The sequence below is a fragment of the Longimicrobium sp. genome, from assembly GCA_036389795.1.
GTDB lineage: Bacteria > Gemmatimonadota > Gemmatimonadetes > Longimicrobiales > Longimicrobiaceae > Longimicrobium.
This window is the reverse complement of record DASVWD010000010.1, coordinates 1-42,403: the sequence shown is the minus strand read 5'-3', so window position 1 is coordinate 42,403 and position 42,403 is coordinate 1. Positions and strand designations below refer to the sequence as shown.

The following is a 42,403-nucleotide window of genomic DNA, read 5'->3' as shown; positions in this document are numbered from 1 at the left end:
GCCGCCCGCGCGGCCGCGTCGGCCGGGAGGGCGCGGGAGAGCCGCGCGGGGGCGAAGCCGCCGCCGTCCGCGCGGAGGGCGGCCAGCCGCGGCTCGCCGGGGGCGCCCTCCTCGCGGCGGCGCCAGACCTCGCGCCCGGCGGCCGCCTCGTTCGACTCCAGCAGCTCGTTCAGCACCTCGGCCACGTCGGCGTACTGCACGGCCGGCAGGCCGCCGTCCTCCCCCGCGTACGCCCGCGCCAGGTCGCGCACCAGGACGGGGAGCGACGCCGCGTCGGCCAGGAGCGCGGGGAGCCGGAGGAGGAGGAGGTGCCGGTCGGGCCCCGTCCGCGCCAGGAGCGCCTCCAGGAGCGGGCCCCCGTCGGCGCGGAGGGGCGCGCGTCCGGCCGCCGCCCTCCACGCCTCCGCGCGGTCCGCGACCTCCGCCTCGCCCGCCCCGCTCCAGTCCTCGCGGCCGAGCGGCGGCGCGCCGTCGGCGTCCACCTCCTGCACGGGGAGGCGCATGGTGGGGAGGAAGGTGAAGCGGGTGCGCAGGATCTCGTGGCGCTCCACCACGGCGCCCAGCGCCCGCTCCAGCGCCTCGGCGTCCAGCGGCCCGGCGACGGAGACGGCGGCGGCGGCGTGGTAGGGCGCGGCGGCGTGCCCCTCCTGCAGGAGCCAGAGGCGCCGCTGCTGGGGCGAGAGCCGGAAGCGGAGGACGGAGGGCTCGGACATGGCCGTCACGCGCGGGCGGGGGAGGCGACGGGAGAGACGCTGTCCCAGTGGCAGGGGTCGGCCATCGCCGTGAGCACGCGGCGCGGGCCGCGGAACGGGTCGCGGGCGTGCGCCGCCAGCATGTTGTCCAGCACCAGCAGGTCGCCCGCCTCCCACTCGAAGCGCACCGTCGCCCGCTGGTAGGCGTCGCGGAGCGCGTCCATCACCTCCGGCGGGATCGGCGAGCCGTCGCCGTAGTAGGTGTGGTTGGGGAGGTCCTCCTCGGGGAGCGCGGCCATCAGCACGTCGCGCGTGCGCGGGTCCAGCGTGCTGGCGTGGAAGAAGGTGGCGTGGTTGAACCACACCGGCTCGCCGGTGCGCGGATGGAGCGCCGCCGCGGGGCGCACCTGGCGGGTGCGCAGTCGCTCGGGCCCGCGCCACTCGAAGTCGATGCGGTTCTCGCGGCAGTACGCCTCCACCTCGGCCGGGTCGTCGGTCTGGAAGGCGTCGCGCCACGACAGCCCCAGCCCCGTCCCGAAGTTGCGCACGTACATGTAGCCCATCTCCTCGAACGGGCGGCGCAGCTCCGGGTCGAGCAGGCGGTAGACCTGGCGCACGTCGGCGATCGGGGTGGCGCCGCCCTCCTCGGCGGGAGTCACGCAGAGGAAGAGGATCTTGAGCGGGAAGGTGAGGTTGTACGACTGCTCGTTGTGCAGGAAGATGCTCTGGTCGGGCGGGTGGTCGGTGGAGGTGTAGACCTTCCCCGCCACCCGCGTGCGCGGCGACGAGCGCTCGCGGTACGGGAGCGCGCCCCCCGAGACCGCCTCGGTGAAGCGCTCCAGCTCCTCCGCCCCGCCCACGCCGAAGCCGCGCAGGAGGACGCCGCCGTGCTGGTCGAGCGCCGCCTGCACCCGCTCGCGGTGGGCGCGCGCCCACTCCACCGGGTCCACGCCGGGCGTGGCCGGCCGGAAGACCAGCGGCAGCGTGGTGCCCGGGGCCGGGGGCTCGGCGCGGACCAGCTCTTCCGCCGCCAGGCCGCGGGCCGCGCGGCCGGGGATGGGAAGCTGCCTGGGTGCGAGGGGGGGCCGCTCCATGGCCGGACTCCTTCCGGATCGGTCGAGGGTGCCGTCCCGTCGGACGGCGGGGGGAGATCGGGTTCCCGCGGTGGATCGGACGCCATTCCGCCGTCCGCGCACCTCTGCCGCGGACGACGGTCTTCCATCACCTGCCCCGGTGCGCTCGCGCGCCCGGCGGTTGGCTCACACAGAGGGCACAGGGGGTCCAGGGGAACGGCGGACGCGATGAAGCTCCCTCCGTAATCTCCTGTGTCCTCTGCGTCCTCTGTGTGAGCCCAGGCCGTTCGGAGCGTCGATGCGGCGCCCGGGCCGGATCAGTGCTCCTGCGGCTGCAGCGCGCCGAACTTCTGCAGGCGGAGCGTGCGCAGCCGCTCCAGCTCGTTTCCCAGCCGCTCGGCCTCGGCGGCCGCCAGGCGCGCGGCCAGGGCGTCCAGGCGCGCGTCGGGGTCGGCGGCGGCCGCCGCGGCGACGGCCTGGAACTGCTCCGCCAGCGCGGCGATGGTGGACGCCCGGAAGAGGTCGGTGCTGTAGCGCCACAGGCAGCGGAAGCCGCCCGCCTCCTCCGAGACCAGGAGCGACAGGTCGAACGGCGCGGCGGTGAGCGGCACCGGGACCAGCTCCATCGCCAGCGTGGGGAGCGCGGGAAGGGAGATCGGCGCCGCGTCCAGCACCAGCATGGTCTGGAAGAGGGGGTTGCGCCCCGCGTCGCGCGCGGGGTTGAGCGCCTCGACCAGGGTGTTGAACGGCAGCTCCTGGTGCGCGTACGCCGCCAGCGTGCCCTCCCGCGCGCGCCGCAGCACCTCGCGGAAGGTGGGGTTCCCCGACAGGTCGGCGGAGAGGACCAGCTGGTTGACGAAGTGGCCCACCACCCCGTCCAGCCGCTCGTCGCCGCGGCTGGCCACGTCGGTCCCCACCACGATCCGCTCGCCCCCCGTGCGGACGTGCAGCACCGCCTGGAAGACGGCCAGGAGCACCATGAAGGGGGTCGCCCGCTCCTCGCGCCCCACCCGGCGCAGCGCCGCGGCCGTCTCGGCGGGGAGCATCCCGGCGTGCTGCGCGCCGCGGAAGGAGGGGACGGCGGGGCGCGGCCGGTCGGGGGCGAGCCCCCCGCCGCCGGGGGCGGCGCGCAGCCGCTCCGTCCAGTGCGCCAGCTGCCCGGCCAGCGCGCCGGAGGCCAGCCGCCCGCGCTGCCACACCGCGTAGTCCGCGTACTGGAGGGGGAGCGGCGCCAGCGGCGACGGGCGCCCCTGGACGAAGGCCGCGTACAGCTCCCCCAGCTCGCGCGCCAGCACCCCCAGCGACCAGCCGTCGCAGACGATGTGGTGCGGGGTGAGGAGGAGGACGTGCTCGCTCCCGGAGAGGCGGAGCAGACGCGCGCGCAGCAGCGGCGCGCGCGCCAGGTCGAAGGGGCTCCGCGCCTCGGCGGCGCCGATGCGCGCGGCCTCGGGCTCGCGGGCGGGGGCGTCCAGCCCGGAGAGGTCCACCAGGGGAAGCTCCAGCGGCCGGGGCGGGTGCACGCGCTGCACGGGGCGCCCTTCCGCCACGCCGAAGGAGGTGCGCAGCGCCTCGTGCCGCCCCACCAGCTCGTCCATGCTGCGCCTGAGCGCGCCCTCGTCCAGCGCGCCGCACAGCCGCACCGCCCCGGGGAGGTGGTAGGCCGCGTTCCCCGGCCGCAGCCGGTCCAGGAACCAGAGCCGCTCCTGCGACGAGGAGAGCGGGAGCGGGCCGTCGCGCCCGGCCGGCACCAGCGCCGCCCGCGCCCCGTCCTCGCCGCCCTCCGCCGCCTCGCGCACCGCGCGGGCGAACGCCTCCAGCGTTGTCCCCTCGAAGACCGCGCGCAGGGGAACCTCCACCCCGAGCGCCTCCTGCACCCGCGCCACCAGCCGCCCGGCCAGGAGCGAGTGCCCGCCGAGCGCGAAGAAGTCCGCGCCGCGGTCCACCCGGTCGACCCCCAGCAGCTCCGCCCAGATCCCGGCCAGCACCTCCTCCACCGGCGTGCGGGGCGCGGCGCCGCCCTCCGCCTCCGGGCGCGGGGGCGCGGGGAGGGCGCGGCGGTCGAGCTTGCCGCTGGGCGTGCGCGGCAGCGCCTCGAGCTCCACGAAGTCGGCGGGGACCATCGGCTCGGGGAGGCGCTCGCGGAGGAAGCGGCGCAGCCCGGCGGGGTCGAAGCCGGCGCCCTTGCGCGTCACGTACGCCACCAGCCGCGTCCCCGCGCCGTCGTCGCGCGCCGCCACCGCGGCCTGGTGCACGCCGGGGTGGGCGCGCAGCGCCGCCTCCACCTCGCCCGGCTCGACGCGGTGGCCGCGCACCTTCACCTGCTCGTCGGCGCGCCCCAGGAACTGCAGCGTCCCGCCGCCCAGCCAGCGGACGCGGTCGCCGGTGTCGTACAGCCGCCCGCCGGGCTCGCCGAACGGGTCGGGGAGGAAGCGCGCGGCGGTGAGCGCGGGGCGGCGCCAGTACCCCCGCGCCACCCCGTGGCCGCCGATGTACAGCGTCCCGGGGACGCCGGCGGGGACGGGACGCATCGCCCCGTCGAGGACGTAGACCCGCGTGTTCGCCAGCGGCGCGCCGATCGTCACCCGCCCGCCGGAGGCGTCCAGCCGCGCCGCCGTCGACCAGACGGTCGTCTCCGTGGGCCCGTAGACGTTCCACGCGGCGCCCGCGCGGCGCGCCAGCTCCGCCGCCAGCTCCGGCGCCAGCGCCTCGCCGCCGCAGAGCGCCTTCAGCCTCGCGTCGCCCTTCCAGCCGCCGTCCAGCAGCAGCTGCCACCCCGAGGGCGTGGCCTGCATCGCCGTGGCCCCGGACGACGCGAGGAGCGCCGCCAGCCGCCGGCCGTCCGCCACCGTCTCGCGCGGCGCGACCACCACCTTCGCGCCGACCGCGAGCGGGAGGAACAGCTCCAGCGCGGCGATGTCGAAGGAGAGCGGGGTCACCGCCAGCAGGACGTCGTCCGCCGCCAGGGCGAGGTCGGCGGCGAAGGCGGCGAGGAGGTTTACCACGGCGCCGTGCGGGTTCATCACCCCCTTGGGGCGCCCGGTGGAGCCGGAGGTGTAGATGACGTACGCGAGGTTCGCCGGCCCCGCGCCGGACTCCGGGTCGGCGCCGCCGCCGGCCGCCGGCCACTCCGCGTCGCGGTCCAGGAGGAGGGTCTCCACCCCGGGGCGCTCCCCGGCGAGGGGAAGCCCGGACTCCGTCACCAGCACCCGCGCCCCCGAGTCGGCCAGCATGTACTCCAGCCGCTCGAGCGGGTAGGAGGGATCCAGCGGCACGTACGCGCCGCCCGCCTTCAGCACCCCCAGCACCGCCGCCGGCAGCTCCACCCCGCGCTCCACGCAGACGCCCACCGGCACGTCGGGCCCCACGCCCAGGCGGCGGAGCGCGCGCGCCACCCGGTTCGCCCGGCAGTCCAGCTCCGCGTAGGTGAGCGCGCGCCCGCCGGACTCCACCGCCACCGCGTCCGGCGTGCGCGCGGCCTGCGCTGCGAAGAGCTGGTGGATGCAGGCGGACGGATAGTTCCGCTCGGTGGCGTTCCACTCCGCCAGCACGCGCCGCCGCTCCGGCTCGCCCATCATCCCGATCTCCGCCAGCGGCGCGTCGGGCGCGGCGGCCATCCCCTCCAGCAGCCGCCTGAGCTGCCCGGCCATCCGCGCCGCCGTCGCCCGGTCGAAGAGGGCGGCGGCGTACTCCAGCGCCGCCCACACCCCGCCGTCCGGGCGCTCGCCCGCGTGCAGGCTCAGGTCGTACTTGGAGGTGCCGTTGTCGATCAGCCGCGGGCGGAGCTGCAGGCCGGGGAGGGCGGCGGGCGCCAGCGTCCCGGCGTGGAAGGCGAAGAGCACCCCGAACCAGGGGTGGCGCCCGGGGCCGCGCTCCGGCCGGAGCTCCTCCACCAGCCGCTCGAACGGGACGTCGGCGTGCTCCAGCGCGCCCAGCAGCGTGGCCCGCGCCCGCCGCACCGCCTCGCGCACGGTTGGCGCCCCCGACAGGTCGGTGCGCAGCGCCAGCGGGTTGATCCAGCACCCCAGCGCGTCGCGCAGCTCCGGCGCGTCGCGCCCGGCGGCGGGCGAGCCGACCACCACGTCGTCCTGGCCCGCGTGGCGCGCCAGCAGCGCCTGGAAGGCGGCGAGGAGCACGGTGAAGAGCGTGGCGCCCTCGGCCCGCCCCAGCGCCCGCAGCCGCCCGGCGAGCGCCGGACAGAGCCCGAAGCGGTGGAGCGCGCCGTCCGGCGCCGGGGCCGCGGGGCGCGGGCGGTCGGCGGGCAGCTCGAGGGGCGCGGCGCCGGCCAGCCGGGCGCGCCAGTAGTCCACCTGCCGCGCCGCCCGCTCGGGGGTGAGCGCCGCGCGCCGCCGGGCCGCCGCCTCCAGCACCCGCGGGGCCGGGGCGGAGAAGGGCGAGGGGCCGCCCGCCGCGAACGCCCCGTACAGCGCCGCGATCTCGCGCAGCAGCACCCCGGCCGACCACCCGTCGCACGCCGCGTGGTGCGTCGCCAGCACCAGGCGGTGCAGCTCCGCGCCCAGGCGGAGGAGCCGCGCGCGCAGGAGTGGGCCGGCCTCCAGGTCGAACGGCTCGCGCGCGAGCGCGGCCGCCAGGGCGCGGGCGGTCCGCCGCCGCTCGCCGGCCTCCAGCGCGCCCAGGTCGACGGTCTCGAAGGGGACGGGCCCGGCCTCCGCCACGCGCGCCATCACCCGCCCGCCCTCGGCCGAGAAGCGCAGGCGCAGCGCGTCGTGGCGCCGCGCCGACTCGTCCAGCGCCCGCCGGAGCGCCTCCGCGTCCAGCCGGCCGCGCAGCTCCACCGCGCCGGCCACCACGTACGACGGGTCTCCCGACCGCAGCCGGTCCAGCAGCCAGAGCCGCTCCTGCGCGAAGGAGGGAAGCCCCGCCTCGCCCGCCGGCTCCCGATTGCCCTCCTCGTCGGCCGGGGGCGGGAGGAGGAGCGCCGCCAGGACCTCGAGCGCGAGCTGCTCCACCCCGTCGGCTTCCAGGACGCGCGCGGGGGAGACGCGCACCCCCAGCTCCGTTTCCAGCGCGGAGGCCAGCGCCGCCGCGCCCAGCGAGTCGATCCCCAGCGCCGCCAGCGGCTGGTTCCGATCCTCGGGCGCGACGCGGATCCCGGCGGAGCGGAGGAGGCACTCCTCCAGCCAGGCGGTCGCCATCTCCCGCCGCTCCCCCGCCTCCGCCGCCTCCAGCAGCTCGCGGGTGAGCTCCCGCCCACCCGCGCCGCCCGCCGGGGCCGCCTCGGCCGCGCCGTCCAGGACGTCGAGGAGGAGGAAGGGGAACTCGCCGGCCACGAAGCTCTCGCGGCAGGCCACGCGCTGCGTCTTGCCGCTGGAGGTGCGGGGGATGGCGCCCGGCGGGAGGAGCCCCACCGCGTGCACCCGCACCCCGTGCTCCAGCGCCAGCGCCCGCCGCACCGCGCCGGGGACGTCGTCCAGCGCCGCGCGCATCGCCTGGCGCCGCACCTCGTGCAGCACCACCAGCCGCTCCTCGCCGCCGTCGTCCAGCGCGAAGGCGGCGCCCTTGCCGGGCTGCAGCGCGGGGTGGCTGCCGCCGGCCGCGGCCTCCAGGTCGTGCGGGTAGTGGTTGCGCCCGCGGATGATCACCAGGTCCTTGATCCGCCCGGTGACGAACAGCTCGCCGTCGTCGGCCAGGAACCCCAGGTCGCCCGTGCGCAGGAAGGGCCCCTCGCCGGTGCCGGCCAGGCGGGCCCCGAACACCTCCGCCGTCTTCTCGGGCCTCGCCCAGTAGCCGCGCGCCACGCTGGGCCCGGCCACCCAGATCTCCCCCACCCGGTCCGCCGCGCAGGGCACCCCCGTCTCGGGGTCGACGATGGCGAGCCGCTGCCCGGCCGCGCCCCGCCCGCTCCCCACCAGCGTCCGCGCGCCCGGCGCGCCGGGGGCCGCGTCGGCCACGCGGTGCGCGGCCAGCGCCTCGGCGTCCATCCGCCGCGCGCGGTACCCCGCGCCCGGCCGGCTCCCGGTGACGATCAGCGTGGACTCGGCCAGGCCGTAGCAGGGGTAGAACGCCTCGCGCCGGAAGCCGCAGGGCGCGAACGCCTCGGCGAAGGCGTCCATGGTCTCCGCCCGCACCGGCTCGGCGCCGTTGAAGGCGATCTCCCAGCACCCCAGGTCGAGCCCCGCGCGCTCCTCGGGCCCGATCTTCTGCACGCACAGCTCGTAGGCGAAGTTCGGCCCGCCGCTGGTGGTGCCGCGGTGGCGCGAGACCGCCTGCAGCCAGCGCAGCGGCCGCTGCAGGAAGGCGACCGGCGGCATCAGCACCGCCGGGTACCCGCCGTAGAAGGGCTGCAGGATCCCGCCGATCAGCCCCATGTCGTGGTACGGCGGGAGCCAGACCACCACCCGCGACTCCTCGGAGTGCCCGAAGAAGGCGTGGATCAGCCCCAGGTTGTGCAGCAGGTTGCCGTGCGAGAGCATCACCCCGCGCGGCGTGGAGGTGGACCCCGAGGTGTACTGCAGGAAGGCGGGGACCCCCTCGTCCAGCGGCCGGGGCGCCCACTCGTCGGCCAGGGCGTCCGGGAGGTCGGCCGTGGCCATCCACCGCACCGCCGCGAGCGCCGGGGTGTCTCCCACCAGCCCGTCGGCGGCGCGCAGCAGCTCCGGCGCGGCCAGCGCCAGCGCCGGGCGCGCGTCGGCGGCGATCGCCTCCAGCCGCTCCAGCGTCCGGTTGGCGCGCGGCGGGTACACCGGGACCGCCACCACCCCCGCGTACAGGCAGCCGAAGAACCCCGCGATGTAGTCGATCCCGGGGGGATACAGGAGGAGGGCCCGCTCCCCGGCGGCGTCCATCTCCTGCAGCCGCGCCGCCACCGCGCGCGCGCGCCGGTCCAGCTCGCCGTAGGTCAGGCGCGCCTCGGCCTCCTCGCCGTCCACCAGGAAGGTGTACGCCAGGCGGTCGGGGGTGCGCTCCGCCCGCCAGCGCAGGAGCTCCCCCAGCGTCGCCGCGTCGCGCGGCCCGCGCACGGGCACCCTACCCCGCCGCGGCCGGGAGGACGGCCAGCCCCGGGAGCGCCACCTCGCCGGCGCGCTCCACGGGGACGATGCGCCCGTAGTCCAGCTTCACCACGCGGTGCGCCAGGTGGTAGTAGCGGTCGTCGTGGCTGATCACCACCACCGCCTTCCCCCGGGCGGCCAGCTCGGGGAGGAGCTCGCGGTAGAAGACCTCCTTGAACTGCGGGTCCTGGTCCGCCGCCCACTCGTCGAAGATGTAGATGGGGCGGTCCTCCAGGTACGCGGTGAGCAGCGCCAGCCGCTTGCGCTGCCCGCGCGAGAGCGCCGTGGTGGAGAAGCGGCCGTCCTCCACCCGCACCTTGTCGTCCAGCTGGAGCTTCTGCAGCCACTCCCGCGCGCGCTCGTCCAGCCCCTCGGCCTCCAGCCCCAGCAGCGAGTCGAAGAGGAAGAAATCCGAGAACACCACCGAGAAGCGGTCCAGGAACTCGCGCCGGTTCTCGTCGGTCACCACCCGCCCGCCGATGCGCACCTCGCCGGCGGCGGGGGCGTACAGCCCCGCCAGCACCTTGGCCAGCGTGGTCTTCCCGCTCCCGTTGCCGCCGGTGACGAACACCAGCTCCCCGGGCCGCACCCGCAGCGCCAGCGGCCCCAGGACGAACGGGCTCTCGCCCTCCTGCCCGCCGTAGCGGTGCGCCACGTCCACCAGCTCCAGCGACTGCCCCTCGTGCGGGAGGGGGAGGAGCGCCGCGTCGGCGGCCGGGGCGGGGGCGGCCTCCTCCAGCGAGACGCCCACCTCCTTCACCCGGTCCATGGCCACCCGCGCCCCGTTCAGCCCGGCGACGCTGTTCAGCAGCCCCTCGATCGGGCCGGTCAGGTAGAGGATCACCAGCACGTACCCGGTGAGCGCCTCCGCGTCCAGCGTCCCGCCGCCGGGGCGCGCGAAGAGGATCACCCCGATCATCCCGAAGACCAGCACCTGCCCCCACCCGGCCGCCGCGTGGAAGCAGAGGACCGCCCGCAGGTTCAGCCGCCGCGCCCGGTCTCCCGTCTCGTCCATCCGCTTGAGCAGCGCCTCGCGCCGCCCCGTGTGCAGCTTCAGCTCCTTCATCCCGTCGATCAGCCCGCGCAGGTCCACCCACAGCCGGTCCGCCTCGGCGCGCACCTTCCGCTGGTACGCGGCCCCCTTTGCCAGCGGGTACTGGTAGGTGGCCACCCCCACCACCAGGCACGCCAGGAAGATCAGGAAGACGGGGAGCGACAGCCACCACAGGTACGCCAGCCCGCCCACCACGATGGCCAGGTCGGCCAGGACCGCGGGGACCATGCGCAGCGCCACCACGATGGCGCTGGCGTCGTCGTTGATGGTGGCCAGGAGCCGGTGGGCCCCCAGCTCCTCCAGCCGCGCCAGCGGCGCGTCCAGGATGGCGCGCGCGAGCTGCAGGCGCAGGCGCATCACGGCGCGCTGCCCCAGCAGCGTCAGCACGTACGTGGAGGCGATGCGCAGGAGCGGGAGGACGAGCAGCACCGCCACGAACGTCCGGATCAGCGCGGTGGTGGGGGGCTCGTGCAGGGCGCGGTTGATCAGCGCCAGCAGCCCCGTGTGGGCGAGGCCGCTGACGACGCCCGCCACCATGGCCACCACCACGGTGCGCGGCGAGTTGCGCAGCAGGAACGCGAGCAGCTTCATGGCCGTTCTCCTCCGCGGCGCCGCGCGGCGCCGCGTGGGCGGGAGGCGCGCGGGGCGCGCGCCGGGGTCGGGGTGCGCATGATCAGTACAGGAGCCGCGAGCCGGCGGCCTCGCGCGCGTCGCGGGACTTGCGCAGGTCGCGGGCGATGTTGATGCGCTTCAGCCAGCGGTCGGTGCCGTCGAAGCGGGCGCGGAACGGCTTGCGCCCGTGCACCCCCTGGAAGTTGTCGATGAAGCAGATGTCTCCCGGCTCCAGCACCTGGTCCTCCAGCGCCCGGTCCATCCGCCCCACCACCGCGTCCAGCGCCGCCTGCGCCCGGGGGTCGTCGGCCGGGTCCATGAAGTAGGGGTCCATCCGCAGGTAGGGCGCGGACGGGTCGCCGAAGAGGACGGGGATGCGCTCGGGCGAGTCCTTCATCCGCATGATCTTGGTGTAGGCGCGCTCGATCAGCGGGTTCACCGGGCCGGCCCCCCGGTTCTTGGGAAGGTGGCTCTCGTCGGGGCGGATGACGAAGTGCGGCTCGGAGAGGAGGCGGAACTCCTCGGGGGTGACCCGCGCCTTCCTCACCGGCGCGAAGGTGGTGGGGACGCGGTCGGGGTTGCGCAGGCACATCAGCCCGATGTAGTCGCCGCGGTAGGGGTGGAAGGCGTCCTCCACGTGCCAGGTCAGCAGCACCTCGCTCCCGCTTCCCAGCTGCTCCTGCTCGTGCCCCTTGATCGGGAGGATGTCGTGCACCATCCGCCCGTCCTGCTGCGTGCTCCACCCGATCACGTCGCCCAGGAGCGAGCCCAAGAGCACCAGGAGCATCTCCTCCTCCAGCGTGCGGTTCTCCGGCTCCTTCACCTTCCAGTGCGCCGGGGTGCGGCCGATCCGCTCCTGGTCCACCGGCCACCCCGAGACGACGAGGAGCGCCGAGTCCGGCTCGTGCAGGCGGAAGGCGCGCAGCTCCCTGCGCACGCGCACGGGGAGGTCGTGGGCGGCGATGTCGGCCTCTTCCAGGAACCGGGGGTCCTCCGGGGTGGAGTACCGCCGGGTCAGGCCGGCCAGCAGCTCGCGGATCTCCTCCACCTCGTCCGCGGCCAGCACGATCCGGCCCGGACCCGGCGCGACCGCGGGGACCTGTACGTCTCTGAGGATCTCGCCGGCCTCGGCCGGGGGGGTCAGGACGGTCGACATTGGCTGTTTCTCCCGAGTGGTGGTGAGTGGGCTTGGGGCAGAAGAGAGACGTGCTTGGTGCCCGGTCCTCGGTGCCAGGTCCTGAGTACCGGGTGCTGCGGTGCTGCGGTGCTCGATGCGGAGGTTCGGCGTGCGGTGCGGAAGCCGGGTCGATGGACGGAACCGGCGCCTCCGCGCGCCTGGAGCAGAGCCGCGGAGGGGTCGCGCGAGCGGAGCCGCGGCGGCCGGGGCTCCGTGGCCGGACCCGACTCCGCCGCCCGGGAACCGGGGGCCAGGGACTTCCCGTCCCTCATCCCGGCGCGGCCGCCAGCGCCTCCGCGCGCCGGGCGGGCGCGGCGCGGACGTGGCCGCGCAGGCCGGCGGAGAGGCGGTCCAGGCCGTCGCGGACCACCTCGGTGCCGCGGCCGAAGCCCAGCCGCACGTGGCCCGGGGCGCCGAAGCACTCTCCGGGGACCAGGAGCAGCCCGTGCTCCTCGGCCAGCGCGCGGCAGAACGACTCGGTGTCGGGGATGGCGGGGAAGCGGGGGAAGGCGCACACGCCGCCGGCGGGCGGGGCCCACCGCACCCACTCGGCGTGCTCGTCCATCCACGCGGCCACCATCGCCCGGTTCCGCCGCGCCAGCTCCATCCGCATCCCCACGATGCGGTCGGCCTCCTCGATCACCCGCCGCGCCACCGTCTCCACCAGGGGGGAGAGGTGCAGCGTCAGGTAGTCGCGCACGCGCACCATCTTCCGCAGCACCTCGGGGGTGGCCAGGCACCACCCCACCCGCAGCCCGGGGAGCCCGTAGGCCTTGGACAGCGTCCCCAGCGAGCAGGCGCGGTCGTAGAGCAGGACGGGGTCGGGGAGGGGGCGGTCGTAGGCGAGCTCGGCGAAGGCGCCGTCCCACAGCAGGTAGGCGCCCACCGAGGCCGCGGCGTCGATCAGCTCGCGCTGCCCCTCGGGGGTGAGCGAGGCGCCGGTGGGGTTGTGCGGGAAGTTGACCACCACCATCCGCGTCTGCGGGGTGAGCTGCGCGCGCAGGTCGTCCAGGTCGGGCGCGAAGCCGTGCTCGAAGCGCAGCGGCCACCGCCGCAGCCGGCACCCCAGGGCCTCGGCGATGGCGTGGAGCTGCTGGTAGCCGGGGTCCAGCACCACCACCTCGTCCCCGGCGCGCAGCAGCGCCGTCATCAGCAGGAAGTTGGCTTCGCTGGAGCCGTGCGTGACCATCACCCGCTCCACGCCGCCCCCCGTCCAGCGCCGCGCCAGCGCCTCGCGCAGCTCCGACCCGCCCAGCGTCTCGCTGTCGCGGAAGACGATCCGGTCCAGCTCGTCGCACTCGATCCCCAGCAGCGCCCGCAGCTCGGCGAATCCGAAGTCCTCCACGCCGCTGCTGCCGATGTCCACCTCGGCGCGGAAGTAGTAGTCGCGCATCCAGTTCTCGAGCAGCGCGGGGGGCAGGGTCAGCATCGCGGTGTCCGGGTTCGGTCGGTGGAGCGCGCGGGGTCCGCGCGCGGCGGCGGCAGCGCGGAAGCGGGACGCGGGGACGCGCCGTCCCGGCCCGCGCGGCGCGGAGGCCGTGGGGGAATCGCGGCGGCTTCGCCGCGCCCTGGATTGTTCTGAGGGAAGAGCTCTGGATGGAGCGGCGGGCGGCGCTATCGGGTCGTCAGGACGCGCAGGAGGCCGTCGGCGACCTCCTGGATCACGTCGGCCTGGTGGGTGTGCAGGAAGAAGTGGCCGCCGGGGAAGGTCCGCAGGCGGAAGAAGCCCCGCGTCTGGTCGCGCCAGGCCAGCAGGTCGTCGCGGCCGACGTGGGCGTCGCCCGTGCCGCCCAGCGCCGTGAGCGGGCACGACAGCGGCGGACCCTCACGGTAGCGGTAGGTCTCGGAGAGCTCGAAGTCGCCGCGCAGGACGGGGAGCATCAGCTCCATCATCTCCGGGTCGCCCACGACCTCGTCGGGGGTCCCCTCCAGCGCGCGCAGCCGGTCCACGAACTCGGCGTCCGGGAGCGCGTGGATCCGCTCCCGGTCGGGCGGGCGCTGCGGGGCGCGCCGCCCGGAGACGAACAGGTGCGCCGGCGGCGTCCCGTCCCGCTCCATCGCGCGCGCCAGCTCGAACGCGACCGCCGCGCCCATGCTGTGCCCGAAGAGGGCGAACGGGAGGTCCAGGTGCGGACGGAGCGCCTGGTGCAGCTCCTCCACCAGCGGCTCCATCCGCGTGTGCACCCGCTCGCGGAAGCGCCGCTCGCGCCCCGGCAGGTACACCGGGCACGCCTCCACCGCCGGGGGGAGCGCCGCCTGCCAGCCGCGGTACGCGCCCGCGCCCCCGCCGGCGTAGGGGAAGCAGAAGAGGCGCAGCCGGGTGCCGGGTCCGGGCCGCACCTCCACCGCGCGCCCCGGCGCGGCCGTGGCCGCGCTCACGGCTCGCCCCCCGCGCCGGGAGGCGGGGCGGCGCCGGGACGGGGGTCGGCGGCCGGGGGCGCGCCCGCGCGGAAGCGCAGCGACGCGATCCAGTGCGAGCGTCCGCGCGGCACCTGCATCCACACGCAGGCGCGGAGGCTCCCCGGCGGGCCGAACGCGGCGCCGCGGCCGATCCCGGGACCGGCCGCGGCGTCCCTGGGGGGCGGCGGAACGGGCGTCATCCCTCGGCGCCGGCGGCGGCGGGCTCCGGCCGCGGCGCCTCGTCGGGGGGAAGCTCGAAGCCCAGCACGCCGCGGCAGAACTCCTCCCACTCCGGCGTGACCGCGTCGAACACCACGTTCTCGTCCAGGAAGATCCCGTCGGTCACCACGTACGTCTCCTGCACGTACAGGATGTCGTCGTCGTGCAGCTCGGCGCGGGTGCGCTCCACCTCCTCGCCGTCCACCACGCGGGCGTCCGGGCGCAGGTTCTCCAGCCGCGGCGCCCACCCCGGGAACTCGCGCAGGCTGCGCACGTGGTACGCCTTGCAGTACCTCCCCATCTCGGCCATCGCAGGGCTCCTCTCCAGTGACTGGTTGCCGGGTCAGCTCGCGTCCGCGGCTCCCGCCGCCTCCATCTGCCTGCGCAGGCTCAGCGGCCGCATGTCGGTCCACACCTCCTCGATGTACGCCAGCACCTCCTCCTTGCGGCCCGGCGTTCCCACGGCCGTCCACCCGAGCGGGAGCTCGCGGTGCACCGGCCAGATGGAGTACTGCTCTTCGTGGTTCATTACGGCGGTGTAGACGGTGGTGTCTTCGCGGTCTTCCGACATGAGTGGCCTCCTGGAGACGTTCTGGTGACGTGAACCTGCCTGCTGCATCCACTCCGGGCGCGGCGTCCGGATCCGGAGCCCGCCCGGACGGCTCCCGGCGGACCGGCGCTACCGGCCCGCGCTCCTGCCCAGCGGCCGCAGCGACGCGGCGTCGAGCTCCACCGAGAGCCCCTGCCCCACCGTCTGCAGCCCCACCAGCACGCGCGTGCGGCCGCGCCGCTGCACGACGACCCCTTCGACCCCCGAGAGCGGCCCCGTGTCGACGCGGACCCGCTCGCCTACCTCCACCCACGGCTCCAGCTCGGGGACCATGCCGTGGGCGTCGATGGCCGCGGCGAAGCGGCGCACGTTCTCGATGTCCTCGTCTGCGATGACCGCCGGTGCGGGGCCGGAGCGCACCACCGCCACCACGCCGTACACACCCAGCACCCGCGGCAGCTCGCGCAGGTCGAAGCGCACGAACACGTAGCTGGGAAAGAGCGGCCAATCGACGCGCTTCTTACGGTCCCTCCACTGCTCCGTCCGCGTGTGGAGGGGAAGGAAGTGCTCGATCCCCCGCTGCTCCAGCAGCGTCGACACCCGCTTCTCGTGCCGGCCGCGCGTGTAGCACGCGTACCAGCGCGCCCCGATGGTCAAGTCACTATTGCGGCCGTTCGTGCTGATACCGAACTCGCGCAGGTCCATAAGCGTGGCATGGAGTGGGCGGCCTTCGGCCCTCTCGGTCACACGTCAGGCGTGGCCGGCTGGGCTTTCCTCTGAATTCCCGCCACAAAAGAACAGGCGGACGATCGAGAGGAGGAGGCAAAGCCGAGGCCAGCGCGAAGGCACCTTGCCAAGTCGTGTTCCGGTAAACGTTTGTGTTTTCCGTCTCATTGGGGACGGAACCCCTCCGTGTGCAGAGAGTGCACAGACCCGCGAGCGGGATTGCATGGCCGTGCACACGGTGAACGAAGTTGACAGTCAAGCCCATTTAGAGACACCGCATGAAAACGAGGTCGAATTCTGTCGCAAATCGTTGACAAGACGCTGGAGAGCCGGTACAGTCTTCATAGATGTGTCGTGAGATGTACTCCTTGCACATCGGCAGCCAGTCGGAAGGGGGTTTACCCGTAACCGTATGTTCCCTAGGCATGTTCCAACCGTCCGGACGATCGCGCTCCTCCTCCACCCCGGTGATCACCAGCGGGCACCGGGGCGCGTCCACGCAGGACGACACGCGCCGCCAAGACGTGCGCATCCCCGAGCTGATCGGGGACTCTCCCCCCATGCGCCGCCTGCGCTCTGTCGCGCTGCGCGTGGCGCCGACCGACGCAACCGTCCTCCTCAGCGGTCCCAGCGGGACGGGTAAGGAGGTTCTCGCGCAGTTCATCCACGCCCACTCCGGCCGTGCACACCGTCCCTTCGTGGGCGTCAACTGCGCCGCCATCCCCGACGGCCTGGTGGAGGCGGAGCTGTTCGGCCACGAGAAGGGCGCCTTCACCGGGGCCACGGCGGCGCGGGTGGGGTGCTTCGAGGCGGCCGAGGGCGGCACGCTCCTGCTGGACGAGATCACCGAGGTGGGCACCCACGTCCAGGCCAAGCTGCTGCGCGCCATCCAGGAGCGGGAGATCCGCCGCGTGGGGAGCACCACCCCCCGCAAGTTCAACGTGCGGATCATCGCCGCCTCCAGCCGCGACCTCCGCCAGGCGCTCGAGAAGGGCATGCTGCGGGAGGACCTGTACTACCGCCTGCGGATGATCGAGTTGAACCTCCCGCCGCTGCGCGAGCGGAAGGAGGACCTGGACGCGCTCTGCACGCACCTGCTGGCGCGTTGCCGGGAGCGCTTCACGTCGTCGGTGCGCTGCGTGAGCGCGGAAGCGATGGCCATGCTGGAGGCGTACGACTGGCCGGGCAACGTTCGCGAGCTGGAGAACGTGCTGGCGCGCGGCAGCGTGCTGGCGGCCGACGAGACGATCCGCCCGGCCGACCTGCCGCCGGAGGTCCAGGGCCACCTGGAAATCACCGGCGACGTGCTGGAGGAGGGGGCGCTCGCGCTGCAGCCGGCGATCCTGCGCGTGAAGCGGCATTTCGTAGGGGAGGCGCTCCGCGCCGCCAGGGGCAACAAGCGCGAGGCCGCCCGCCTGCTGGGGATCAGCCGGCGGGGGCTGTACAACCTGCTCGAGGAGATCGCTGCAAAGCCGCCCGGAACGCGCGCGGGGGGTGGAACGTCTGCTTGATCTCCCGCGCATGGCCGCGGGCTCCAGGTCCCGGTCCGCACGATGGATCGCGTGCGCCCACCGGCTCACGCGCTCGCGGGCCGCGTCGGCCTCGCGAACCGGCGCGACGAGCCTGTCCCCGGCATGCACGCGGCCGGCGAGATCCCTGAACTCATCCGCCCCGGTGCGCACCTGCCTCTGCTGACTCTGCGTGAGGCTGGTGTTTTCCGGGGTGCAATGAGAACGAAGCCCGGGGGACGGCGAAAGTGCCGTCCCCCGGGCGTTCTCGTTGGATCAGACCGAAACGCGTCTTCAGCCGTTCCCGGCGTCGCGGGCGCGGATGCCGAGCACGAAGCCGGTGACCAGCAGCGAGAGCGGATCGCCCCTGCCGCCGGCCAGGAAGCCCTGCGGGTCCTCGCGCAGCGCGCGGGCGATCGCCTCCAGCCGCTCCGCCACGTCGTCGAAGGCGCCCGCGAGCGAGGCGGACGGGGATTCCGCCGCGGAGGCGGCCTCCGGCGCGGCGGCGGGCTCCGGCGCCGCCCACTCGACCGCGGATTCTGCGTCGGAGGGAGCCTCGTCGGTGGGCGGGGCCCAGGGCTCGCCGACGGCGTCGGTGGCCTCCTCCTCCTCCGCGAAGGGGGCGGCCGCCCCGGCGCGGGGCTCCTCGGGCTCCGTCGGCGCGAAGTCGGCCACCGGGAGCACGTCGGCCTCGCCGCGCTCCTCGGCGGTCTCCTCGTCCGCGCCGGCCCAGCGCATCCAGTCGGGGTCGGCCTCGGCGGCGGGCTCGTGCGCGGGGGCTTCCGAAGCGTGCGGATGCGAGGGGACCGAGGGCAGCTCCATCCAGGGGAGCTCTTCCTCCTCCTCGGCCTCGCCTGCCTCCAGCGCCTCGTCGGCGGGCGGCGCGAAGTCCCACGGCAACGGCTCGGCGGCCTCCAGGCGGTCGGCCGCCGTCTCCCACGGCGAGGGCTCCTCGCTCTCCGCGCTCGCCGCGGGCGCGGACTCCTCCTGGTCGGCGGGGCCGAAGTCCCACGGCATCGGCTCGGGCTCGGGCTCGGCGGGGGGCTCGAAGCCCCACGGCGCCGCCCCGGCCGCTTCGGCCGCGGGTGGAGCGGCTGCCTCGGGCTCGGCGATGTCCGCCGCCTCCGCGGTGGGCTCGGCTTGGGGCGCGGACTCGGGCGACGCCTGGGGAGCCGGCGCGGGGCGCGACGCCGCCGGGTTGAACGGCGGAAAAACGGTGAACGCGGGAATGCCGTGCTGGTCGCTCATGGGTCGCCAGGGGGGAGGGTGGGGCGCGGGAAAAGACGGGGGATTGCGCGCAATCCTAGGGCGCAAAGCACGGAAAGTCAACAAAAATCCGCACTTTCCGTCTCCTCGAAGCAGGTTCCGGGCCGCGCCGGCCGACGCGAGACCTCCGGCTCTCCGGCCGAAAAAGGCTCAAATCACGTACAGGACACGAAGAATACAGGGAAATTCGCGGTGTCCGCTGTTCCTCTATGTCTCTGTGCCCTCCGTGTGAGCCAGCAGTTCTCCGACTCGTGAAATGCACCCGAAACGCACACCTGCGCCGGAAAGCCCGTATTCCGCAACCGCTCCGGGCGAATCGCGGCAGGGATCAGGCGCCGGAGGGGCGCTCGTCGGCCCAGCCGAAGCGGCCCAGGAGGGGGACGAAGGTGCAGTCGAGCACGTCCTCGGAGTGGAAGCGGCCGCCCGCGCGGCGGACGAGGACGAGCCGCTGCGCCTCCTTCGTTCCGACGGGGACGAGCATGCGTCCGCCCTCGGCGAGCTGATCCAGGAGCGGCTGGGGGATCTCGGGGCCGCCGGCGGAGACCAGGATGGCGTCGTACGGCGCGAAGCGGCTCCAGCCGATGGTGCCGTCGCCCACCAGGATCGCCACGTTGGAGAGGCGCAGCTGGTCCAGCACCTCGCGCGCGCGGATCGCCAGGTCGCGCACGCGCTCCACCGAGTACACGCGGTCGGCCAGGTGCGCCAGGACGGCCGTCTGGAACCCCGAGCCGGTGCCGATCTCCAGCACCCGGTCGCCCGAGCCGATCTCCAGGAGCTGCATGTAGAGCGCCTGGAGCGACGGCTGCGACGCCGTCTGCCCGAAGCCGATGGGGACGGGCGCGTCCTCGTAGGCGCGGTGCGCCACGGCCTGGGGGACGAAGAGGTGGCGCGGCACCAGGTCGAAGGCGCGCAGGACCTCCAGGTCGCGGATGCCGCGCTCCTGCATCTTCCCGATCAGCGCCCGGCGCTGGGCCACGAAGCGGTCGCTCATGCCGAGAGCTTCCACCCCGCCACGTGCTCGAGCAGCGCGTGGTTGGTGAGGTCCAGGTGCAGCGGCGTCACCGACACGCACCCCTCGGCCACCGCGTGGAAGTCGGTCCCCTCGTGCAGCTGCCACTCGATGTTGCCCCCGCCGATCCAGTAGTACGGCCGCCCGCTGGGGTCCCTCCCCTGCATGAAGGCGTCGGTGAAGACGCGCCGCCCCAGGCGCGTCACGCGGACGCCCCGCACCTGCTCGGGCGGGATGGCCGGGAGGTTGACGTTGAGCAGCGTCTCGGGCGGAAAGCCGCCGCGCCCGACGATCTGGCGCAGCAGCCGCTCCAGGAGCGGCCCGTACGCCTCCAGGTGGTCGACGTCGCCGCGCCCCGCGTACGAGACGGCGACGGCGGGGATGCCGAAGATGGTGGCCTCCATGGCGGCCGAGACGGTGCCGGAGTACAGCACGTCCTCGCCCATGTTCATCCCGTGGTTCACCCCCGAGAGCACGAAGTCGGGCCGGCGCGGCAGGAGCGCCTCCACGCCCAGCATCACGCAGTCGGTGGGGGTGCCGGTGACGTAGTGGGTGCGCTCGGCCACCTGCCGGGCGCGGATCGGCACGTGCATGGTGAGCGAGTGGCTGGTGGCGCTCTGCTCCCGGTCGGGCGCCACCACGTGCACCTCGCCCAGCGCGCGCGCGGCCTTCGCCAGCACGCCGAGGCCCGGCGCCAGGTACCCGTCGTCGTTGGTGCAGAGGATCAGCGTCTCCCGCGAACCGCTCTCGGACAAAGCAAAGCCTGCTTTCTGGATGATCGGCGCTCCGGCGCCCGCGCGGGGGCCCTCACCCGGCGCCGCTACCGCGTCGCCACCCTCTCCCGACTTCGGGAGAGGGTGCTTTACGGGTCGGTGCATCACGAGCGTGAGCGACGAAATCGCCGCCCGCGCAGTCCGCGCCGGCGGCGAAAACCTATCCCGTGGATCGGGGCGAATCAACCGGATGTGGTGGGAGGAGAGAGCAGCTCCAGCAGCTCCTCCAGCTCGTCGCGAAGCGAGCGGACGAAGCTCTGCTCCAGGGCGCGGCCGGCGGCCTCGGCGGCGGCGCCCTCCTGCTTCAGCTCCTCGATGCGCGCGCGGGCGCCCTCCAGCGTGTAGCGCTCGTCGCGCACCAGGTGCTGGATGAGGGCGATCAGCTCCAGGTCGCGCGCGCGGTAGACGCGGTTGCCGGCGCGGTTCTTCGGGGGCGAGAGCGCCGGGAACTGCGTCTCCCAGTAGCGCAGCACGTGCGGCTTGAGCCCCAGCAGCTCGCACACCTCGCCGATCGAGTAGAATTCGCGCTGCGGCCGCTTCATGCGTGGTTCGAGATCGTCGTTTGGAAGAGACTCACCACCAATGCGCGCTCTGTCATTCCGAGGGAGCGTCCGCGCGATCCTTCCTTCCGCGCCGTCGGTTGGACGCTCCCGAGGAATCTAACCGACGCGGCGCGTGGTCCGGTGCGACGAGCGGACCTCGCGCGGCGGTGAGTAGATTCTTCGGTCGCCGCCAGGCTTTGGTGCGGTCAGAAGTTACGGCGCAGCGGCTCCCTCAGAATGACAATTTGGGAGGGGCCATTCGGCCCTCGGCGTGACCGCCGGGCGGGCGAGGCATGCCTCACAGTTGTCGAAAGTCCAAATCAGCTAGGCGTATCAAGGACTTTCGCCGAATGCACTGGATGGATTTTCTAGGCGGTAGCCGAAAACCCATGCGCCTGCACGTCGAAAGCAGTGGATCGCCTTAGCTACCCGAGCCTCACTGGATCGAATAGCGACGCTGCTTTTCGACACTTTCGACAACTGTGAGGCATGCCTCGCCCCTACGAGCCCGCACTTCGCACCTCGCACTTCGCACTGCCGTCACACCTCCGCCTTCGGCTCGCGCAGCATCAGCCCCTGCACGGCGGCCTTCGCGTCGAGGCCCTCGAAGAGGATGGCGTGCACGGCGTGGACGATCGGCATCTCCACGCCCAGCTTCAGCGCCAGGTCGTGCGCCGACTTGGCCGTCCTCACCCCCTCGGCCACCATCACCATCCCGCCCAGGATGTCGTCGAGCTTCCTCCCCTTCCCCAGCTCGAACCCCACCGAACGGTTGCGCGAGAGCGCCCCCGTGCAGGTGAGGATCAGGTCGCCCATCCCCGCCAGCCCCGCGAAGGTGCGCGGCTCGGCGCCCATCGCCACCCCCAGGCGGGTGATCTCGGCCAGGCCGCGGGTGATGAGCGCCGCCCGCGTGTTGTTGCCGAAGCCCAGCCCGTCGACCATCCCCGCCGCGATGGCGACCACGTTCTTGAGCGACCCGCCCAGCTCCACCCCGGCCACGTCGGTGCTGGTGTAGACGCGGAAGTACGCCGTCTGGAAGGCGTCCTGCGCCGCGCGCGCCGCCTCCAGGTCCTCCGAGGCGATGGTGACCGCCGTGGGGTGCTCCAGCGCCACCTCCAGCGCGAAGCTGGGGCCCGACAGGTACGCGGCCCGGCGCGCGGCCTCCGCGGGGAGCACGTCGGCCAGCACGCCGTCCATCGTCTTCAGCGACTCGTTCTCGATCCCCTTCGACGCGCTCACCACCAGCGCGCCGTCGTCCAGGTGCCCCGCCGCCTGCGCCATCACCCGGCGGACCACGTGCGAGGGGGAGACGGAGACCACGAGCGACGCGCCCCGGAGCGCCTCGGCCATGTCCGCCGTGGCGCGCAGCCGCGGGTCGAGCGCGACGCCCTCCAGGTAGCGCGTGTTGACGTGGTCGCGCTCGATCGACTCGGCCACGTCGGGCTCGAACGACCAGAGGACGGTGTCGGTCCCCTTCTTGGCCAGGAGGTTGGCGAGCGCCGTCCCCCAGCTCCCGGCGCCGACCACGGCCGCGCGGCTCACGCCGGGTCCTCCGCGTCGGCCGCCACCGCCGCCCCGGCCACCACGGTCTCCTCCGGCTTCCGCGTACCGCCGAAGCGCGGCTCCACCCCCCGCAGGATGCGGCCGATGTTGGAGCGGTGCGCGAAGATGACGAAGAGCACGATGGCGCCTCCCAGGATGCGGACCTCGTCGCGCACCGGCGTGCCGATCAGCGGCGCCAGCAGGAGGAGGAGCCCCACCATCGCCGCGGCCGCGATGGAGCCCGCCGACACCATGCGGGTGAAGCGCATCACCACCAGCCAGGTGGCGAGCCCCACGCCGACGGCCACGGGCGCCAGCGCCAGGAAGACGCCGGCGCTGGTGGCCACCCCCTTGCCGCCGCGGAAGCGCATGTAGACCGAGAAGACGTGGCCCACGATCGCCGCCGCGCCGTACGCCAGCTCCCAGCGCCAGTCCGGCGAGCCGTCCCACTGGCTGAAGAGCACCACGGGGAGGAGGCCCTTGAGGATGTCGAACACCATCACCGGCGCGGCCACCTTCGCCCCCAGCACGCGGAAGGTGTTGGTCGCCCCCAGGTTGCCGCTCCCGTGCTCGCGCAGGTCGATCCCGCGCGCCAGCCGCCCCACGACGTAGCTCGCCGGGATCGCCCCCCAGAGGTAGGACAGCAGGACGAAGAGCCAGGGTCTCACGGAAAGTGCGTGAGTGCGTGAGTGCGAAAGTGCGAAAGTGCGAGAGTGAACCGCAGGAGCACGGTAGCCGCGAGCGCCGCACGGAACCAGCGTGGTTCCGCACTCACGCACTAACGCACTCACGCACTGTCGTTCACTCCCCCTCGTCCTCCCCGCGGCTCCGGAGCGAGATGCGCAGCGGCACGCCCAGGAAGCCCCACGCCTCGCGGAAGCCGTTCTGCAGGTAGCGCACGTAGCTCTCCGGCACGCCCTCGGGGTGGTTGGCCCAGAGCACGAAGGTGGGCGGGGAGACGGCCACCTGCGTCCCGTAGAGGAGCTTCACGGGGTGGCCGTGGTGCGCGGGCGGCTTGGCGCGGGTCACCAGCGCGCGCAGCACATCGTTCACGTCGTGCGTGGAGACGCGCCGCGTGCGCTGCTCCTGCGCCTCCAGGATCAGCTCCAGCACCCGGTGCACCCGCTGCCCCGTCTTCGCGCTGGTGAAGAGCACCGGCACCCACTTCAGGAACGGCGCGCGCTCGCGCAGCTCCTTCTCGTACTGCGGGGCCGTCATCGTCTCCTTCTCCACCAGGTCCCACTTGTTGACGACCACCACCAGCCCGCAACCGGCCTCCCACGCCTTCTCGGCCACCTTCAGGTCCTGCACCGCCACCGACTGCGTGGCGTCCATCAGCAGCAGGCACACGTCGGCCCGCTCGATCGCCCGCTCGGTGCGGATGGAGCTGTAGAACTCCACCCCCTCCTCGATCTTCGACTGCCGCCGCAGGCCCGCCGTGTCGATGAAGACCAGCCGCCGGCCGTGGTACTGCATCGGCGTGTCGATGGCGTCGCGCGTGGTGCCGGCCACGTCGCTGACCACCAGCCGCTCCTCGCCCAGCAGGCGGTTGACGAAGCTCGACTTCCCCACGTTCGGCTTGCCGATCACCGCCACCCGCAGCGACTCCGGCTCCTCGCCCTCCACCTCGGGGAGGTGCTCGATGATCACGTCCAGCACGTCGCCGCTCCCCTTGCCGTTCAGCGAGGAGACGGGCATCGGCTCGCCGAGCCCCAGGTCCCAGAAGTCGTGGTGCTGCACGGCGCTCGGCGCGCCCAGGTTGTCGACCTTGTTGACCAGCAGCACGGCCGGCTTGGCGGTGCGGCGGAGCGTCTCCGAGATCGCGTAGTCCAGCGGGTGCGGCCCCGCCTTCCCGTCCACGATCATCGCCAGCACGTCGGCCTCGCCGATGGCCGTGAGCACCTGCTCGCGGATCAGGCGGTCCATCGGCTCGTCGGAGCCCTCCACCAGGCCGCCGGTGTCCACCAGGTAGAACTGCCGCCCGTTCCACTCCGCCCGCGCGAAGTTGCGGTCGCGCGTCACCCCCGGCCGGTCTTCGACGATGGCGACGCGCTCGCCCAGCACGCGGTTGAAGAAGGTGGACTTGCCGACGTTCGGCCGCCCCACCACGGCCACCACGGGAAGCTTCACGAAAGTGCGAAGTGCGAAGTGCTGAGTGCGAAGTGCGAGAGCACGAAGGCCGGCGCATCACGGGCGGATCCGCGCCGGGCCGTGCGGGCTGTCCCCTGTCCCCTGTCCCCTGTCACGCCGTGAGCGGCGCGCCGCAGCTGGCGCAGACTTCCGCGCCGGGCTCGTACACCTCGCCGCAGCTGGGGCAGGCGAAGGTCACCTCGCCCTCGGTGTCCATGTAGCTCTCGATCAGCTCCAGCGCGTGCTGGAACTCCCACACCGGCACCAGCACCCGCGCGATGCTCATCTCCCCCAGGTCCATGGGGAAGCTGCGGTCGGCCTGCGAGTAGAGCTGCGCGTCGATCCCCTCCGCACGCAGGTTCTCCACCAGCAGCCGCGCCGAGAGCTCGTCGTTGTTGGTGTAGACCTGCGCCCACCCCTCGAAGACGGGGATGTGGCGGTGGTCCACGCAGCGCGCCGGCAGCGGCTCGTCGTCGCCGTCGCAGAGCGCGCGGCCGCAGATCACGCAGCGCGAGTGCGCCGGCTTCGACGCGTCGTCGTCGCAGGGAACGCTCTCGCGCAGCGCGCCGCAGGCCGGGCACGAGTCGCCCTCGGCGTACTCGGCGCCGCAGCGGGGGCAGACGAAGGTCTGTTCGGGGGTCTCGACGGACAAGCGGGCTCCTCTCCAGGCCGGGCCGAAAGCGGCGGTCGCGGGCAGCGTTCCCGCGCCCCGCAATTGACAGCCGCGCGCCCGGAATGCGCAAGATGCAGGCCCCGTCCGGCATCCCCGAACGGCGAACTGCAACCGCTCGTGCGGGCGTGTCCCCCTGAAGGGGGCCGGGCTGCGCGCGCGGTAGGGCACGATACAACCGTGCCCAACCGCGCCGGGCCACGGTCGCGCCCAACCCCACGGCGCGCCCGCGTCCCGGCCCTCCGGGCGCGCATCCCTCACGCGGGTTTCGCAGCGCACGGCACCTGGATGTCGCAGGGGCGAGCCTGCGAGTCCGCGCGATGGCCGCCCCGCCCCATTCCCAGCCTCCCGCGTACGGGCTGGCGCCGGTCGAGGCAGGCCTCGCCCCTGCGCGAGCTTCCGCGCGAGACCGTAAAGTCCACCCTCTCCCGAACTTGGGAGAGGGTTGCCGCCCTGAGGCGGCGGGTGAGGGCTCCGCGCCGGAGCCGGCCGGAGCGCGGCGGGCCCCCCTCCGACCCCCAGACGCCGGCGGGGCGGCCCCGTGGGAGCCGCCCCGCCCGTCGTCCGCCCGCGAATCCGGGTCCCGCGTCCGCCTCAGCGCACCAGGCGGTAGCGGTAGCTGGTGGGGATCCCGGTGACGGGGATCGTCAGCTGGAAGGGGGCGTTCTGGTCCTTGGCCGGCGCCGTCACGGTCACCGTCCCCTTCCCCACCTCGCCCGCGGGGTTGGTCAGCGTGAACTCCACCTGCACCGGCGTGCCGGCGGCCGCGGCGGCCCCCGTCACCGTGCCCTTCACCGTCACGCTCCCCTGCCCCGTCTCGAACGAGATGTCGCCCATGTGCACCGGCAGCGCGTCGGCCGCCTCGAGGGTGCGCAGCGCCAGGTTGCGGTTCTGCGTCTCGACGGCCGCGTTGTTCTGCGCCTTGGCCGCGTCGGAGAGCTCCTTGTAGGCGTTGAACAGCACGATCGCCGCGTTGTAGTTCAGCGGGTCGAGCTGCACCGCGCGCGTGGCCACCGGGATCAGCTCGCGCCAGCGCTGCAGCTTGTAGAGCGCCAGGGCGTGGTTGTACCAGGCGTCGCGGTTGCCCGGGTCCAGCGTGGTCACCTGCGTGAACGCCTGCGCCGCCTCCTGGAACTTGTTCTCGTTGAACAGGCGCGCCCCCGCGTTCACCAGCCCCCCCATCGCGACGCTGCGCTGCTCGGCGGCGGCCGAGTCGGCCGGCTGCGTCATGCTGAGCACCCGCATGTAGTTGGCGGTGGCCGTGGCCACGTCGCCGCGCCCGCTGGCCAGCACGCCCAGGTTGAAGTACGCGTCCACGTTCGCCGTGTCGAGCACCGTCACCGCGCGCCACAGCTCGATGGCCCCGGTGGTGTCGGCGGCCTGGAAGCGCTGGTGGCCCAGCGCGAAGGTGGTGGTCGCCGACTGCGTGCGGGCCTCCGTGGCCGCGCCCGCCATCTCGGGGCACAGCTCCACGGCGCGGTTCAGCGCGGTGACCGCCTCGCGGACCGCGTCGGCGGCGTTGACGGTGGTGCCCTGCGGGAACACGGCCGTGTACTCGGGCCCCGCCTGCTGCCCGTGGAACTCGGCGGCCAGGCCCAGCAGCGCCTGCCCGCGCAGCAGGTGGTGGTACGGGTTGTTGGCGTCGGCGGCGATGCCGGCCGTGGTCTGCTCCAGCGCGTCCTGGAAGTAGCCCTGCTTCTGGGCGCCCTGGGTGATCAGGGTGCGGGTCAGCGCCTCCTGCGCCTTGACCGCCTGCTCGCTGGGCTGCGCGCCGGGGCAGCCCACCTGCGGCAGCTGCGCCGCGGCCCCGCGGCCGCGCCCGCGCCCGCGCTGGGCCGACGCGTCGTCGCTGGCGAAGGCCGACGCGGCGAGCGCCGCGGCGAGGGCCAGCGCCAGCCCACGCTGGATCTTCATGCGTGCTTCCTCCGTGGAAGGTGTGGAACCCGCTCGTGGGAGCGGGAGAGCACCGCAGGGACGCCGTCAGCCCTCGGCCGCGACGCCCTCCGACAGCATGGCCCGGTAGGCGGCCAGCGGGGTGATCCCCAGCCGCGCCGCGGCCCGCGCCACGTCCTCGAACTCCGGCTTGGCCCGCTCGCCCCCGCCGGGGAGCGCCGAGCGCTTCACGCGGATCTCCTCGCCGCGCCAGGTGACGGTCTCCACGCGGCGCGGCAGCACCACCCGCTCGGCGGGCCAGTAGCGCACGCCGATGGAGGAGCCCGCGTGGAAGAGCGCCGCGCTGACCGCGTCGAGCTTAGCCGGCGGCGCGAGCGCCTCCACGCGCAGCCCCGGGCGCCCCTTCTTCATCGCCACCGGGGTGGCCGTGCAGTCCAGCGCCCCCGCGGCCAGCACCGCCTCCACCAGCGGCGGCACGTACTCGGGCGGCAGGTCGTCCACGTCGCACTGCACGACGAGGACCGCCGATTCGCCGTCACCGGCCGGCTCGATCAGCACCAGCCGCAGGCAGTTGGGGCGGTCGCCGGGGTCGCGCGCGCCCGCCCCGAAGCCGTTGGCCAGGGGGGTGAACACCGCGGGGGCGGGCCGGCCGCCGGTGAGCGCCGCCACCAGGGCGGCGCCGGTGGGCGTCGTACACTCGCCCTCCAGCTCCGGGTCCGCTACCGGTATGCCGCGCAACAACTTGAGCACCGCGGGCGGGGGCACGGGGAAGTGCCCGTGCTCCATGTCCACCCACCCGCGCCCGAGGGCCACGGGGCGCGTGTAGCACTCGCCGACGCCCAGCTCGGCCACGCCCGCCACGGACGCCAGGATGTCGACGATGGCGTCCAGCGCGCCCACCTCGTGGAAGTGCACGCGCTCGGGGGTGGTGCCGTGCACCTCGGCCTCGGCGTGGGCCAGCAGGGTGAAGGCGTGCACCGCGCGGTCGCGCACCTCGGGGGCGACGCCCGTGCCCTCGATGATCTTCACCACGTGGTGCAGGTGCCGGTGGGCGTGCTCGTGGGGCAGCTCCAGCACCAGGCGCGTGCAGGCGATCCCCTTGCGCATCACCCGCTCGGCGTCCACGCGGATGTCGCCCAGGCCGAGGCCGGCGACGAAGCGCCGGAGCCAGTCGAGCGGCAGCCCCAGGTCCAGCAGCGCGGCGACGGTCATGTCGCCGCTCACCCCCGCGAAGGGGTCGAAGATCAGTCCGCGCAACAGCCGCGCCTCGTCCGGATCACATCGTGTGGCAGAATTGCAGGATCGGCAAACTAGGCCGGGCGCGGGTTTCCGTCAAACGTCTGTCTGTGGGGGAGTCTGACAGTGACCCAAGTGCGAAGTGCGAAGTGCGAAGTGCGAAGTGCGAGTGCGTGAGTGCGTGAGTGCGTGAGTGCGAAGGAAGTGGTGACGAGACCCGGCCTCCCCGCACCGAACCCGCGTCCGCGCCGAAGGAGCCCGCGCAGGCGGGCTTTGCGCCGTTGCTGCCGCGGCTTCATCCGCCTTTCGCCGGCGCACTTCGCACTTCGCACTTCGCACTTGCAGTTCAATGCCGGAACAGCCTCCGCCCGGTGAACACCATCGCCACGCCGTGCTCGTCGGCGGCGGCGACCACCTCCTCGTCGCGGATGGAGCCGCCGGGCTGGATGATGGCGCGCACGCCGGCCTCGGCCGCCGCGTCCACCCCGTCGCGGAAGGGGAAGTAGGCGTCGGAGGCGAGCGCCGCGCCCTGCAGGTCGAAGCCCTGGTCGCGCGCCTTCATCACCGCGATCCGCGACGAGTCCACGCGGCTCATCTGCCCCGCCCCGATCCCCAGCGCCATCCCGCCCCGCGCCAGCAGGATCGCGTTCGACTTCACCGACGCCACCGCGCGCCAGGCGAAGCGCAGGTCGTCCATCTCCTCCCCCGTCGGCTGCCGCTTCGTCACCACGCGCCAGGCGTCTTCGGGGAAGCGCATCCGCATGGCCCGCTGCGCCACGAAGCCGCCGCGCACGCGCTTGAAGTCGAGCTCCTCCTCCACGTCCGGCGAACGGGGGACGGCGAGGAGGCGGATGTTCTTCTTCTCCGTGAGCAGCCGCAGCGCGCCCTCGGCGAACGAGGGGGCGACGACCACCTCGACGTAGTTGGGGCGCAGCAGCACGGCCGCGCGCTCCGACACCTCGGTGTTGAACGCCACCACCGAGCCGAACGCGCTGGCGGGGTCGGTCGAGAGCGCCTTGCGGTACGCCTCGGCCGCGTCGCCGCCCACCGCGATCCCGCACGGCGTGGTGTGCTTGACGACGGCGCACGCGGCCAGCTCCGCGCCGTCCCACGCGGAGACGGCGAAGAGGGCCCCCTCCACGTCGAGCAGGTTGATGAAGGAGAGCTGCTTGCCGTGCAGCTGGCGCAGCCCGGGGAGCCCGCCGCGCGCCGCCGTGTCGCGGTAGAACGCCGCCGGCTGGTCGGGGTTCTCGCCGTAGCGGAGATCCTGCACCTTCTCCAGCCGCAGCGAGACCTCCGCCGGGAACGCCTCGCCGCCGGCCTCGCCGTCGGTCCCGGTGGACGCCGCGGCCTCCTCCTTCCCCGCCCCGCCCAGGTAGGCGGCGATGGCGCCGTCGTACGCGGAGGTGTGCGCGAACACCTTCACCGCCAGCTCGCGCCGGAGCGCGCGCGCCACGTCGTCCGCGCCGCCCAGCGCGGCGAGGACGCGGCCGTAGTCCGCCGGGTCGACCACCACCCAAACGCTCTCGTGGTTCTTGGCGGCGGAGCGCAGCATCGACGGCCCGCCGATGTCGATGTTCTCGACCGCTTCCTGGGGGGTGAAGCCGGGGCGGGCGACGGTCTCGCGGAAGGGGTAGAGGTTGACCGCCACCAGGTCGATCGGCTCGTAGCCCTGGGCCCGCATCTGCGCCAAGTCGTCGGGGTTGGCGCGGCGGGCGAGGAGGCCGGCGTGCACGGCGGGGTGCAGCGTCTTCACCCGGCCCTCCATCATCTCCGGGTGCCCGGTGACCTCGCTCACCTCGGTGACGGCGAGCCCCGCCTCGCGCAGCGCGCGCGCCGTCCCGCCGGTGGAGAGCAGCGTCCACCCGCGCTCCGCGAGCGCCCGCGCGAACGCCTCCAGCCCCGTCTTGTCCGATACGCTCAGCAGTGCCCTGGGCATGACGATCCGTCGAGAGAGGACTTCATCAGAAACAAGCTATTTCGTTGAAGGGAAAAGATTTGCATCCCTCCACCTCACTTAGCTGCGATCCGGACCGGAATCATCGTAGGGGCGAGGCATGCCTCGACCGGCGGGCGCCAGCCCATGCGCGGCAGGCTGCCTCTTGCGCTGAGGCCGCCTGTCCTCGGACTCGCATGCTCGCCCCTACGGAACACCTCGCACCAGCAAGACACGTCCGCTCCACACCAGGTTCAATCCTGGTGATGCGCCGCCATCGTCACCCGGATCGACTCGGCGGGGGGCGCGGGGGCCTGCAGCAGGTCGAAGCAGAGCGGGCCGCCGGGGCCGGGCGGCGGGCCTTCGCCCAGCGCCAGGGCCTCGACGGCCAGCGGCAGGATGCGGTGCTCCACGGCCAGCACGCGCGCGGCCAGCGTCTCCGGCGTGTCGCCCGCCAGCACGGGGACGGGCCACTGCGCCACGACGCGGCCCTCGTCGTAGCGGTCGCCCACCAGGTGCACCGTGGCGCCCGTGACGCGCACCCCCGACTCCAGCACTGCCCGGTGCACGCGGATGCCGTACATCCCCTTCCCCCCGAACCCGGGGAGGAGCGCGGGGTGGACGTTGAGCATCCGCCCGCGGTAGCGCTCCACCACTTCGGCCGGCACCAGCTGGAGCCAGCCGGCCAGGACGATGAAGTCGATGCGGTGCTCCTCCAGCGCCGCGAGCATCCGCGCGGCCAGCGCCTCGGCGCCGACTTCCCGCACGTCGAGCACCACGGCCGGGACACCCGCGCGCGCCGCCCGCTCCAGCGCGCCGACGCCGGCGCGGCTCGCCACCACCAGTTCCACGCGCGCGGCGGGGGCGGGCGCGGGGTTGAAGCGGTCGATCAGCGCCTGCAGGTTCGTCCCCCCGCCCGAGGCGAGGACGGCGACGCGCGCGGGAACGCTCAACTCGGCTCTCCGGGTCGGAAAAGAGGGGGCGGAAGATAGGCGGCGCCTCACGGAGCGTCAATCGAGATGATGAAGGGGGAAGATCACGAAAATCCCGTAGGGGCGAGGCATGCCTCACCGTCGGATGCCAGCCCATGCGCGACAGGCGGCCCCTTGCGCCGGGGCCGCCTGTCTTCGGACTCGCATGCTCGCCCCTACGGAACTCATCTCCACGACACCCGACCCGCGTGAGGGATGCGCGCCCGGAGGGCCGGGACGCCGCGCCCACGGGGGTTTTGTGGGCGCGGTGGCCCGGCGCGGTTGGGCACAGTCGTATCGTGCCCTACCGCGCGCGCAGCCCGGCCCCCTTCAGGGGGACACGCCCAAAGCCGTGGTTGTCGTTTCGATGTCCGCCAATACCCTCAGGCGAACTGGCTGCCGCCGAAGTTGGGGACCAGGAAGGGGTTGCTGACGCGCTCGTGGCCCACGGTGGTCTCGGGGCCGTGGCCGGTGTAGAGGGTGGTGGCGTCGGGGAGCGTCATCACCTGCTCGCGGATCGACTTCATCAGCGTGGGGAAGTCGCCGCCGGGGAGGTCGGTGCGGCCGATGGAGCCGGCGAAGATCACGTCGCCCACCAGCGCCACCCCGTCGCCCACCAGCACCACGTGCCCCGGCGCGTGCCCCGGCGCGAAGCGCACCGCCAGCTCGCACTCGCCGAAGCGCACCACGTCGCCCTCGGCGAGCGGCCGGTCCACCGGCGGCAGCGGCTCGAGCGTGAGCCCGAACCACTGCGCCTGCATGGGCGCCGCGCGGTACAGCTCCTGGTCGGCCGGGTGCAGGTAGATCGGCGCGCCGGTCTCTTCCTTGGCGTGCGCCAGCCCCTCCACGTGGTCCAGGTGCGCGTGGGTGAGCACGATCTGCTCGACCGTCACCCCCAGCCGGCGCGCCTCGGCCAGGGCCTGGGGGGCGGCGGCGCCGGGGTCCACCAGGATGCCGAGGCTGCTGCGCGCGCACGCCACCAGGTAGCAGTTCTCGGCGAAGACGCCGCCGGTGAAGCCGCGGACGATCGCCTCGCCCTTCCCCACGGCCGCCTCAGCCACGGAGCGCCCCCAGCACCTCGGCGGCGCCGTGCGCGCCCTGGGCGGCGTAGGCGATGCGGCCGTCGCGGTCGACCAGGTAGGTGGCGCGCCCCACGCCGCCTTCTTCCCGGAGCACGCCGTACGCCTGGGCGATCTCGGCGTCCTGGTCCACGATCAGCGGGAAGTCGAGCGAGTACCTGTCCACGAACGCCCGGTGGCTGTCCAGGCTCCCCGGGTTCACGCCGAAGCGCGCCACGCCGGCGGCGGCGTAGTCGGCGCCCTCGTCGCGCGCGGCGCACATCTGCCGGGTGCAGCCGGGGGTGTCGTCTTCGGGATAGAACATCAGCAGCACCGGCTGCTTCCCGCGGAATTCCGCCAGCGACACGCGCCCGCCGTCCGTGGTCTCTGCCTGGAAGACGGGCGCCTCCGCGCCGACGGGAAGGAGCTCTGCGGCCATTTCCGACCTTCGCTTTGGGGGTGGATCGCGATGGGCAAAATCGCACTCCGGCGGGGCGCGGGCAAGCCACCGGCGCGTCTTTCGCGGCGGCGCGCGCGAGTTGCGGCGTCCCCCGTCCGCCCTCCCCGCGCGGGCGCTCCACCGAACCCGTTCGCGCATCGCTCCGTCTATACCAGGTGTGAACCCGACCGCACCCACGGCGAAAGCCCCCGTGCCGGCCCCCCGGGCGCAGACCCCGATGTCAGACGAGCGGGCGCTGATCGAGCGCGCCATCCAGGGCGACGTGGGGGCGGCGCGGGAGCTGTACGACCGGCACGTGGGCCACGTGCACCGCCTGGTGAGCCGGCTGCTGGGCCCCGAAGACGCCGCGGACGACTGCACGCAGGAGACCTTCGCGCGGGCGTTCCGGCGGCTCGCGGGCTTCCGCGGCGGGGCGGCGTTCTCCACCTGGCTGCGCCGGATCGCCGTGTCGGCGGTGGTCGACCGGCAGCGCAGCACCCGCCGGTTCCGCACCCGCGAGACGTCGCTCGAGGCGGCCGCCGGGGTGGCGGTGGAGCCCGAGGGGCCCCGCTGGGACCTCAGGCGCCGCCTGGAGGCGGCCGTCGACGCGCTCGCAGCCCCCAACCGGATGGTGTTCGTGCTCTACGACGTGGAAGGCTACACGCACGCCGAGATCGGCGAGCTGCTCGGCATCCCGGTGGGCACCTCCAAGCGCCGGCTGTCCGACGCCCGCGCGGCGCTCAGGACGGCGCTCGCCGACTTCGCGGGAGAATGGGAAGGATGAGCCGCGACGACCGCTTCGTGGAGTTCCTGCGCGCCGCCGCCGCCCGGTACCGGGACGGGACGGAGCCGCCCGCGGACGAGATCTGGAGCCGCCTGGCCCCCGAAGTCGGCGCCGCCCTCGGCGGGCGCCGCCGGGGGCTTCGGTGGCGCGGGAGCCTCCGGCGCGCGGCCTGGGCGGCCTCGCTGGCGGCGAGCCTCGCCCTGGGCTTCGCGCTGCACGCCTGGCTGGCCCGGCCGGCGGCGCGGGACGGCGCCGCGGCGAGGGCGCAAGCGGCCCCGGCGGCGTGGGAGCCCACCGCGGAGTACCGCGCCTCGGTGGCGCGCCTGGAACGGGTGGTGGCGGAGGGCCGCGGCACGCTGCGGCCCGAGACGCTGCGGACGATCGAGCGAAGCCTGGCGACGGTCGACGCGGCGATCCGCCAAGCCGAAGCGGCGCTGCGCTCCGACCCGGCTAACGCCTCGCTGGGGCCCTACCTGGCCGAGCTGAGGCTGCACAAGCTCACCGCGCTGCGCCAAGCCGCCGGCGCGGTGCGCCGCGAGAGCTGACCCCCCACGGGACCCGCTTCCGACCATGCTCACCCTCTGCGCGGCGCTCTGCGTGGGACTGGCCCTCTTGCAGGGCGGCACCGACACCACGGTGGCGGCCCGCCTGAACGCCCGGCTGGAGCTGGACGTGCCGGCGGGGAGCATCACGGTGCGGACCTGGGACCGGGCCGCGGTGCGCGTGGTGGCGGAGCACGGGCCGGGCGTGGCGGTGCGGGTGCAGGCGTCGGACTCGCTGGTGCGCGTCCGGCACCAGTCGCGCCGCGTCGCGGCCGTCGACTACCGGATCACGGTCCCTCGCGCCATGCGGCTCTCGCTCGGCGGCAGGGACGCCGACATCGACGTGGCGGGCGCCGAGGGCCCGGTGTCGGCCGCCAACAACACGGGGCGGATCCGGATCGACGGCGGGCGCGGCCCGGTGCGCGTGGAGTCGATCCTGGGCGAGATCGAAGTCGTCGGCGTGCGCGGCCGCGTCACCGCGCGCTCGCTGGACGCCGCCATCCGCCTGCGCGACGTGCAGGGCGAGGTCGACGTGGAGAGCTCCAGCAACAACATCGTCCTGGAGGGGGTGGACGCCGGCGCCGTGCGGGCGCAGAGCGTGGCGGGCGCCATCGAGTTCCGGGGGCCCCTGCGGCCGGGCGGCACCTACGAGCTGACCACGCACAGCGGCCCGATCTCGGTCTTCCCCACGGGCGCGGTGGACGCCGAGGTCAGTGTGGCGGCCGTGCAGGGAGACTTCGAGTGCGAGTTCCCGTACGTGCCGCGGGGGCCGCACCGCCGCGGCATCGTCTCCTTCGTTCTGGGCCGCGGTGCCGCCCGGCTCGACGTCCAGTCCTTCGGCGGCCGCATCCGGCTCGCCAGACCCTGAGATCCGCGCGCGGAAGACACCCTGAAAGGTCTCACACAGAGGACACAGAGGACACAGAGGAACAGCAGAAGAAGACCGAAGTTCTCTCCGTGTCCTCCGTGTCCTCTGTGTGATGCCCGTCTGTTTCTGTCCGGAACCAGAACAATGCTCGGAGACGCGGTATGATTCTGAGACTCCCGGCGCTCGTGCTCGCCGCGGCCCTGGCCGGCGCCGCGCCCGCCGCCCCCGCGCGGGCCCTCGCGCAGCCCGCGCACCCCGATTCGGAGGGCGTGGTCGCCTTCGTGGACGTCGACGTGCTGCCGATGGACCGCGAGCGCGTCCTGCGCGGGCAGACCGTGCTGGTGCGGGGCGGGACCATCGCCGCCGTCGGCCCCGCGGCGCGCGTCGCCGTTCCGGCCGGGGCCGCGCGGGTGGACGGGCGGGGACGGTACCTGATGCCGGGGCTCGCCGACCTGCACGTGCACCTGTACGACACCGAGGGCTTCGTCTCGTACCTGGCCCACGGCGTCACCACCGTCGCCAACCTGCACGGCTCGCCGGCGGTGCTCGGGTGGCGCCGCGAGGTGCGGAGCGGCGCGCGGCGGGGGCCCACCGTGTACACCGCGGGCCCCACCCTGAACGGCTATCCCGCCGGCAACCCGCTGTTCGTGGCCGTCGCGAGCCCCGAGGCCGCGCGCGCCGCCGTGCGCGACCAGAAGCGCGCGGGATACGACTTCGTGAAGGTGTACAGCTTTCTCGACCCCGACGTGTACCGGGCGGTCGCCGACCAGGCGAGGGCGGAGCGCATCGCCGTGGTGGGCCACGTCCCGATCCTGGCGGGGGTGGAGGCGGTGCTGGGGAGCGGGCAGGCCAACATCGCGCACGTGGAGGAGTTCTTCCAGGCCGGCGACGTGGACGACGCGCGGATCCCCGGGCTCGCCGCCGCGGTCGCCCGCGCGGGCGTGAGCGTGACGCCCAACCTCTTCGCCTACGCCGACTACCTGCGCGCCATCGCGGACCTGCCGGGCGTGCTCGCGGACCCGGAGATGCGCTACGCGTCGGCGGCCGCGCTGGGCGAGAAGCTCCCCGCCAGCAACCGCAGCGTGCGGCCGAACCCGGCCGACTTCGCCGCCTTCCTCACCGCGCGGCGCGCGCGCTTCCAGAAGCTGACGCGGGCGCTCCAGGACGCGGGCGCGCAACTGCTCCTGGGCACCGACACCGAGATCTTCGGCTTCGCGGGCGAGTCGGCGCACCGCGAGCTGGACGAGCTGGTGGCGGCCGGGCTCACCTCGTACCAGGCGCTCGCGGCCGCCACCCGCAACGCCGGCGAGTTCGTCGCCAGGAGCGTGGAGGGCGCGGAGCCGTTCGGCACGGTGGCGCCGGGGAGCCGCGCCGACCTCCTGCTGCTGGAGGCCAGCCCGCTCGACGACGTCCGCAACGTGGGGCGGCTGCGGGGGGTGATGGCGCGGGGGCGCTGGATGGCGCGCGAAGAGCTGCAGCGGATGCGGGACTCGGTCGCGGCCGTGCAGTCGGCCCTCCATCCGCAGGTCTACCGCCTGGACAGCCTGGTGGCCGCGGGCCGGGGCGGCGAGGCGGCGCGCCTGCTGCGCCGCCTCCGCGCCGAGGCCCCGGGCGCCTTCCCGGTCGCGGAGGTCGTGCTGCGGAGCTACGCCTGGCGGCTCTGGGCGAAGGACCGGCCGGGCTCCATCGAGCTGCGGCGGATCATGGTGGACCTCTACCCCGAGTCGTCCTCGGCCGAGAGCGAGCTGGCGTGGGGGTACCTGGCCGCCGGCGACACCGCGCTGGCGCTGGCGCACTTCCGCAAGGCCCTGGCGCTCGAGCCCCGCAGCTTCACGCCCCAGGACATGGTCGCCAGGCTGGAGGCGGCGCGGCTCCCGCCGGGGTTCGCGCCGGCCGGCCGCTACGAGCTGGAGCCGGTGCCGATGCGCGTGGGCGGCGAGCGGAAGGAGGTGGCGCTCACGCTCGAGGTCGCCGGCTCGCCCGGCGCCTGGCGCGCACGGCTCCGCTCAAGCGCCGCCCCCGAGGCGGAGGCGAGCCAGCTGGTGATCGGGGGCGGCCGCATCTGGACCGCGGCCCAGCTCGGCGGCGAGAGGCTGGAGCTACGGCTCTCGGTGCAGGGAGATCGGGTCGAGGGCACCTGGGTGCTGGGCATCATGAACAGCGGTCCGCTGCGGGGGAGGAAGCTCCCGCCCTGACCTGCCCGGTGGCGCCCGGAAACCGCGCGCCTGCACGGCGGATTGGCGGCCCGGGGCTGTGGACCCTCCGCCCCACGACCGTCCCAGTCGCGCCCCGCTCCGGACTCTTCCGGACGGCCGGGATTCGCCCGCCCCGCGCGGCCATCGCCCGCCGCCGCCGCGACTTGCGTGGAAACATGCACTTTCTTTCACAAGCGGCCCGCCGTGTGCCTGGGAGCGGGCGGTGCGGTCCGGCGGATCCGGGGGGCGGCGAGGCGCGTACGTCCAGCGCCGCTCCGCAGCCCGCGAGGGCCGGACCGGCTCCGTTCCATCCACGTTTCACCCACTCGAGAGAAGAAGATGACCCGGAACTTCCGCCAGACCCTGCGCGGCGGCGCCCGCGCCGTGGCCGCGCTGCTGATCGCCTCCGCCTGGGCGTGCGAGTCGGCCGCCCTCACCACGCCCGACGGCGCGCTCCTCAGCGAGGACGCCGAGCGCGAGATCGTCACCAGCCCGATCGACGTGCAGGAGGCCACGCTGCGCTGGCTGATCGACAACGAGGGGATCACCACCTTCGACGCCTACTGCGTCTCCACCGGCTGGCCCGACGCCAACAACGACCCCAGCCCCGACCTGCTGAACCGGTTCGCCGGCAGCGTGCCGCCGGTGGTGCCGCTCTCCAGCTGCACCATCGGCACCTCGGGCGACGTCTACAACCCCACCGGCGGGCCCGCGCAGTGGTTCTTCTTGGGCGACCCCGTGATCACCGGGCGCACGGCCGAGATCCAGGCCGGCTTCCACATCAACGCCCGCGGCGCCGAGTTCTTCCGCTGCAGCCTGCGCCTCACCGGCACCGGCTGGCGCGTGATGGAGTGCATCCTGACCGGCGCCGCCTGATCGTCATCGGCTGAAGCACGAAAGCGAGCCGCCGCCCGGGGAGATCCCGGGCGGCGGCGCGTCTTTGGTCTGAACAGATTGGATTCACCCAGAGACACAGAGGAACAGAGAAAAATAAGCTGGGGAGGGTGTTCTCTGTGTCTCTGTTTCTCTGTGTGAGATCCGGGTTTGTCGTCGGCTGAGAAAAAGAAATCGAGGGCGTGGGAAGCATCTCCCTCGATTCTATCCGCCAGCGGCTCCTACGCGCAGCCGCAGCCGCTCTTGCGCAGGCCCGCCTCCTCCAGCGCCTTCTCCTCGGCGGAAGGGGCGCGCCAGCCGCCGGAGAGGTCCAGCATGCGGCGCAGCGCCAGCTCGGCGCGCTCGCGCACGTCCTCGTCCAGGACGATCTCGTGCTGCTCGTGGTCCAGGCACCAGGCCAGCTTGGCCAGCGTGTTCACCTTCATGTTGCCGCAGATGGCCGCGCCCGAGAGCGGCACCAGCGTCTTCTCGGGGAAGCGCGCCTGCAGCCGGTCGATCAGCCCGCGCTCGGTGCCGATGATCAGCTCGTCGTGCTGCTCGGCAATGTCGACCATCTTGCTGGTCGACGTCACGAAGTCGGCCTGGGCCAGCAGCTCGGCGCGCGCCTCGGGGTGGATCACCACCAGCGCGCGCGGGTGGCGGCGCTTCGCCTCGGCCAGCTCGTCCAGCACCAGGTCGTCGTGCACGTAGCAGTAGCCGTCCCAGGCCACGATCGAGCCCGGCTCCACCTCGCCCACGCCCTCGCGCCCAGCCACCACGTACGGGCGGCCGCTCTTCTCGGCCGTGTACCTGGCCAGGTTGCGGTCGGGGACGAAGAGGATGGTGCGCTCGCGCGGGATGGACTGCACCACCTGCACCGCGTTGGCCGAGGTGCAGCAGATGTCCGACTCCGCCTTCACCTCGGCCGTGGAGTTGACGTACGCCACCACGGCCGCGTCGGGGTAGCGCGCCTTCAGCCGCCGGAGCGCGTCGCCCGTGACGAAGTCGGCCATCGGGCAGCCGGCGCGGAGATCCGGCATCAGCACCGTCTTACCGGGCGAGAGGATCTTGGCCGTCTCCGCCATGAAGTGCACGCCGCAGAACACGATCGTGTCCGCGCCGGTCTTCGCGGCCTCCTGCGAGAGCCCCAGCGAGTCGCCCAGGTAGTCGCTGACCTCCTGGATCTCCACGCGCTGGTAGTTGTGCCCCAGGATCACGGCGTTCAGCTCGACCTTGCGGCGGCGGATGCGCTCGGCCAGCTCGTCTCGCGAGAGGCGGGCGTACTCGAGCGGGGTCCGCAGGGCGTCGGCGATCTGGATCAATCTCCACCTCGTGTCGGGTGTCGGCCTGCCGAGAGATCACGACCCGGCGAACGGCAGCGGAACGGTCGCAATTTTCTCGAAACGAGAATATCGCGAAATCGAGGTAGAAAAGCAAGGTTTACGGTGGGGTGGAAGGCAGGGAAAAGGCGGCTGAAGCCGCGGCAACAACTACAGAAAGCCTCGCCGGACGGGCATCGGAGCGGACGCGGGTTCGGAGCGCGCGAGGCTTCGACTGCGCGCGGGGCGGGGACTCGTGCGCGAGGCGGAACGGAGACGTTGGGAAAAACCGCCCGACCGCGCGTCTGTCCCTCGCTCACCTTGCGAACCGCTCGCGCAGGCCTACCATTGATGACCTGTTCCGCGCCTGGTTCACCCGCCCCATCTCCCTTCCTCCCGCCCCGCCCATGCCCATCCATGCTCTCCACCGCCCGTTCCGGGCGGCCCTGCTCCGCGCGCTCGCCGTGCTGGGGGCGCTCTGCCTGGCGGCGCCCGTGGCGGCCCAGCCGCAGCGGGTGTGGATGGGGGTGTACGTGGTGGACCTCAGCGACTTCGACCTGAAGAGCGGCACGTACGAGGGCGACTTCTACCTGTGGGTGCGCTGGGACGGCCCGCGCGACGCCACCAACTTCGAGGTGATGAACGGCGCGGGCGAGCCGTGCTCGGTGCTGATCCGGACGCAGAGGGGCCCGGTGCGCTACGTCCAGCACCGCTGCCGGTACCGCTTCCACCGCAACTTCGACCTGGCGGACTATCCGCTGGACGAGCACGAGCTGACCTTCGAGGTGGAAGACCGCGCCCTGTCGGACGCGGAGCTGGTGTACGAGCCCGACCGCCGGTTCACGGCGCTGGACCCGGCGGTCTCGCTCCCGGGGTGGAAGATCGGCAGGCCCGAGCTGCGCGTGCTGACGCACCACTACACCTCGCTGGGCGACCCCGCCGTCCCGGCCGGCACCGACGCGCCGTACTCCCGGCTGGTGCTGGCGATCCCGGTCCGCCGCGAGGGGGCGGCCATCTTCCTCAAGAGCTTCCTGGTGATGTTCCTGTCGGTGGGGGTGGGGCTGCTGGCCTCGGCGCTGTCGTGCCGGCACGTGGAGGCGCGGCTGGGGATCGGCGTGGCCAGCATCTTCGGCGTGGTGTCGAGCTACCTGGTGGTGTCGCAGGCGCTCCCCGAGACCGCGCAGTTCACCTTGGCCGACAAGCTGCACCTGGTGGGGATGGCGTCGGTGTTCCTCTCCATCCTGGTCTCTGTGACGGCGTTCCGCCTGTGCGGGCGCCTGGGCGAGGAGCGCGCCGAGCGGCTGGACCGCCTCCTGGGCCTGGTCACCGCGGCGGGCTTCGTGGCCGCCACCCTCGCCGTCACGCTGCTCCGCTGAAGGAACCGGCAGGACCGCGTCGAGCCGATGCGGTTCGTGAAGCCTCGCGCGGTTTGCGAGGCTTTCTGCCTTTGTTGCCCGCGGCTTCAGCCGCCCCGGCATCCTGGCACCTGGCACCCCCCAAAAGCGCGAGGCCCGCGGGATTCGCTCCCGCGGGCCTCGCCTCGACCCGTCGCCGTCGTCCGGCCGTCAGGCCGTGAACGAGCTGCCGCAGCCGCAGCCGCCGGTGGCGTTCGGGTTGTTGAAGGTGAAGCCGCTCCCCTGGAAGGTCGACACGTAGTCGATCTCGGTGCCCTGCAGGTACTGCAGGCTGAAGGGGTCGACGAAGAGCCGGATCCCCTGCGACTCCAGCACCATGTCGTCGTCGGCCGCCTCGTCCTCGATGTTGAGGCCGTACTGGAACCCCGAGCACCCGCCCGGGAGCACCCCCACCCGCAGGCCGGCGCTCTCGGCGGCGCCCTGCTCCTCCATGTAGCGGCGCACCTCGGTGGCGGCCGTCGCCGTCAGCATGATCGGGCCGGCCGGAGCCTCGGTCTGGACGTCCGCCGCCGCGTTCTGCGTCTCCGTCTGCATCTGCTTGCCCCCGCATGAGAAGGTGAAGCGCGGGTAATGCAAGTCCCGCTGCCACAACAACTTGTAAACCCTCCCGCCCTGCAGGTTCCGGACCGCCGGGCCGCGGGAGAAGTTCGTTCACACGTGAATTATGCAGGCCCGCCCCGGGAGCGTCAATCCTGCCGCCGCCGCGGGCCCCTTCCGTCCCACCCGGCGGGGCAGCCGACTACCGCCCCGCCCTCCACCCTCCCGACACGCCTGGGGAGGCGCTCCCGACTGACGCGCCCCTCCCGCCGCGCCACCTTGCACCGGCGAAAAGGACATCGGGCGGACAGCGAATCGCAAGGGGGAGACCATGACTAGGAGCCTGGAGAGCGCGGCGGAGGCCGTCCAGCCGGCGGGGCTCGCCTTCGCGCTGGCCGCGGCGGCGCTGCTCGCGGCGGGCGGCGCGCGGGCGCAGGAGGGCGGGCGCGAGCTTCCCTTCGGGCCCGGCGAGCAGTGCGTCTACCGCGGCAGCACGCGGCTGGGGCGCATCGGCACGGGCACCATGGCCGTCGAGGGCGGCGAGGCGGTGAACGGGCGGCGGACCTACCTGCTGCGCTTCGACTTCAGCGGGCGCTTCGGCCCCGCGCGCGTCGAGGACCGCACCCGCTCGTGGTTCGACCCCGCGGAGCTGGCGTCGTACCGCTACACGAAGAGCGAGCGCTCGCCGCTGGCCTCGCGCAGCCAGGACGTGCGGATGGACCCCGGCGCGCGCCGCTGGCAGGCGGCCGGCGGCCAGGGCGGCGCCATGCCCACCGCCGCGCCGCTCGACGAGCTGTCGTTCATCTACTTCATCCGCACCCTGCGCCTGGCCGCCGGCGACGCCTACACCCTCGACCGCCACTACGAGGCAGGGCGCAACCCGGTGGTGGTGAGGGTGGTGGGGCGGGGGCAGACCCGGGTGCCCGCCGGGACGTTCCAGACCGTCGAGGTGGAGATGCGGGTGAAGGACCCCGCGCACTACCGCGGCGACGGCGTGGTGCGGCTCCACTTCACCGACGACGGCCGCCGCGTCCCCGTGCGCATCGAGTCCAGCATGCCCGTGGGCGGGCGCATGGTGCTCTCGCTGGAGTCGGGCAGCAACGGCTGCGACGCCGCCCGCCTCGCCCGCGCGGATTAGACCAGTGCGAAGTGCGAGGTGCGAAGTGCGCGGTGGATCGGCTCCCGGTCCACCGCGCTTTCGCATTCACACGTTTTCGCACTTCGCACCCAGGACTTCGCACTGCCGTTTGGGGCGTGTCCCTCCGCTGCGCTCCGGGCCGGGCTGCGCGCGCGGTAGGGCACGATACGACTGTGCCCAACCGCGCCGGGCCACCGCCGCGACGATACCCCGTGTCGCGGCGGCGTCCCGGCCCTGTCGGGCGCGCAT

35 protein-coding genes are annotated in these 42,403 nt (G+C 73.9%); 8 read left to right on the top strand and 27 right to left on the bottom strand.

The annotated features are described in order from the left end of the window. The 11 genes from VF746_01090 to VF746_01040 form a co-directional block, all read right to left on the bottom strand. The coding region (locus tag VF746_01090) for a condensation domain-containing protein (GenBank protein HEX8691006.1) at window positions 1–713 on the bottom strand (713 nt) is incomplete at its 3' end. Between the two features lie 5 nt (window positions 714–718). Further along, on the bottom strand, window positions 719–1,786 hold the full coding sequence (locus VF746_01085; GenBank protein HEX8691005.1) for a TauD/TfdA family dioxygenase: 1,068 nt from the start codon (window positions 1,784–1,786) through the stop codon (window positions 719–721). 296 nt (window positions 1,787–2,082) lie between these two features. Next, window positions 2,083–8,748: an amino acid adenylation domain-containing protein gene (locus VF746_01080; GenBank protein HEX8691004.1), complete on the bottom strand. Its 6,666-nt coding sequence runs from the start codon at window positions 8,746–8,748 to the stop codon at window positions 2,083–2,085. A 1-nt stretch (window position 8,749) separates the two neighbouring features. Further along, window positions 8,750–10,417: a cyclic peptide export ABC transporter gene (locus VF746_01075; protein ID HEX8691003.1), complete on the bottom strand. Its 1,668-nt coding sequence runs from the start codon at window positions 10,415–10,417 to the stop codon at window positions 8,750–8,752. Between the two features lie 82 nt (window positions 10,418–10,499). Further along, window positions 10,500–11,594, bottom strand: a complete 1,095-nt coding sequence (gene gntD / locus VF746_01070; GenBank protein ID HEX8691002.1) for a guanitoxin biosynthesis L-enduracididine beta-hydroxylase GntD — start codon at window positions 11,592–11,594, stop codon at window positions 10,500–10,502. Between the two features lie 289 nt (window positions 11,595–11,883). Then, on the bottom strand, window positions 11,884–13,044 hold the full coding sequence (vioD, locus tag VF746_01065; GenBank protein HEX8691001.1) for a capreomycidine synthase: 1,161 nt from the start codon (window positions 13,042–13,044) through the stop codon (window positions 11,884–11,886). A gap of 185 nt (window positions 13,045–13,229) precedes the next feature. Then, window positions 13,230–13,994, bottom strand: a complete 765-nt coding sequence (locus tag VF746_01060; protein HEX8691000.1) for an alpha/beta fold hydrolase — start codon at window positions 13,992–13,994, stop codon at window positions 13,230–13,232. Beyond that, a complete protein-coding gene (locus VF746_01055) occupies window positions 13,991–14,215 on the bottom strand; it encodes a hypothetical protein (protein HEX8690999.1) in 225 nt (74 codons plus the stop codon). The genes VF746_01060 and VF746_01055 overlap by 4 nt, the downstream gene beginning before the upstream one ends. After that, entirely contained in the window at window positions 14,212–14,544 is a 333-nt protein-coding gene (locus VF746_01050) for a hypothetical protein (protein ID HEX8690998.1), read from the bottom strand. Before VF746_01050 ends, VF746_01055 begins: the two co-directional genes overlap by 4 nt. A 33-nt stretch (window positions 14,545–14,577) precedes the next feature. Further along, on the bottom strand, window positions 14,578–14,805 hold the full coding sequence (locus VF746_01045; GenBank protein HEX8690997.1) for an MbtH family NRPS accessory protein: 228 nt from the start codon (window positions 14,803–14,805) through the stop codon (window positions 14,578–14,580). 108 nt (window positions 14,806–14,913) lie between these two features. Then, window positions 14,914–15,441 (bottom strand): UpxY family transcription antiterminator, encoded by a 528-nt coding sequence (locus VF746_01040; protein HEX8690996.1) that lies wholly within the window; start codon window positions 15,439–15,441, stop codon window positions 14,914–14,916. Window positions 15,442–15,935: 494 nt separating this feature from the next. Here VF746_01040 and VF746_01035 point away from each other — a divergent pair, with 494 nt between their 5' ends. Then, on the top strand, window positions 15,936–17,021 hold the full coding sequence (locus VF746_01035; protein HEX8690995.1) for a sigma 54-interacting transcriptional regulator: 1,086 nt from the start codon (window positions 15,936–15,938) through the stop codon (window positions 17,019–17,021). A 291-nt stretch (window positions 17,022–17,312) separates the two neighbouring features. Here the strand turns inward: VF746_01035 and VF746_01030 are convergent, their stop codons facing one another. The 14 genes from VF746_01030 to VF746_00965 all read right to left on the bottom strand — a co-directional run bounded on the left by VF746_01030 (window position 17,313) and on the right by VF746_00965 (window position 32,483). After that, window positions 17,313–18,266 (bottom strand): hypothetical protein, encoded by a 954-nt coding sequence (locus tag VF746_01030; GenBank protein ID HEX8690994.1) that lies wholly within the window; start codon window positions 18,264–18,266, stop codon window positions 17,313–17,315. Between the two features lie 346 nt (window positions 18,267–18,612). After that, a complete protein-coding gene (locus VF746_01025; protein ID HEX8690993.1) occupies window positions 18,613–19,275 on the bottom strand; it encodes a protein-L-isoaspartate(D-aspartate) O-methyltransferase in 663 nt (220 codons plus the stop codon). Next, window positions 19,272–20,048: a 5'/3'-nucleotidase SurE gene (surE, locus tag VF746_01020; GenBank protein HEX8690992.1), complete on the bottom strand. Its 777-nt coding sequence runs from the start codon at window positions 20,046–20,048 to the stop codon at window positions 19,272–19,274. Before surE ends, VF746_01025 begins: the two co-directional genes overlap by 4 nt. Before the next feature lie 200 nt (window positions 20,049–20,248). Beyond that, a complete protein-coding gene (locus VF746_01015) occupies window positions 20,249–20,608 on the bottom strand; it encodes a MerR family transcriptional regulator (protein HEX8690991.1) in 360 nt (119 codons plus the stop codon). A gap of 540 nt (window positions 20,609–21,148) precedes the next feature. Beyond that, window positions 21,149–22,150 carry an NAD(P)H-dependent glycerol-3-phosphate dehydrogenase gene (locus VF746_01010; protein ID HEX8690990.1) on the bottom strand — a complete coding sequence of 334 codons (1,002 nt, stop codon included), beginning with the start codon at window positions 22,148–22,150 and terminating at the stop codon, window positions 21,149–21,151. After that, the gene (plsY, locus tag VF746_01005; protein HEX8690989.1) at window positions 22,147–22,818 is read right to left on the bottom strand and encodes a glycerol-3-phosphate 1-O-acyltransferase PlsY; all 672 of its coding nucleotides are present in this window, start codon (window positions 22,816–22,818) and stop codon (window positions 22,147–22,149) included. Before plsY ends, VF746_01010 begins: the two co-directional genes overlap by 4 nt. Window positions 22,819–22,951: 133 nt before the next feature. After that, window positions 22,952–24,280, bottom strand: coding sequence for a ribosome biogenesis GTPase Der (der, locus tag VF746_01000; protein ID HEX8690988.1), 1,329 nt, complete (start codon window positions 24,278–24,280; stop codon window positions 22,952–22,954). Between the two features lie 112 nt (window positions 24,281–24,392). Continuing rightward, window positions 24,393–24,932, bottom strand: a complete 540-nt coding sequence (locus tag VF746_00995; protein ID HEX8690987.1) for a zinc ribbon domain-containing protein — start codon at window positions 24,930–24,932, stop codon at window positions 24,393–24,395. 612 nt (window positions 24,933–25,544) lie between these two features. Continuing rightward, window positions 25,545–26,864: a tetratricopeptide repeat protein gene (locus VF746_00990; GenBank protein HEX8690986.1), complete on the bottom strand. Its 1,320-nt coding sequence runs from the start codon at window positions 26,862–26,864 to the stop codon at window positions 25,545–25,547. Window positions 26,865–26,930: 66 nt separating this feature from the next. Next, window positions 26,931–28,100: a nickel pincer cofactor biosynthesis protein LarC gene (gene larC / locus VF746_00985; protein ID HEX8690985.1), complete on the bottom strand. Its 1,170-nt coding sequence runs from the start codon at window positions 28,098–28,100 to the stop codon at window positions 26,931–26,933. Between the two features lie 325 nt (window positions 28,101–28,425). Beyond that, window positions 28,426–30,018 (bottom strand): bifunctional phosphoribosylaminoimidazolecarboxamide formyltransferase/IMP cyclohydrolase, encoded by a 1,593-nt coding sequence (gene purH / locus VF746_00980; protein ID HEX8690984.1) that lies wholly within the window; start codon window positions 30,016–30,018, stop codon window positions 28,426–28,428. A gap of 251 nt (window positions 30,019–30,269) precedes the next feature. Then, a complete protein-coding gene (purN, locus tag VF746_00975) occupies window positions 30,270–30,968 on the bottom strand; it encodes a phosphoribosylglycinamide formyltransferase (GenBank protein ID HEX8690983.1) in 699 nt (232 codons plus the stop codon). Between the two features lie 401 nt (window positions 30,969–31,369). Further along, a complete protein-coding gene (locus VF746_00970) occupies window positions 31,370–32,047 on the bottom strand; it encodes an MBL fold metallo-hydrolase (GenBank protein ID HEX8690982.1) in 678 nt (225 codons plus the stop codon). Beyond that, entirely contained in the window at window positions 32,040–32,483 is a 444-nt protein-coding gene (locus VF746_00965) for a peroxiredoxin (GenBank protein HEX8690981.1), read from the bottom strand. Before VF746_00965 ends, VF746_00970 begins: the two co-directional genes overlap by 8 nt. 238 nt (window positions 32,484–32,721) lie before the next feature. Here VF746_00965 and VF746_00960 point away from each other — a divergent pair, with 238 nt between their 5' ends. From VF746_00960 to VF746_00940, 5 genes are all read left to right on the top strand, one after another. Further along, entirely contained in the window at window positions 32,722–33,267 is a 546-nt protein-coding gene (locus VF746_00960; GenBank protein ID HEX8690980.1) for an RNA polymerase sigma factor, read from the top strand. Further along, window positions 33,264–33,812, top strand: coding sequence for a hypothetical protein (locus tag VF746_00955; GenBank protein ID HEX8690979.1), 549 nt, complete (start codon window positions 33,264–33,266; stop codon window positions 33,810–33,812). Before VF746_00960 ends, VF746_00955 begins: the two co-directional genes overlap by 4 nt. 25 nt (window positions 33,813–33,837) lie before the next feature. Continuing rightward, window positions 33,838–34,677 carry a hypothetical protein gene (locus VF746_00950; protein ID HEX8690978.1) on the top strand — a complete coding sequence of 280 codons (840 nt, stop codon included), beginning with the start codon at window positions 33,838–33,840 and terminating at the stop codon, window positions 34,675–34,677. 161 nt (window positions 34,678–34,838) lie between these two features. Beyond that, complete coding sequence (locus VF746_00945; GenBank protein ID HEX8690977.1) at window positions 34,839–36,872, top strand: amidohydrolase family protein; 2,034 nt, start codon at window positions 34,839–34,841, stop codon at window positions 36,870–36,872. Between the two features lie 339 nt (window positions 36,873–37,211). Next, a complete protein-coding gene (locus tag VF746_00940) occupies window positions 37,212–37,748 on the top strand; it encodes a hypothetical protein (protein HEX8690976.1) in 537 nt (178 codons plus the stop codon). Between the two features lie 239 nt (window positions 37,749–37,987). On the opposite strand, the gene nadA is transcribed toward VF746_00940, so the two are convergent. After that, window positions 37,988–39,067, bottom strand: a complete 1,080-nt coding sequence (gene nadA, locus VF746_00935; protein HEX8690975.1) for a quinolinate synthase NadA — start codon at window positions 39,065–39,067, stop codon at window positions 37,988–37,990. Between the two features lie 404 nt (window positions 39,068–39,471). On the opposite strand from nadA, the gene VF746_00930 reads away from it, so the two are divergent. Continuing rightward, window positions 39,472–40,440 carry a hypothetical protein gene (locus VF746_00930; protein HEX8690974.1) on the top strand — a complete coding sequence of 323 codons (969 nt, stop codon included), beginning with the start codon at window positions 39,472–39,474 and terminating at the stop codon, window positions 40,438–40,440. Window positions 40,441–40,629: 189 nt separating this feature from the next. Here VF746_00930 and erpA read toward each other — a convergent pair whose 3' ends face one another. Continuing rightward, window positions 40,630–41,013 (bottom strand): iron-sulfur cluster insertion protein ErpA, encoded by a 384-nt coding sequence (gene erpA / locus VF746_00925; protein HEX8690973.1) that lies wholly within the window; start codon window positions 41,011–41,013, stop codon window positions 40,630–40,632. A 334-nt stretch (window positions 41,014–41,347) separates the two neighbouring features. Here erpA and VF746_00920 point away from each other — a divergent pair, with 334 nt between their 5' ends. Continuing rightward, window positions 41,348–42,154 carry a DUF3108 domain-containing protein gene (locus VF746_00920; GenBank protein ID HEX8690972.1) on the top strand — a complete coding sequence of 269 codons (807 nt, stop codon included), beginning with the start codon at window positions 41,348–41,350 and terminating at the stop codon, window positions 42,152–42,154. The last annotated feature ends 249 nt before the right edge of the window (window positions 42,155–42,403 follow it).

What these genes read in the sequence shown, in the direction of transcription:
- VF746_01085 (HEX8691005.1), bottom strand. Translation starts at nt 1,786, where the DNA reads ATGGAGCGGCCCCCCCTCGCACCCAGGCAGCTTCCCATCCCCGGCCGC.
- purH (HEX8690984.1), bottom strand. Translation starts at nt 30,018, where the DNA reads ATGCCCAGGGCACTGCTGAGCGTATCGGACAAGACGGGGCTGGAGGCG.
- VF746_01035 (HEX8690995.1), top strand. Translation starts at nt 15,936, where the DNA reads ATGTTCCAACCGTCCGGACGATCGCGCTCCTCCTCCACCCCGGTGATC.
- VF746_00945 (HEX8690977.1), top strand. Translation starts at nt 34,839, where the DNA reads ATGATTCTGAGACTCCCGGCGCTCGTGCTCGCCGCGGCCCTGGCCGGC.
- VF746_00960 (HEX8690980.1), top strand. Translation starts at nt 32,722, where the DNA reads ATGTCAGACGAGCGGGCGCTGATCGAGCGCGCCATCCAGGGCGACGTG.
- VF746_01050 (HEX8690998.1), bottom strand. Translation starts at nt 14,544, where the DNA reads ATGGCCGAGATGGGGAGGTACTGCAAGGCGTACCACGTGCGCAGCCTG.
- VF746_00920 (HEX8690972.1), top strand. Translation starts at nt 41,348, where the DNA reads ATGACTAGGAGCCTGGAGAGCGCGGCGGAGGCCGTCCAGCCGGCGGGG.
- VF746_01025 (HEX8690993.1), bottom strand. Translation starts at nt 19,275, where the DNA reads ATGAGCGACCGCTTCGTGGCCCAGCGCCGGGCGCTGATCGGGAAGATG.
- gntD (HEX8691002.1), bottom strand. Translation starts at nt 11,594, where the DNA reads ATGTCGACCGTCCTGACCCCCCCGGCCGAGGCCGGCGAGATCCTCAGA.
- VF746_01055 (HEX8690999.1), bottom strand. Translation starts at nt 14,215, where the DNA reads ATGACGCCCGTTCCGCCGCCCCCCAGGGACGCCGCGGCCGGTCCCGGG.
- VF746_01015 (HEX8690991.1), bottom strand. Translation starts at nt 20,608, where the DNA reads ATGAAGCGGCCGCAGCGCGAATTCTACTCGATCGGCGAGGTGTGCGAG.
- VF746_00955 (HEX8690979.1), top strand. Translation starts at nt 33,264, where the DNA reads ATGAGCCGCGACGACCGCTTCGTGGAGTTCCTGCGCGCCGCCGCCGCC.
- VF746_00950 (HEX8690978.1), top strand. Translation starts at nt 33,838, where the DNA reads ATGCTCACCCTCTGCGCGGCGCTCTGCGTGGGACTGGCCCTCTTGCAG.
- VF746_00990 (HEX8690986.1), bottom strand. Translation starts at nt 26,864, where the DNA reads ATGAAGATCCAGCGTGGGCTGGCGCTGGCCCTCGCCGCGGCGCTCGCC.
- VF746_00965 (HEX8690981.1), bottom strand. Translation starts at nt 32,483, where the DNA reads ATGGCCGCAGAGCTCCTTCCCGTCGGCGCGGAGGCGCCCGTCTTCCAG.
- VF746_00930 (HEX8690974.1), top strand. Translation starts at nt 39,472, where the DNA reads ATGCCCATCCATGCTCTCCACCGCCCGTTCCGGGCGGCCCTGCTCCGC.
- VF746_01045 (HEX8690997.1), bottom strand. Translation starts at nt 14,805, where the DNA reads ATGTCGGAAGACCGCGAAGACACCACCGTCTACACCGCCGTAATGAAC.
- VF746_01075 (HEX8691003.1), bottom strand. Translation starts at nt 10,417, where the DNA reads ATGAAGCTGCTCGCGTTCCTGCTGCGCAACTCGCCGCGCACCGTGGTG.
- VF746_00940 (HEX8690976.1), top strand. Translation starts at nt 37,212, where the DNA reads ATGACCCGGAACTTCCGCCAGACCCTGCGCGGCGGCGCCCGCGCCGTG.
- VF746_01030 (HEX8690994.1), bottom strand. Translation starts at nt 18,266, where the DNA reads ATGAGCGACCAGCACGGCATTCCCGCGTTCACCGTTTTTCCGCCGTTC.
- erpA (HEX8690973.1), bottom strand. Translation starts at nt 41,013, where the DNA reads ATGCAGACGGAGACGCAGAACGCGGCGGCGGACGTCCAGACCGAGGCT.
- vioD (HEX8691001.1), bottom strand. Translation starts at nt 13,044, where the DNA reads ATGCTGACCCTGCCCCCCGCGCTGCTCGAGAACTGGATGCGCGACTAC.